The organism is Odoribacter laneus YIT 12061 (assembly GCF_000243215.1).
In the GTDB taxonomy this organism is placed as follows: domain Bacteria; phylum Bacteroidota; class Bacteroidia; order Bacteroidales; family Marinifilaceae; genus Culturomica; species Culturomica lanea.
In genome coordinates, this window is the sequence record NZ_JH594598.1 from 211,017 (window position 1) to 268,687 (window position 57,671).

The 57,671-nt window shown below is 39.8% G+C and carries 39 protein-coding genes and 1 tRNA gene (2 of these 40 cut by a window edge); 16 read left to right on the forward strand and 24 right to left on the reverse strand.

All coding sequences use genetic code 11. The features are described from left to right. Nucleotides 1-993, forward strand: partial view of a phospho-sugar mutase gene (locus HMPREF9449_RS15055; RefSeq protein ID WP_009138129.1) — the 3' portion only. 753 nt of this gene lie to the left of the window's left edge; only the last 993 of its 1,746 coding nucleotides appear in the window; its start codon lies beyond the left edge, outside the window; its stop codon occupies nt 991-993. Nucleotides 994-1,168: 175 nt separating this feature from the next. On the opposite strand, the gene mtgA is transcribed toward HMPREF9449_RS15055, so the two are convergent. Then, nucleotides 1,169-1,870 carry a monofunctional biosynthetic peptidoglycan transglycosylase gene (mtgA, locus tag HMPREF9449_RS15060; RefSeq protein ID WP_009138130.1) on the reverse strand — a complete coding sequence of 234 codons (702 nt, stop codon included), beginning with the start codon at nt 1,868-1,870 and terminating at the stop codon, nt 1,169-1,171. Between the two features lie 61 nt (nt 1,871-1,931). Continuing rightward, nucleotides 1,932-3,371, reverse strand: a complete 1,440-nt coding sequence (locus tag HMPREF9449_RS15065; RefSeq protein ID WP_009138131.1) for an ATP-dependent DNA helicase — start codon at nt 3,369-3,371, stop codon at nt 1,932-1,934. A 184-nt stretch (nt 3,372-3,555) separates the two neighbouring features. Here HMPREF9449_RS15065 and HMPREF9449_RS15070 point away from each other — a divergent pair, with 184 nt between their 5' ends. Genes HMPREF9449_RS15070 through HMPREF9449_RS15080 form a run of 3 tightly spaced genes read left to right on the forward strand, consistent with a single transcriptional unit; the run spans nt 3,556 to nt 5,606 of the window. Continuing rightward, nucleotides 3,556-4,200, forward strand: coding sequence for a hypothetical protein (locus HMPREF9449_RS15070; RefSeq protein WP_009138132.1), 645 nt, complete (start codon nt 3,556-3,558; stop codon nt 4,198-4,200). A gap of 12 nt (nt 4,201-4,212) precedes the next feature. Beyond that, entirely contained in the window at nt 4,213-5,052 is an 840-nt protein-coding gene (locus HMPREF9449_RS15075) for a DUF3822 family protein (protein WP_009138133.1), read from the forward strand. Continuing rightward, nucleotides 5,043-5,606, forward strand: coding sequence for an RsmD family RNA methyltransferase (locus HMPREF9449_RS15080; RefSeq protein WP_009138134.1), 564 nt, complete (start codon nt 5,043-5,045; stop codon nt 5,604-5,606). Before HMPREF9449_RS15075 ends, HMPREF9449_RS15080 begins: the two co-directional genes overlap by 10 nt. Before the next feature lie 305 nt (nt 5,607-5,911). Here HMPREF9449_RS15080 and gcvP read toward each other — a convergent pair whose 3' ends face one another. Further along, entirely contained in the window at nt 5,912-8,800 is a 2,889-nt protein-coding gene (gene gcvP, locus HMPREF9449_RS15085) for an aminomethyl-transferring glycine dehydrogenase (protein WP_009138135.1), read from the reverse strand. Between the two features lie 1,011 nt (nt 8,801-9,811). Then, nucleotides 9,812-11,122, reverse strand: coding sequence for an MGH1-like glycoside hydrolase domain-containing protein (locus tag HMPREF9449_RS15100; protein WP_009138136.1), 1,311 nt, complete (start codon nt 11,120-11,122; stop codon nt 9,812-9,814). A 582-nt stretch (nt 11,123-11,704) separates the two neighbouring features. On the opposite strand from HMPREF9449_RS15100, the gene HMPREF9449_RS15105 reads away from it, so the two are divergent. Beyond that, the gene (locus HMPREF9449_RS15105) at nt 11,705-12,544 is read left to right on the forward strand and encodes a PepSY-like domain-containing protein (protein ID WP_009138137.1); all 840 of its coding nucleotides are present in this window, start codon (nt 11,705-11,707) and stop codon (nt 12,542-12,544) included. 780 nt (nt 12,545-13,324) lie between these two features. Here the strand turns inward: HMPREF9449_RS15105 and HMPREF9449_RS15110 are convergent. The 3 genes from HMPREF9449_RS15110 to gpmI all read right to left on the reverse strand — a co-directional run bounded on the left by HMPREF9449_RS15110 (nt 13,325) and on the right by gpmI (nt 16,498). After that, nucleotides 13,325-13,398 (reverse strand) — tRNA-His (locus HMPREF9449_RS15110). 883 nt (nt 13,399-14,281) lie between these two features. Then, nucleotides 14,282-14,866: a DUF3109 family protein gene (locus HMPREF9449_RS15115; protein ID WP_009138139.1), complete on the reverse strand. Its 585-nt coding sequence runs from the start codon at nt 14,864-14,866 to the stop codon at nt 14,282-14,284. A gap of 111 nt (nt 14,867-14,977) precedes the next feature. After that, nucleotides 14,978-16,498 carry a 2,3-bisphosphoglycerate-independent phosphoglycerate mutase gene (gpmI, locus tag HMPREF9449_RS15120; RefSeq protein ID WP_009138140.1) on the reverse strand — a complete coding sequence of 507 codons (1,521 nt, stop codon included), beginning with the start codon at nt 16,496-16,498 and terminating at the stop codon, nt 14,978-14,980. 495 nt (nt 16,499-16,993) lie between these two features. Between gpmI and HMPREF9449_RS15125 the strand changes: the two genes are divergently transcribed. The 4 genes from HMPREF9449_RS15125 (at nt 16,994) to HMPREF9449_RS15140 (ending at nt 21,350) form a co-directional block, all read left to right on the forward strand. After that, nucleotides 16,994-17,644, forward strand: coding sequence for a DUF2975 domain-containing protein (locus HMPREF9449_RS15125; RefSeq protein WP_009138141.1), 651 nt, complete (start codon nt 16,994-16,996; stop codon nt 17,642-17,644). Nucleotides 17,645-17,647: 3 nt separating this feature from the next. Then, nucleotides 17,648-17,878, forward strand: coding sequence for a helix-turn-helix domain-containing protein (locus HMPREF9449_RS15130; RefSeq protein WP_009138142.1), 231 nt, complete (start codon nt 17,648-17,650; stop codon nt 17,876-17,878). A gap of 25 nt (nt 17,879-17,903) precedes the next feature. After that, nucleotides 17,904-19,214, forward strand: coding sequence for a M16 family metallopeptidase (locus HMPREF9449_RS15135; RefSeq protein WP_009138143.1), 1,311 nt, complete (start codon nt 17,904-17,906; stop codon nt 19,212-19,214). Nucleotides 19,215-19,280: 66 nt separating this feature from the next. Continuing rightward, the gene (locus HMPREF9449_RS15140) at nt 19,281-21,350 is read left to right on the forward strand and encodes a M16 family metallopeptidase (RefSeq protein WP_009138144.1); all 2,070 of its coding nucleotides are present in this window, start codon (nt 19,281-19,283) and stop codon (nt 21,348-21,350) included. Nucleotides 21,351-21,529: 179 nt separating this feature from the next. Here the strand turns inward: HMPREF9449_RS15140 and HMPREF9449_RS15145 are convergent, their stop codons facing one another. From HMPREF9449_RS15145 to HMPREF9449_RS15160, 4 genes are read right to left on the reverse strand one after another with little or no spacing between them, the layout of a single operon-like run. After that, nucleotides 21,530-21,865, reverse strand: a complete 336-nt coding sequence (locus HMPREF9449_RS15145) for a hypothetical protein (protein ID WP_009138145.1) — start codon at nt 21,863-21,865, stop codon at nt 21,530-21,532. Then, entirely contained in the window at nt 21,862-22,794 is a 933-nt protein-coding gene (locus HMPREF9449_RS15150; protein ID WP_009138146.1) for a DUF4296 domain-containing protein, read from the reverse strand. The genes HMPREF9449_RS15145 and HMPREF9449_RS15150 overlap by 4 nt, the downstream gene beginning before the upstream one ends. Next, a complete protein-coding gene (locus HMPREF9449_RS15155) occupies nt 22,791-23,546 on the reverse strand; it encodes an ABC transporter ATP-binding protein (protein ID WP_009138147.1) in 756 nt (251 codons plus the stop codon). Before HMPREF9449_RS15155 ends, HMPREF9449_RS15150 begins: the two co-directional genes overlap by 4 nt. Beyond that, nucleotides 23,546-24,283: an MlaE family ABC transporter permease gene (locus HMPREF9449_RS15160; RefSeq protein ID WP_009138148.1), complete on the reverse strand. Its 738-nt coding sequence runs from the start codon at nt 24,281-24,283 to the stop codon at nt 23,546-23,548. Before HMPREF9449_RS15160 ends, HMPREF9449_RS15155 begins: the two co-directional genes overlap by 1 nt. A gap of 447 nt (nt 24,284-24,730) precedes the next feature. Between HMPREF9449_RS15160 and HMPREF9449_RS15165 the strand changes: the two genes are divergently transcribed. Then, entirely contained in the window at nt 24,731-25,795 is a 1,065-nt protein-coding gene (locus HMPREF9449_RS15165; RefSeq protein WP_009138149.1) for a mannose-1-phosphate guanylyltransferase, read from the forward strand. A gap of 193 nt (nt 25,796-25,988) precedes the next feature. Here HMPREF9449_RS15165 and HMPREF9449_RS15170 read toward each other — a convergent pair whose 3' ends face one another. The 5 genes from HMPREF9449_RS15170 to mfd all read right to left on the reverse strand — a co-directional run bounded on the left by HMPREF9449_RS15170 (nt 25,989) and on the right by mfd (nt 33,329). Beyond that, entirely contained in the window at nt 25,989-27,239 is a 1,251-nt protein-coding gene (locus tag HMPREF9449_RS15170; protein WP_009138150.1) for a hemolysin family protein, read from the reverse strand. Continuing rightward, the gene (gene lptC / locus HMPREF9449_RS15175) at nt 27,239-27,799 is read right to left on the reverse strand and encodes an LPS export ABC transporter periplasmic protein LptC (protein WP_232211443.1); all 561 of its coding nucleotides are present in this window, start codon (nt 27,797-27,799) and stop codon (nt 27,239-27,241) included. Before lptC ends, HMPREF9449_RS15170 begins: the two co-directional genes overlap by 1 nt. Before the next feature lie 28 nt (nt 27,800-27,827). Continuing rightward, nucleotides 27,828-29,147, reverse strand: a complete 1,320-nt coding sequence (locus tag HMPREF9449_RS15180; protein WP_009138152.1) for a tetratricopeptide repeat protein — start codon at nt 29,145-29,147, stop codon at nt 27,828-27,830. A gap of 113 nt (nt 29,148-29,260) precedes the next feature. Then, nucleotides 29,261-29,992 (reverse strand): type III pantothenate kinase, encoded by a 732-nt coding sequence (locus tag HMPREF9449_RS15185; protein WP_009138153.1) that lies wholly within the window; start codon nt 29,990-29,992, stop codon nt 29,261-29,263. 10 nt (nt 29,993-30,002) lie between these two features. Then, a complete protein-coding gene (gene mfd / locus HMPREF9449_RS15190) occupies nt 30,003-33,329 on the reverse strand; it encodes a transcription-repair coupling factor (RefSeq protein WP_009138154.1) in 3,327 nt (1,108 codons plus the stop codon). A 157-nt stretch (nt 33,330-33,486) separates the two neighbouring features. Between mfd and HMPREF9449_RS15195 the strand changes: the two genes are divergently transcribed. Continuing rightward, nucleotides 33,487-34,407, forward strand: a complete 921-nt coding sequence (locus HMPREF9449_RS15195; RefSeq protein WP_009138155.1) for an NAD(P)-dependent oxidoreductase — start codon at nt 33,487-33,489, stop codon at nt 34,405-34,407. 33 nt (nt 34,408-34,440) lie between these two features. Continuing rightward, nucleotides 34,441-35,823: a thioredoxin-like domain-containing protein gene (locus HMPREF9449_RS15200; RefSeq protein WP_009138156.1), complete on the forward strand. Its 1,383-nt coding sequence runs from the start codon at nt 34,441-34,443 to the stop codon at nt 35,821-35,823. 76 nt (nt 35,824-35,899) lie between these two features. On the opposite strand, the gene HMPREF9449_RS15205 is transcribed toward HMPREF9449_RS15200, so the two are convergent. Together HMPREF9449_RS15205 and cls are read right to left on the reverse strand one after the other, a co-directional pair. Further along, nucleotides 35,900-38,275, reverse strand: a complete 2,376-nt coding sequence (locus HMPREF9449_RS15205) for a bifunctional UDP-N-acetylmuramoyl-tripeptide:D-alanyl-D-alanine ligase/alanine racemase (protein WP_009138157.1) — start codon at nt 38,273-38,275, stop codon at nt 35,900-35,902. Nucleotides 38,276-38,350: 75 nt separating this feature from the next. Continuing rightward, complete coding sequence (gene cls / locus HMPREF9449_RS15210) at nt 38,351-39,805, reverse strand: cardiolipin synthase (protein WP_009138158.1); 1,455 nt, start codon at nt 39,803-39,805, stop codon at nt 38,351-38,353. Between the two features lie 142 nt (nt 39,806-39,947). Here cls and prmC point away from each other — a divergent pair, with 142 nt between their 5' ends. Together prmC and HMPREF9449_RS15220 are read left to right on the forward strand one after the other, a co-directional pair. Further along, nucleotides 39,948-40,796: a peptide chain release factor N(5)-glutamine methyltransferase gene (gene prmC, locus HMPREF9449_RS15215; RefSeq protein WP_009138159.1), complete on the forward strand. Its 849-nt coding sequence runs from the start codon at nt 39,948-39,950 to the stop codon at nt 40,794-40,796. Between the two features lie 54 nt (nt 40,797-40,850). Continuing rightward, on the forward strand, nt 40,851-41,357 hold the full coding sequence (locus HMPREF9449_RS15220) for a regulatory protein RecX (protein WP_009138160.1): 507 nt from the start codon (nt 40,851-40,853) through the stop codon (nt 41,355-41,357). On the opposite strand, the gene HMPREF9449_RS15225 is transcribed toward HMPREF9449_RS15220, so the two are convergent. Beyond that, nucleotides 41,332-43,242 (reverse strand): sensor histidine kinase, encoded by a 1,911-nt coding sequence (locus tag HMPREF9449_RS15225; protein ID WP_009138161.1) that lies wholly within the window; start codon nt 43,240-43,242, stop codon nt 41,332-41,334. The genes HMPREF9449_RS15220 and HMPREF9449_RS15225 overlap by 26 nt on opposite strands. Nucleotides 43,243-43,475: 233 nt before the next feature. Between HMPREF9449_RS15225 and HMPREF9449_RS15230 the strand changes: the two genes are divergently transcribed. Continuing rightward, nucleotides 43,476-44,423 (forward strand): DUF4922 domain-containing protein, encoded by a 948-nt coding sequence (locus HMPREF9449_RS15230; protein WP_009138162.1) that lies wholly within the window; start codon nt 43,476-43,478, stop codon nt 44,421-44,423. A 69-nt stretch (nt 44,424-44,492) separates the two neighbouring features. On the opposite strand, the gene HMPREF9449_RS15235 is transcribed toward HMPREF9449_RS15230, so the two are convergent. The 5 genes from HMPREF9449_RS15235 to HMPREF9449_RS15260 all read right to left on the reverse strand — a co-directional run bounded on the left by HMPREF9449_RS15235 (nt 44,493) and on the right by HMPREF9449_RS15260 (nt 55,876). Continuing rightward, the gene (locus HMPREF9449_RS15235; protein ID WP_009138163.1) at nt 44,493-45,902 is read right to left on the reverse strand and encodes a NupC/NupG family nucleoside CNT transporter; all 1,410 of its coding nucleotides are present in this window, start codon (nt 45,900-45,902) and stop codon (nt 44,493-44,495) included. Nucleotides 45,903-46,288: 386 nt separating this feature from the next. Further along, complete coding sequence (locus HMPREF9449_RS15240; protein ID WP_009138164.1) at nt 46,289-48,055, reverse strand: bifunctional metallophosphatase/5'-nucleotidase; 1,767 nt, start codon at nt 48,053-48,055, stop codon at nt 46,289-46,291. A 42-nt stretch (nt 48,056-48,097) separates the two neighbouring features. Continuing rightward, entirely contained in the window at nt 48,098-50,416 is a 2,319-nt protein-coding gene (locus tag HMPREF9449_RS15245; protein ID WP_009138165.1) for a beta-N-acetylhexosaminidase, read from the reverse strand. Nucleotides 50,417-50,630: 214 nt separating this feature from the next. Next, nucleotides 50,631-53,111, reverse strand: a complete 2,481-nt coding sequence (locus HMPREF9449_RS16025; protein ID WP_009138166.1) for a choice-of-anchor J domain-containing protein — start codon at nt 53,109-53,111, stop codon at nt 50,631-50,633. Nucleotides 53,112-53,146: 35 nt separating this feature from the next. Further along, nucleotides 53,147-55,876, reverse strand: a complete 2,730-nt coding sequence (locus tag HMPREF9449_RS15260; RefSeq protein WP_040612157.1) for a TonB-dependent receptor — start codon at nt 55,874-55,876, stop codon at nt 53,147-53,149. Between the two features lie 409 nt (nt 55,877-56,285). On the opposite strand from HMPREF9449_RS15260, the gene HMPREF9449_RS15265 reads away from it, so the two are divergent. After that, nucleotides 56,286-57,671, forward strand: partial view of a beta-mannosidase gene (locus tag HMPREF9449_RS15265; RefSeq protein ID WP_009138168.1) — the 5' portion only. It continues 1,176 nt past the right edge of the window; only the first 1,386 of its 2,562 coding nucleotides appear in the window; it begins with the start codon at nt 56,286-56,288; its stop codon lies beyond the right edge, outside the window.

Consider the following 57,671-nt stretch of genomic DNA (forward strand, 5'->3'; position numbering starts at 1 on the left):
CTACGTAATTGGGGATTTACCAATATTACAACAGTTCCGGAACAAATGATTCCCGACGGCGATTTCCCGACAGTAGCTTCTGCTAATCCGGAAGAACCGGCAGCTTTCAAAATGGCTTTGGATAAAGCCCGGGAAATAAATGCTGATTTGGCAATGGCCTGTGATCCCGATGGAGACCGTATCGGAATTGCCGTACAAAACGATCACAAGGAATGGATATTACTGAACGGCAATCAAACCAACATTATTTTCACCTATTACATCATCCGGCGCCGTCAGGAATTGGGATTGATAAAAGGCAATGAATACACGATTAAAACCATCGTCACCTCAGAACTCCTCAAAGAAATTGCCGAAAAAAACGGAATCCCTTGTTACGATGTCTATACAGGATTCAAATGGATTGCCGACATGATCCGGAAAAAGGGAGCCGATGGATATATTGGTGCCGGCGAAGAATCCTTCGGTTTTATGCCAGGTTCCTTTACCCGGGATAAAGACGCTGTCTCTTCGACCTCTCTTATGGCAGAAATCGCCGCCTGGGCCAAAGATAACGGAAAAACTCTCTTTACCCTGCTCAAAGAAATATACGCCGAATACGGGTTTTCTCAGGAAAAAATGATCTATATCGTCAGAAAAGGACTGAGCGGAGCTCAGGAGATTAAAAATATGATGTCGGAATTCCGGCACAATTCTCCCAGCAGCATTAACGGTAGCCGTGTCGTGATTAAAAAGGATTATGCCGATTTAAAAGCAACCGATCTGACGACCGGCAAAGTTAGCCCGATGGATTTTCCGACCACCAGCGATGTCCTCCAGTTTTTCCTGGCGGACGGCTGCAAAATTTCCGTGCGTCCCTCCGGAACTGAACCCAAGATCAAATTTTATTTCGAAGCAAGAGCAGAAATGGAAAGCATAGCTGACTTTGAAAAAGCTCAACAAATTGCAAACCAAAAAATTGAGGGAATCATCAAAGATTTAACTATTCAGTAAAACATACGGAATTCCCTCAAAAGAGAATGTCCCCAAAGTCAGTATCTTACATGACTTTGGGGGTATTCTTTGCAATCAGCAAGCCGAAAGAGAAGCATTAATCCGATAAAAGGAGGGCCAATCTGCTCATTCCCCCTCTTTTCCTACAGTATTGTTTCGAAAACACAGCTTACTTCTAAAATTTTACAGGACCGATTTTTTCCATTAAATCTAGAATTGCAACTTGACGACGATATAGATAAGGAGAAGGATGGGCTGAATCAAACCGCAAAGGGTTCGGTAAAGTAGCCGCAATCAATGCCGCCTCTGAAACCGTAAGCATCCGTGCCGATTTTGAAAAGTTAATACGGGCAATTTCTTCAGCCCCATAAATACCTTTCCCCATTTCAATCGAATTCAGATAGACCTCCATAATTCGCTCTTTTCCCCAAATCCATTCGATCAATAAGGTAAAGTAGGCCTCTAACCCTTTACGGAAATAGGAACGGGAAGGCCAAAGAAAAACATTTTTAGCCGTCTGCTGCGAAATGGTACTCGCCCCTCTCTGCTTCCTTCCCTGCCGGCTTTCTTCTCTCGCCTTTTTCAACTGAACCCAGTCAAACCCCTTGTGTTCCAAAAAGAGATTGTCTTCAGAAGCTACCACTGCCTGCACCAAGGCGGGAGAAATTTCGTCTAAAGGCACCCATCGGTGTTCCAGGCGGGCATTCTCTCCCCTCCACAGTTGTTCTCCCACACGCAACAACATCAAAGGAGTGACATAAACCGGCATATATTTGTATAAAACAACAGCCAATAAACTTAAAACAAAAAAAGCCAAAATAAGATTCCTGATCCAGCCGACCAACCGTCTGAAAAGAGATTTTCTTTTTGCTTTCATTCCTTTTGCAAAATCAAAAGTTATAATCTATTCCTTACAATTTCTGCTTCTCTTCCGTTCTTTACTCACAAATTTTATCAATCTTTTCTTCTTCCTCAAAAAATTCCGGTTTGAAATTGATAAAATAGAGTCGTTTCCGGGCCCTCGTTACAGCCGTATACAACCACCGCCAATATTCCCCTGTCATCCTTTCTTCTGTAATCCACCCCTGATCGACAAAAACAGCATCCCATTGGCCCCCCTGAGCTTTATGGCAGGTCACAGCATAAGCAAATTTAATTTGCAAGGCATTGAAAAATTCATTTTCCCTCACTTTTTCAAACCGCTTACGCCGGGAAGTCCATTCCGCATAATCAGCTTCAATGCGATTATAAAAATTCCGGCTCTCTTCGTACGTTAAGGCAGGTGCATCGGAAATCAAGGTATCCAGCATCACCCAAACATTGATTTCTTCTTCATAACTGTCAATCGATAAGGTCGTTCGGGCAAAATGATAACCGTAAATCTCCGCCCTCTTTCCCACCCGGTTTACCGTAGCAATATCTCCGTTGGCAATGAAATCAATATGTTCGTAATCTTTTCCCCAATAGTAATTATTTTTTACAACCATAATCCGGTCCCCACTACAAAAATCCTCCTCTCTGTATAAAATGGTCCGGCGGATGCCTTCATTAAAACGGTTGGCCCTTTTATTCGACCGACATACGACAATTGTCTCGTCTACTCCATATTTTCCATAACAATCCTCTATTGCTTCCAGCAACTCTCCGCCGTTGATGCGGTATACATCCGGAAATCCAGCTATCCTCAACGCACATTCCACCACACTTCCTCCAATGTGTTGCCGGATAACCGTAGCATTATACAAAATACCAGACTGCCGGGCCTGCCGCATGACGTCTGTCAACATAGCCTCATAAACCTTTATATGATAAAGCGAACGAAGTTGCTGAGGGTCCAAAGCCGGACTAATCTCCAAACCTACCGGCGGTAATTGAGCCATATCCCCAATCAACACCAAACGGTTATTCCGTCCATTATACACATACTCCATCAAATCATCCAGTAAACGTCCCGAACCAAAATTACTCTCTTCCCCTGCATTTGCAATCATAGAAGCCTCGTCTACAAAAAACAAAGTGTTAGCTCCTCCATTGAATCCGAGATCAAAAATTCCTTCGCCTTCTGTAGCTGATTTTTGCCGATAAATCTTTTTATGAATCGTAAAAGCCGATTGTCCCACATAAGCAGAAAATACCTTGGCCGCCCGCCCCGTAGGCGCCAACAACACGACCTTATAATCAAATGATAATAAGGCATTGACAATAGCCGACACCAAAGACGTTTTTCCCGTCCCGGCAAAGCCTTTTAAAATAAACAAACTCTCCTCCTCCCGTTCGAAAAAAAAACGGATGAATTCATTGGCAGCCTTTTTTTGAGTCGGAGAAAATTCAAAATCGAAATACTTTAAGATAATCTCCTCAAAATGTTTTTCTATCATCTGTAAATTTAATCGCCGAATATGGTCTTTAATTTAATTTTTTTTCTAAATTTGCGAGCAGGAATGAAGTATTGAAGTTGCGTTTCCATCGTTTGAAATTTAGTGTAAATATACGATTAATAGCTCACAGCTACAACGGGAAAGAAATTGTTTAACGTAATTAATATACAAAAATAACTTAAATATGAAAAAACTAATTATTCAGATTCTTTTAGTAATTCTGATCGTTTTCCTCGGCTACAAATGCTATGAAAGCATCATGGTACCTCAGCGTTTTAAAGCTATTAAGGAACAAAGGTACGATAAGATTATTCAACGTCTGAAAGACATTCGTACAGCTCAAGATGCTTTCCGAAGTGTTTATGGCAGATATACTCCTAGTCTTGACTCGTTAATTCATTTTATGAAATACGATTCAGTAACGATCGTTCGTTCTATCGGTACGTTGACTGATGAACAATTGGAAGCCGGTATGACCGAAGCAGAAGCGATCAAGAAAGGATTGATTATCCGTGAAAAAATACAGGTAAATGCCTTGGAAAATACTTTCGGAAAATCCTATCCGATCGATATGATCAAATATGTGCCGTTCACCAATAAAAAATATGAATTTAAAATGGGTGCCGGTAAAATTAAAACCGACTCCGGTGTAGAAGTTCCGGTATTCGAAGCCCGTATTTCCAACGATAAGATTTTCGAAGATGTCGACGGAGAATATCACGAACAAATTCTGGAAGAAAACGGAGAAAGATTACGTCTGAAAAAATATCCCGGCCTGAAAGTAGGCGACTTGCAGGAAGCCAACAATAATGTAGGAAACTGGGAATAATGAACAGATTACATGCAAAATTTATATCAGTTAGATAAACATTTTGTAAAAGAGAATTCGATTCAATATATTTTGTCCATCCGTTTTGCAACGGATGGACTTTCATTTTGCGTACACGATTCTTCCAATCGGTTGTTGCTATTCTCTCACCAGGTTTACCAGCCCGAATCCCGTATGGAAGGGCTTACGAAAATTTATCAAATACTGACGACCGAGGAAATATTGAATCTACCTTATCAAAAAGTATATCTCTTGTTTTGTAAACAAGAGAAAACCCTGATTCCCCTCTCCGCTTTTCACAAAGACCATCTAGCTGAACTGTACCGGGTTTGCTTTCCCCTTGAAAAAAAGGAAGAATTTCTCACCCGCCTCATTCCCCGTTCGGAATGTTATTTTGTAGAATCCCATCCAACACAGCTGTTGGCCTTTTTGAAAACACATTACCCTGCTGCCGTGATGATAAATCACGCCTATCCTTTTATTATACACTCTCTCACAGCAGCGATTTTTCCACAAGAATACCTCTTTATCGACATTCAAAACCGTTATTTCGATTTATTACTTATACACGATAAAAAAATAACTTTATTCAATACTTTTACTTATCGTTCTGTAACTGATATTGTTTTTCATATACTAAACAGTCTGAAACAAACCAACACCAATAAAGAAACGGTACAAACAACAATTTCCGGGGAACTGGTAAATGATCCAAAACTATTTAATACATTAAATACGTATATTCCGAATGTCTCTCTTTTGAAAGACACCCGACTCAATCGGTTATTGAACGACGAGAAATTAAATAGTTCCTGTTTTGTCCACTTTCTAAATATACATACATGCGAATAATCAGCGGTTCACACAGAGGCCGGCAAATCATTCCGGACAAAAATTTTACAGCCCGTCCTACAACGGATTTCGCCAAGGAAAATATTTTCAATGTACTCAGTAATTATATCAATTTTGAAGGGATTTCCGTACTAGATCTTTTTTCCGGTACCGGCAGTATCAGTTATGAATTTGCTTCCCGGGGAGCCAACGAAATTATTGCAGTAGAGTTAAATTACAATCATTTTGCCTTTATCAAACGCATGTCCAAAGAATTGGGATTCCGGAACCTAAAAGTCTATAAAACAGATATGTTTATGGCCTGCCAAAAACTCAAAGGCCGGAAGTTCGACCTTATCTTTGCAGATCCTCCCTATAATCTTCCTTCTATACAACAAGTCCCGCTAAGCATTTTTGAAAACGATTTATTGACAGAAAACGGAATTGCTGTAATAGAACATCCGGCCTCCGTAGACTATTCGGCTCTACCTTACTTTTACGAAAGACGGAAATACGGTAGTGTCAACTTTTCTCTCTTTCGCAAAAAAGCACCCGGCAATAGTTGCGAAGAATAAGGAAAAAGAGATAAGGGTTAGGTTTTCTGACTTTATTCTAAAACCAAATTGAAAGGTATAAAACAACCTTTTTAATGAAAACATCTTCCAATACGAGGAAGGATCTCTTAAAATAAAAAACATTTGTACAACCAGCTTCAAAGGTAAAATACAAACCTTAAAACAAAAAATTACACATTAGGGACGTGCCCTAATGTGTAAAATAATGAGAAAATCAGCTTTCTGAACGATCGTTTGCAATGCAGAGAATGCCTCAAAAGTAAAATTTCAACTTTTTTCGGACATTCTCTTACCCTTCAAACTTATTATAAGTCTGCTTCTTCATAGAGTGCCTGACAGGAACATATCAGGTTGCGGTCGCCATAACCATCGTCTACACGTCCCACCTGCGGCCAGAATTTATTTTCAGCCACCCAGCACAAAGGATAAGCAGCTTTGCTGCGTGGATAGGCATGAGCCCATTCGTCAGCTGTGAGCACCCTATGAGTATGCGGAGCATTTTTCAAAACATTATCAGTCTTATCGGCTTTGCCTTCTCCGATTTCCAAGATTTCGTCCCGAATGGTCTTCAGGGCTTCGATAAAACGGTCTAACTCTTCTTTTGGTTCACTTTCGGTCGGTTCTACCATCAAGGTGCCGTGAACAGGGAAAGACAAAGTAGGAGCATGGAATCCGAAATCCATCAACCGTTTGGCGATATCCAAATCAGAAATACCATATTCCTTGTTAAAAGAAGTACAATCCCATATCATTTCGTGCCCTACCCGGCCTTTACTACCTTTATACAAAATTTTGAATCCCAGTTTTTCAAAAGCAGAAGCCAGATAATTGGCATTCAGGATGGCCATTTGAGTAACCATTTTCAAACCTTCCCCGCCCAACATCAACAAATATCCATAAGTGATAGGCAATAAGCTGACAGAGCCATAAGGAGAAGCCGCCACGGCATGTATACCTTTATCTCCTCCCGTCTTCACCACGGAATGGGTCGGTAAAAAGTCCACCAAATGAGCGGCCGCACAGATCGGACCGACTCCCGGACCGCCACCTCCGTGAGGCATTGCAAATGTCTTATGCAGATTTAAATGACAGATATCAGCACCGATAGTACCGGGACTTGTCAAACCACATTGCCCATTCATATTGGCTCCGTCCATAAACAACAACCCACCATTTTCATGAACAATTTTCGCCAATTCTTTGATAGATTCCTCAAAAATCCCGTGAGTGGAAGGATAGGTAATCATTGCTCCTGCCAGATTATCTCTGTTAGCTACAGCCTTTGCCCTAAAATCTTCTACGTCAATATTTCCTTCGGCCGTACTAGCTACTACCAATAATTTAAAACCAGCCATCGTACAGGAAGCAGGATTTGTTCCATGAGCAGAGGCCGGAATCAACATGACTTCCCGATGTGCTTCCCCTCTGGAAAGATGATATTGCCGGATAACCATCAGAGATGCGTATTCACCGGCAGCTCCCGAGTTGGGCTGTAAGCTACATCCAGCAAAACCCGTTACTTTCGCCAACATGGTTTCGGTTTCCCGGATCATCTGCTGATACCCCTCAGCTTGAGATACCGGTACAAAAGGATGTATGGCTCCAAACTCCGGCCAGGACAAAGGTAACATTTCCACGGCCGCATTCAGCTTCATCGTACAAGAACCCAAAGAAATCATAGAAGTTGCCAAAGAAATATCCCGTCTTTCCAAGTTCTTCATATAACGCATCATAGCCGTCTCCGAATGGTACAATTTAAATACCGGCTCATTCAGAAAATCGTCGTCCCGGATCATCTGCGGATCCAATACAGTGCGCTCATCTAAAAATGCAACCTGCTCCGCTTTTTTGCCGGCAGCTTCTGCAAAAATCTGAAGAATCGTATTGATTTCCGCTTCATTAATTTTCTCATCCGTAGATAAGCCTATAGCTGCACCTCCACAGCAACAATCACTATAATGCAAATTAATCTTTTTCTCCAATGCCCGGTCGCGGATATCCTCAACCTTCACTCCTTGGGGTAAATCGAAACGAAGGGTATCAAAAAACTTCTCATTTTTCAACTTATATCCATATTTCTGAATCTCTTCGGCCAAAATAACCGCTGCAGAATGGATATGTTTGGCTATTCTTTCCAATCCTTCCTTTCCGTGATAAACAGCATAAAAACCAGCCATTGTAGCATCCAATGCCTTTGCGGTACAGATGTTAGAAGAAGCTTTTTCCCGTTTGATATGCTGCTCCCGGGTTTGCAAAGCCAGACGTAAAGCCTTATTTCCCTGGGCATCAATTGTCACACCGATAATACGTCCCGGGATGTTCCGTTTGTACTCTTCCCGTGTAGCCATATAAGCAGCACTGGGACCACCGTAACCCATCGGGATTCCGAAACGCTGCGTAGAGCCGACCACAATATCAGCTCCCCAATCTCCCGGAGGTGTCAGCAATACCAAGCTCATAATATCCGCATCAGCCGTAACCAATACTCCGTTTTCATGTGCTTTGTCCACAAAAGCTTTATAATCCCGGATCTGTCCATCCGCAGCCGGATACTGTATAATAGCCCCGAATATCTCAGGCGTAAATTCAAAAGAATCGTAATCCCCATAAACCAACTCGATCCCGAAAGGAGCCGAACGGGTGATCAAAACATCTTTCACCTGAGGAAATACCTGATTATCTACAAATAACTTATTAGCGCCGCTTTTTTTCTTATCTCTATTCCGCAAAGCAAACATCATTTGCATAGCTTCAGCTGCCGCTGTTGCCTCATCCAACAAAGAACAATTGGTAATTTCCATGCCGGTTAGTTCCAATATCACCGTCTGAAAATTCAGTAAAGCTTCCAAACGGCCCTGCGACACCTCTGCCTGGTAAGGAGTATAAGAAGTGTACCAAGCCGGATTTTCCAAAATATTCCGAACAATGACGGCCGGAGATATAGTATCATAATAGCCCTGCCCGATAAAAGAACGATATATCTTATTTTTAGCAGCCACTTCCCGGATACGGTTGAAGAATTCAGCTTCAGTAAGCGGTGCCGGTAAATCCAATATTTCCTTTAAACGAATCGACTCCGGAACGGTTTGCTCGATCAATTCATCCAAAGAATGCACCCCGACAACCTTTAACATTTCGTCAATGTCTTCAGGACGAGGCCCGATATGCCTCCATAAAAATTTTTCTGTTGCCATGCTTTATGATTTATTATTCTATTATGTAAACGTTTTAAAATTTCACGACTGTAAAATTAACGATAATTATCATAGAGACAAAAAAGAAAAGCCAAAAAGGGAACAGAAAAGACGATTTAGAATTTTTCTACTCATCCTTCCTCTCCTTTTCACCCTTCTCCTCTATAAAAAAAACCTATCCTGCCTTACCATACAAATCCCAATAAATATCCTCAACCCAAGCGCCATTATCAAAAGGACATCCCTTATCCTCATGAATAGGGCATTGAAACCGCTATAATATTTCCCATCCCCTGAAAAATTCACCATTCTTTCATAAGTGCGGTACAACTGATATAAAAAATTCTTTTCTCCGTCCCCTTCCGTTTTCCCCTTTGATTTTCGATAATGCTTCAAATTTACCGAAAAAGTTTTCCACCTCTTAAAAGGTCTTTCTTTCTATTTCCCCAAAAGACTAGTCTGTTTCTGCATAAAAATACTGACAGGCATACTCCTAAATTTTTTTCAAAAAACTCTGTCAAATTTCAAACTGCAGATCGCTTACTCCGGCTAATACTACCAACACTAGGTAAAGAACTCCCCCCGATACAAATATAAGGACCAATCAGATATATAAATCCCAACTGTGTCTTCCCCCGACCAATATCCACTACGCGACTTTCCTCACTCTATAATTCGACATTAAAAAACCGCACAAATCTCTGTTTTCAACTCATTCTTACCATTATTACGGGCTTATCTTCCTGTATATTCCCTATATCTGGGAAACAGTAAAACCATTTAAACGAGGAAAAAAGTCTTGAAGAAGATTTCAGTGGCCTCCTGCAAAATAAACCTGGGGGGACTTTACTGACATTGAGAATATCGGCTCTGATCTTCCACTCTAAATGAAGAGAAAATAGAACAAATGCTTCACTGAGGAGTAAACTTTCAGTTCTGATTCCTAGATAAATCAAAAACCTTAGCTTCATTCACCAGTGAAACATTCCTCCGTTATCTGATTTTTTAACTTTACAGTTCTTCTATATCCAATAACATCCATTTATCGTATAGAACACCTTCCATTACATTTTGGAAACAAAGATTCCAACTGATAAATCCTACGAATTTTCCATCTTTATCCACATGGTTTTGATCCGGAGCCAAAGGAGCACCGGTATCTGCATGGTAATTCTCATGCATCGTCCCATATTTCCGGATATCTTCCGTCAACAATTTACCCATAGTCCCAGCCAGCCAGGTAAGCTCTTTTTCAAATCCATAGTATTTCAAGCCAATAGAATAAATATAATTGGCAATCGGCCAAACCGGTCCTTGCCAGTTCGAAAAAGGAACAATGATATTTTTATTATTATAATCACAATCCTGTTTCGACAAAGTCCTGAAACCATAAGAAGATTTCATAACTTCCGGATTCAATAAATGCTTTTCAATCATGGCTTTTCCCTTGACTTCCGGAGCCATCTTATACATTAACGGAACAAAAGAAGAATAGCTGATTCTTTTATACTGATCTCCAGTAACACGATCTACATTATAATACACCTGATCCTCTTCGTTCCAAAGCCATTTATTTACATTTGCCTTCAACTCCTCTGCTTCTTTTTTATAGAAAGCAGCATCTTCTGTCTTCCCTAAGTGGGCAGCCACAACCGCCATAGCCTTTAATTCCCCATATTGAAAAGCACAGGCATCCGCACAATCATAAGAACGGGTATCCTCTTTAAAATAATTCATGGCCGGATTATTATCCGCCCCACTCTGCATGGCAATCTCCCAGTAATACAATCCCCGTAAAGAATCCAATTGGGTTTCTTTCCGATATTTAAAAATCCGTCCCAAACGCTCGTAATATGGTTCGATCCAAGTGAAATCGTTAGCGTAACGGGAATATTGATAAACTCCCTGAGCTAAAAAAGGCTTCATCGCAAATTTTCCGAAAAGTTTACGCTGCCCGTTTATCGTCATCCCACCGGAAACATATCCCTCTTCGTCTATTCCGTCCAAATAAGTCATTGCCCAATATTTCATATATTCCGGTTGGTTTCGGCTGATAAAATGATTTGCCATAAAAAAAGCATCCCAATCCCACAACTGAGAATAAAATCCGGCAGGAATCAAATAGGGATATTTTAAATAACCTGCAGGTTCCCGTACGACCTGAAGACGCAAAGTATCATACTGAGCCGATAATTCTTGATAAATAAGCTCCAATTGTTTTCGTTCTTCCGAACTACCCTCTTTGGCTTCTTTTGTTTCTTTACACCCGAAACTTCCTATTACCAACAAAATAATTCCTGCAAATTTTAATTCACATTTCATAAGTTTAACTATTCATTTAAAGGTTTGTGTCCTGTCTTCCTTTTGAGGTTTGACAGAAGTTTTTATTTACCACATTAATTTAAGAAAATATTAACGGTTAAAAATATCAATAATTCCTCATTTCTGAAAATTATTCTAAATTTAAATGAATATTTATTCAAAATTTCTGCTTCCCCGCTTTTCCTCTTCCTCCACAACACCCCTTTTATCATCCGTTATACATTTAAACGTATAAAGCCTGAGTATGAAAAGAAAAGAAATAGAAACAGTAAAAGAAAAAAGTCTTTTTTCAGAAACGCTTTCTCAAAAATGAATTTTATTTTTTCTCAAACAGGAAAACAAAATAGTTGAATTTTATCGTATATAAATCCAGATCCATGGGATAGAAAACCCGACTATTGCCTATTCTTACCCCCTTTTCTTAAAGAAATTTTTATATATAATAAACACTCCTTTTAAGAATACATCAAAGAGAATTTTATTAGGTTTGTGTCCTGAAAATAGCAATATCCGATATACCTAAAACAATAATGTCAATTTCTTTTAAATCAAAAAATAAACACATTACAAAAATTTAGTATCATGAGAACAAAAATTTTATTGGGATTACTCCTTTTGTCTTTTACTTTTTGCTTTGTATCCTGTGATGAGGACACGAAGGAAGAAGAAACAAAAATTCCGGAAAATATCGATCGGTCTTTTTCTAATAAGTTTTCTCCTTTACAGCCCAGACAATGGAGTATAGTCGATAATTACTATATCGCAACCTTTACAGATACATACAATCTCAATGAAACAGCCTGGTTCACTACCGAAGGTATATGGCAAATGACCAAAACAGATGTGCCCGAAACGCAAATGTTACCTTATGCTGTTGAATATACGTTTGCTCATTCAGAATATGCAGGGAACAAAATCACTGCAATATGCAAGATTGAACGCCTAAATATGAAAGGAGCACTCTATCGGATCAGTATCCTCAAAGGAGAAATCAGACAAAATGTATATATACAGACCGATGGCATACTGATTCGGACTTTATATGGAAATAACGACCAATTTCGGTTGGTAAAAGTACCAGCAGAGGTGAACGCTTATATGGCAGAATATTATTCTCAGGCACCCGTCCTTGGCATATTGTTTAACGATGAGGGGCATATCGAAATATATATTTCTCATGAAAACAATCTGAAAAGGGTCGAACTCTCCTGGGATGGTTATTGGTTCTCTACATCCTGGCAGATGAAAGATACAGAACAATTACCAGAATATGTAACGGATTTTATCGCGCAGCACTATGCCGGTTATTCCATTAGGGAACGAAGATACGAAATATCAAACCATGGAAATTATTATTGTGTAAGATTGATAACAAATGACGACGATATAATTGTATCTATTAGGGACGATTCGCAGGAATAATAGAGATTTTAATAAACAAACTCCTAAAAATCAATTGGAATTTCTTTTTACACATTAGGGACGTGCCCTAATGTGTAATTTTTTATATTTATAATTCCTCTTCCCGTTCTTCACCGGCCTTTCGAAATATTTTCATTTCCTAAATTGTTTCCTACCTTGCTGTCTTTTCAACCCTCTCTTTACTGCTCATAAAAATTTTAATCTTGAAATTGTATTTATTTCCCTTCCAATTTTATCAACAAAAGGGATCAAGCAAAATTTTTGCTGGTGAAAGGGTAGAGAAAAGAAGATCCGGTTATAAATTTAACTTATTTCGTATAACAACCGCCAAAGGCTTGTAAGGACAGCCCAAACAGAGTAAAACGAACTCTTGAAATAAAAATCTTCTGTAGGCCGGAAAGATATCATCTTAAAAAATAAAAAATTACACCTATCTCAAAGAATGTTTTCTGAAAATACAGCTATAGCCAGATATAGCTCTGCTGTACCCATATTCCAAATCTTTAGTGGCTCTTTTATCCTCCTGATTCCTTTTAAATTTCCCCCAGAGGGACGGACCTTTTTTGCGAAAACAAAGATCCCTTACGGTACGATCCTTATCCAAATTTAAAAGTAAAAGGATGTAAAATTACACATTAGGGCACGTCCCTACTGTGTAAAGTAACGGGAAATTTTATTTGATCGGACAAAAATTTGAATGAATTCGATAGAAAGAGAGCTGTTAGATAATTTTCCGGTATTATAAAAAACCGCCTGAATAATTTCAAGCGGTTTATCAAGGGTAGAAGATCGGGCTCGAACCGACGACCTTCGGAACCACAATCCGACGCTCTAACCGACTGAGCTACATCTACCGTTTTGCTTTCGCGCTGCAAATATAGGGAGTATTTCTCTTTTTACAAACTTTTTTCAAAAAAATCGAGTCAGAATTCTTCTACTCACACATTTTTGACGCAGCGACCTAAAAACAATCCTCAAAATAGAATAAACTAAAAATTCTTTCGCTTCCTCTCTCTGATTTCTTTTTAATTCCTAAATTTAAAAACAAAATGAAGCAATGATGAAAGGTTACTTATCCGAAAAAGAGAGAATTCAAGGCAGGAAATACAGCTATGAAGAACAAATTTTGCACCAATGGAATAAAAAGAGTCCCCGTATTTTTTAAGCATTACTCTTATCTGGGAATTTGCTTTATTATTTGTGGCTTTTCAGAAGCGTTTAAGATTCAAAGTTTATTATTTTATCCTATTTTTATCTCTTATATAAGACGAAGAAGCAAGCGCCGAATTCTCCAGAAAAAGGAGAGAAATAAAAACTTAAAATAGGAAATACCCCTAAAGCCAGTTAGAAAGATAAAGACGAACTTTTAAAATATACTTCTCCCAAAATTCGCTTCTCTTAAAGACTCGAGGAGATTCAGAAAATTCAGGAATTCATCTGTATAAAGGTTCAAATGCGAATATAATTTAAAACTTATTTATTCGAGGACCATTAACCGATCTTTTTGAAACAGGTTGAAAGTCTCGTCAATTTGCTAGATTAAAAATTTTAATCCTGATCTTTTCGTCAGAACTAAAAATATATTCCGCTATAAACTGTTAACCCAGTAGCCGCCAAGCACCAACTATTATTTATTGCCTGACATTTGAACGTTTGGCTACCTAAACTTTCCGAAGTATAAGGAAAGGAGAGAGGGATTAAAAAAATAAAGGCAAAATTACACATTAGGGCACGTCCCTAATGTGTAATGAGGCGACCGGCTTCGTATTCCTGTGCGGCATACTCCAGGTCTTTGTACCATTCTTCTCCGTATTGCGAAATCAAGGCTTCTTTGAGAAAACGATAGACTGGAATGCCTTCTTTTTCTCCTTTGATACGGGCTTCCCGGCAAACACTCCATTTGTGGTAATTTAAAGCTTCAAACCCCACATATCTGGCAATTCGTATAGGATACAAATGACAGGAAACAGGTTTGCGAAAAGTACTTTTCCCCTCTGTCCAAGCTTTCTCCATAGCGCACCAACAGCAGCCATCTGCTTCGATCGCAAAAGCACATTCCCGCCCATTTATCAAGGGGGTGGTCCATTCACCATCACAATCTTTCACTGCAAACCCTTGTTGCTCAATAGCAGCTATCCCCTCCGGCTTCATATAAGTTTTTATCTTTTCGTAATTTTCTTTTATATTCCGGATCTCTTTTTTATGCAAAGGAGCTCCGTAATCTCCCTCAATGCAACATATACCTTTACATTGACTCAGATCACAACAAAATTTTTTTTCGAAAATATCAAAACTAACTAAAATGTCTCCAATCTGTACCATCCTTTCTTACTCCATTATAAACGGGAACAAATATAGATAAATTAGCAAAAACAAACAGCGGCTGTACATAACGCCGCTGTTTTATCTTTTTCGGATTTTTCTCCGGAAAATCTACTGGATCAAGGTCTTCCCCGTCATCTCTGCCGGTTGAGGAATTCCCATTATCTGCAAAATCGTCGGTGCAACGTCGGCTAAAACACCATCTCTCAATTCTTTTCCTTTTTCAGTCGTCACCCAAATACAAGGTACCGGATTCAGTGAATGAGCCGTATTAGGCGTTCCATCTTCATTCACGGCATGATCGGCATTACCATGGTCTGCAATAATCAAGACCTCGTATCCATTGGCCTGAGCAGCTGTTACCACCTTATCCACACAAGCATCTACCGTCTCTACAGCCTTTTGAATAGCTTTATAAACTCCCGTATGCCCCACCATATCGCCATTGGCAAAATTCAGACAGACAAAATCCGCCGATTTCAAATTCAGCTGCTCTACCAATTTTTCGGCCACTTCCGGGGCTGACATTTCCGGTTGCAGATCATAAGTTGCTACTTTAGGAGAGGGAACCAATATCCGGCTCTCTCCTTCAAACTGAGCTTCCCGTCCTCCGTTGAAAAAGAAAGTAACATGAGCATATTTTTCCGTCTCGGCAATACGCAATTGTTTCATTCCTGCCTTACTTACCACTTCTCCCAACGTATTTTCCACATTTTCTTTGTTAAATAAAATATGCAATCCTTCAAACTTAGCATCGTAAGGAGTCATACAACAATAATACAAAGGCATGGTTTTCATGCCGTATTCCGGCATATCTTTCTGTGTCAAAGCGATTGTCAGCTCTTTAGCCCGGTCGTTACGATAATTGAAAAAGATAATCATATCTCCCGGCTGTATTAAGCCGACCGGTCTCCCGTCGCTGGTCACATGCACAATCGGTTTGATAAACTCATCCGTAATGCCTTCCTGATAGGACTTTCTGATCGCAGTTTCCACATGCTGGGTTTCAAAACCGGTTCCATACACCAGCATATCGTATGCTTCCCGTATCCGCTCCCAACGGTTATCCCGATCCATAGCGTAATAGCGACCCACTACAGATGCAATACGACCAGCCGAATGGGACATATGTTCTTTCAATTCCTGAATAAATCCCAATCCGCTGTGCGGATCAGTATCCCGGCCATCCATAAAACAATGGACGAAAGTTTTTGTTATGCCATATTCCTTGGAAATATCACATAATTTCTTCAAATGATCCAGAGAACTGTGAACTCCTCCATCAGATACCAATCCCATAAAATGCACTTGTTTGTGATGATCCCGGGCATAAGTGAAAGCTTTTACAATTTCAGGATTCTGCAGAATAGAATTATCCCGACAAGCCTTATTAATCCGTACTAAATCCTGGAGCACGACCCGTCCGGCACCGATATTCAAATGTCCAACCTCTGAATTACCCATTTGTCCATCCGGTAGACCTACGTTTTCTCCACTAGTGTATAACTTGGCATGGGGATACTTCTCCAACAAACTCGTTATAAACGGGGTAGGCGTATTATAGATCGCATTGGAAGCATCCGGTTTACCAATGCCCCAACCGTCTAATATCATCAATAATGCTTTTTTCATGTCTTATTTTTTAATTTATTTATTCTTTATTTTTCTTCCACATCTCCCTTTCGTTTGCCTTCTCTTCCTTGTCTTTAAGAGTTCAAAGATTGTCCATTCAACTTCCGGACAAATACTTTTCTGCCGATCGGGACTAAACTTCCAGTACTGTTTATCAAAAACGATATCGCACGAAACAACGGATTCTCAAACGGTTTAAACCAGACATAAAATCTCAGCCTAATTAAACATTTACGTTCTTGAACCTCTAAACTTTTCAAACATTTTATCTTTATAAACACATAAAGATTTACAAAGTTAATGGAATATCCTGATTTCCCTGCTGACGGACGAGCAGAATCTTAACTTTTTTACGAAAACGTTTGCCCTAATCCTTTATTTTATTTTAATATTCTAAATTAATAATAAAAATTTATCGAAAATCGATAAATAAATATTGTTTTATTTTAAATTCATTCTATATTTGCACAACGAATTATAACAAAATTCTAATTTATGACACCTAAACGAAAAATTATATTACGTTTAAACATCTTATATGCTATATTTTTGGGATTGATTCTTACTTTTCTCATCGTTAACTTTACCAGTAATGATTTAAGAGGAAACTCCGAAGATAAAAATTCTTTATTAAACACTTACTATAGCATTCCCATCGTCCCTCTCAGCTCAGCATACGATATTCCCATTCAATACAACTCAGACAGTACTTTAAAGATAACGGCCCAAATGAAGGCGGCTCATATAAAAATCCTACATCCCGAGGTCTCTTCTCAGAAAGTACAAGTCTGGTCATTTATTTTACAACTTTTCAGTGGCACTTGTTATATTGCCATTTGTACCATTCTGTTTGTTGTACTTTTTTCTTTACGTAATAGTATCCGGCATGACAATCTTTTTAACCGGGATAACATCAAATTGATTCGTGCCATTGGTATCTTACTTATTGCTTCCTCTTTGCTGGCCAATCTAGCCTACTATCTGGAAGCGCAATCACTCACCCAATTATTGAAAGATACTTCTCTCCTAATTTCAATCGATATCTATGAATTCGGAGATCTCTTTGCAGGAGTTCTGATACTTGTAATCGCGGAAATATTCGCCATCGGATATGATCTGTCAGAAGAACAAAAATTAACAATATAAATTATGGCTATTGTAGTAAATATAGATGTGATGATGGCACGCCGTAAGATGTCTTTGAACGAGCTTTCTGAAAAAGTAGATATTACACCGGCGAATCTCTCTATTCTAAAAAACGGGAAAGCAAAGGCAATTCGTTTTTCTACCTTGGAAGCGATATGTCGCGTATTAAACTGTCAGCCGGGAGATATTTTAGAATATATACCAGAAACAAAAGAGGAAACAGACCATTTATAATTTTATAAACTTTAATAAAGAGAATATGAAAAAAATTTTAATTATCATCGCGTTATGCTTGCCTTTTCTCGTACAAGCACAATCCGGGAAAATCGACTTTGTCGAATACAAACTGGACAACGGATTGCACGTTATTTTGCAAGAAGACCACACTACTCCCAACATTGTAATTTCCTTGATGTACCATGTTGGTTCTAAAAACGAAGATCCGAATCTAACCGGATTTGCCCATTTTTTTGAACACCTGATGTTTGAGGGCACCCAAAATATCAAAAGACACGAGTACGACAAATATGTAATGAATGCCGGAGGGAATTTAAATGCGAATACGTTTTTCGACAGAACTTATTATTATGAATTGCTCCCGTCTAATGAACTGGCCTTAGGATTATGGCTGGAATCGGAAAGATTATTACACCCGAATATAGAAGCAATTGGGATTAAAACTCAAAAAGATGTCGTTTGTCAGGAAATGGGACAAAGCCGGGACAATCAGCCTTACGGTCGTTTACTGACGGAAACCCTTAAAAGAGCTTATACGGTACACCCTTACCAACACGATGTGCTCGGCTCGGAAGAACACATCCGGAATGCTTCCGATCAGGATTTTATTGATTTCCACAAAAAGTTTTATGTACCCAACAATGCAGTCCTGACGATAGCCGGGGATTTTAACATAGCAGAAGCCAAAAAACTCGTACACGATTACTTCAACGATATTCCGGCAGGCGCTCCCGTGATACAGCCTCCTATGAATGAACCGGTCAAAACCGCAGAAGTAAGAGACACAGCTTACGATAACATTCAGATTCCGGCGATTATTATGGCTTACCATATTCCGGGAATGAAATCCGATGATTTCTATGCTGTCTCCATGCTGAATACGCTGTTATCTGCAGGAGAAAGTTCCCGCCTTTACTCTACGATCGTAAACGACGAACAACTGGCAATGGAATTGGCCTCTACTCCTCTTCCGCTGGAACATCCGGGCCTTTCCGTCATATTAGCATTACCGAATATGGGAGTAGATTTACAAAAACTGGAAAATGCCATCGATCAAGAAGTAGAAAAAGTGAAAAAAGAACCGATTTCCGATAAAGAGTTACAAAAATTGAAGAACCAGATCGAAAATGAATTGGTCAGCAGTAATTCCACTATAGCCAGTCGGGCTGAAAATCTCGCTACTAGTTATACTTATTACAACAATACCAATCAGATCAATGAGGAACTAGGGAAATATATGGCTGTAACGAAAGAAGATCTTCAAAAAGCAGCTCAAAAATATTTTACCAAAGAAAACCGGGTAGTATTATATTATTTACCGAATAAAAAATAAACTTTCTGATCACAACAGAAAGAAAGTAAAAATAGTTGGAATCAAAATATTGAAAATTATAACATAATGAAAAAATTTACTTTTTTACTGATTGCCATTTGTTTTTCATTGTCAATCACTGCACAGGTTGACCGGAGTAAGGCTCCGGAATCGGGTCCTGCTCCCCGTGTCCATATAGGCGAATATAAAAGCTTTACCTTAGACAATGGATTAAAAGTACTCGTTGTAGAAAACAATAAAATTCCGAAGATTAATTTTAGTCTGGACATTGTTCGGGATAAAATTCTCGAAAAAGACAAAGCCGGTTACCTGAATATCGCCGGAGAGTTATGGGGAAAAGGAACAGAAAACAGAGCCCCTAAACAGTTGAACGAAGAGATTGACTTTATAGGAGCCAATTTATATACTTCTTCCGAGTCGGTAACGATCAGCGGTTTATCTAAATACAAAGATCAGATGATGGAAATTCTTTCTGATATCGTACTACATCCGACTTTTCCTCAAGAAGAATTCGATAAATTGATCCGGCGCACACAGACAGCACTTAAAACCAGTGAAGTCAGTCCTCAAGCCATTATGGAGAATATCTACAAAAAAACCTTATTCGGAGACGCTCATCCTTACGGAGACATTGTCACTCCGACAACGATCAATAATATAACGGTTGAAGATTGCAAAAATTACTATCAAACTTATATTCATCCCAATCAGGCTATTTTGATCATTGTAGGAGATATTACTCTTCATGAAGCTCAAAAACTGGCAGAAAAATATTTAGGCAATTGGAAAGCAGGACAATCTCCAACTTTCACCTACGATGTTCCCAAACAACCCCAGGGACGCCAGGTGGTATTTTCCAATAAAGATGCCGCTACACAAGCCAGCATAAACGTGGCTTATCCGATTAATTTCAAAGTAAATAGCCCGGATGCACTGGCAGCAACAGTTATGAATCAGATTCTGGGCGGCGGAGGTTTTCAGGCCAAATTATTCAAGAATCTGAGAGAGACAAAAGGTTATACTTACGGAGCGTATTCTTCTTTAAGCAAAAGTGAACTTGACGGTTCCGGAGCTTTTTCGGCTTCAGCAGAAGTGAAATCCAATATTGCCGACAGTGCTCTCATCGAAATATTCAATGAAATGCAGAATATGGTGATAGGCAACTACTCTCAGGAAGACCTTGACCGGGTAAAGAAAACCATGGCTGGTTCATTCTCCAGAAGCCTGGAATCACCTTCTACTATCGCTAGCTTTGCTTATAACATTGAAAGATTTGGATTACCTAAAGACTATTATACCACCTATCTGGAAAGACTGGATAAAATTACAAAAGAAGATGTCAATGCAGCCATCAAAAAGTATATTCATCCGGACAATAGTTATATTCTGGTAGTCAATGACCGGGGAGAAAAGAAAAAACTGGAAAAATTAGCCACAGACGGGACAATCACGGAATTGGACAATTACGGAGAGCCGTTAACTGTAAGCAACAATGTAGCTCCGAATGTAACCCCTGAAAAGGTTATAGACGCTTACTTGAAAGCCATCGGAGGGATAGAAAAAATCAAGGGGATCAAAGATATGAGCCTGACATCTGAAATGAACATACAAGGTATGAAGCTGGTAACCGATCAAAAATATCTTTTGGACGGTGCGAAACCATTGTATATGATGGAAATGTCCATGAACGGAGCTCCCATGCAAAAAATAGTATTTGACGGAACAAAAGCGTTTCTCAGCGGTGCTGGCGGAAATCAAACCTTAGAAGGCGAAAAAGTGGCAGAATTAAAAGATCAGGCTTATCCCGTATTGGAAGCAGAATACACTCAATTAGGCTATCAGCCGACTTTGGAAGGAGTAGAAAAAGTGAACGGAAAAGAGGCATACAAATTGAAGACGACTTTGGGAAAAGCCGTTACCTACTCTTTCTATGATGTAGAAAACGGTTTGAAAGTAAAAGCAGTAGGAAGCCAGGACGGTATGACACAAGAAGTTCTTTTTGAAGATTACCAGCCCACAGAATACGGAATTTTAATGCCTCTCCTCTCTAAAACCAGTATGCAAGGCATGCCCATAGAGATAAAGACGACCGATATTAAAATTAATACCGGATTAAAAGCTGAAGATTTTAAATAGGCAAACGGTCAAATCAACGATTTCAGGCAGGTTATTACATACCTGATAAAATTATCTATTGTTTCGCTGATTAACGAACCTACGGTTCTGATGAAAAAATAACAGTCAGGCCTTTCCGTTAATCAGCGAAATTTTATTTCCTTCCGAAGAAAGCATCTGTCAATCCTCAAAAACCCAGTTTATCTTAACAAAGAAATCCGCATTCCCTGCCGGCAAGTCAGCGTTTTCAAATCCGCACCTTCAATAAGGGCAACTCCTTTTGCTTCCCGGTATTCTTGGAGGTATACGCTTTCAATAGCAGGTAATAACGGTTCTCCCGCCTTACAGTTGAGGTCCTTCCCCCCTACACATCCGGCAACCAATATTCCCGCATAAAACTCCAGCCCCTGTATTTCCCGAATAAGCCCCCCCGTATCTACCACTTCCTTTACCTGATCCTGTTCTAAAACGACATAACCATTTTTTATAAGAGGATAACCGGGGAAAAAAAGATAATTGGCGGCTACTTTTCTCATTTCTTTTTAGGAGTCTGTTTTGTTTCTGTATTTTTCTGGATGGGAACGGCTTCCTGCTCCGCTTCTGTAACAGCGGTCTGTTCTGTTGTCAGCTCTATGTTTCGCCGGAATTCCGAGGCTCGTTCTTCTATAATTGCCCGTTCCGGCCGCACAGCAGATTTATTCAAACGCTGTTCGGTTTTAGAAGAAATATAAGGGCGATACAAAGTGGTTCCCCAAATTCTTCCTTTACGAAAATGCTGCTTTTTCGACTTATCGGTATCTACCATCTTTACGACTAAACGATTATAAGACGAATCTATATATTGCGACCAATTATAGAGATGCTGTAAGGTATCGGACAAAACCTTTATCTCCCGAACATGCAAGGTATCCTTATCATCCGGAGTAAGGAAAAAAGCGGTAATACGATTATTTTTACCTTTATCTAAGGTATCGAACTTTATAGTCGTGGCAAAACGATACAAACCTGCCTGGAGACTGTCTACCACTATGGTAAAGACAGGATGGGCCGTATCCAAAACAATCGTATCCAAGCGGGGAAAATAATTGACAGAATCCCTGGACCTCAATTCATTTAAAACCCGGTTTTTATCCGTGAGCCGTTTATTTAAGCTATCGATGACCACGTCATACAATTTCGAAAAAAGGGCTGTCTGGGCAGAATAATAACGCATACAGGAATCAAACTCTGCCCGATCGATCCCGTATTTCCGGAAAACAGAATTATAATAGGCATAATTTTTCTTTTCATTCTCTGCAGAATACCCTTTGGTTTGGGCAAGTGTTCCATCGGCGACATGCATATCAATCAGCAAAGCAATAAATTGCTGTTGGTCCAGAGGAACTTTTTTCTGCGAACAGGCTATAAAAATCAGCAATACACTTCCTAATATCCACATTCCCTTTATATCGAATAACTTTTTCATTTCAAAACATGCTTTAGCTTTTTATATAACTTGGAAGAAAAAATAAAATCATTCAGATTTTTATTGTCAGAATCAGCAATTTCCTCTTTAGTACCCTCCCATTCTTTCCGGCCTTCGTGTATAAATACGATTTTTTCTCCGATTTCAAACACGGAATTCATATCATGTGTGTTGACGATTGTCGTCATATCGTATTCATGTGTAATTTCCTGAATGAGATTATCGATAACAATAGCTGTCAGGGGATCTAATCCGGAATTCGGTTCATCACAAAACAAATATTTCGGTTTCAAAACAATCGCCCGCGCAATCGCCACCCTCTTTTTCATTCCTCCACTAATTTCTGCCGGATACAGGTGATCGGCATCTGTAAGATTTACTCGGCGTAAACAGAAAAGAGCCCTTTCATTTTTTTCTTTTTCCGAAAAATTAGTAAAAAGATTGAGGGGGAATTTAACATTCTCCAATACGGTTAAAGAATCGAACAAGGCACCTCCCTGAAACACGACCCCGATTTCTTCCCTTAACAACTTAATTTGCCGGGAGGTCATCGCCGTAATATCCCGATCTCCATAAAGCACCTTCCCTTTATTAATCGTATGTAAGCCAATCAGAGATTTTAACAAGACGGTTTTACCGGATCCGCTTTTGCCGATAATCAAATTCACTTTCTTGGATTCAAATACGACATTTATATCCGACAATACAGTTTTGTTATCAAAAGATTTATATAAGCCTTCTACCCGGATCATTACAATAAAATTTGGGTTAATATCAAATTGACCGTCAATATAGTAATACTACTATCTACTACGGCTTTCGTACCCGCCTTCCCCACTTCCAAAGCACCTCCCTGTACATTATATCCGTAAAAAGCCGGTATCGAAGTATAAATAAAAGCAAAGAAAAGCGTCTTTATAATGGAATAAGTGACGTAATACGGATTAAAAGAAAAATGCAAACCGTATATAAAATCTTCAAAATTGACAACCCCGCTCAACAGGCCCGATAAAAGTCCTCCGATGATTCCGATAAATACACTGAATATATAGAGGATGGGATTGATAATAAAGGAAGCTATAATCTTAGGTCCGACCAAATAAGATACCGAATTCACCCCCATTGTTTCCAAAGCTTCTATCTGTTCTGTAATCTTCATGCTCCCGATTTCAGAAGCGATATTACTTCCAATTTTTCCAGCCAATATCAAACTGACAATGGTAGAGGAAAATTCCAACAAAAGCGTCTCCCGGGTCAAATACCCGATCAAATAACGGGGAAGCAAAGGATTAGCCATATTATAGGCCGTTTGCAACGTTAAAACCGCTCCGATAAAAAAAGAAATAATGACCACCAATACAATAGAATTTAACCCCAGCTTTTCAAATTCATTCACCAGTTCTTTCATATACACACTCCTCTTTTCGGGCTTAGAGAAAGCTTTGCGTACGAACAAAATATAGGAACCAAGCCTGTATAAAAATTTCATGTTGTATTGTATTACTATTTTTACAACAGGTGCAGCTAAAAAGCGGCAAATATTGTAACAACGGTTATTTCCGTTCAAAGTTATACGAAATAATCTTTCCTTACGGAAATTTAATACAAAAAAAATAATAATTAGGAGATTTATTATTATATTCGACGACAAGAAGGAAAGAAAATAGTAAATATTTCCTTTTTATTTTTTGCTGATAGTGAAAACTTTATTGCTTTAATAAGGGAATGGCAGGCGTAGAAAAATTCTTAAATAGAAAATTCCCCTCAGAAAAAAAGAAAGGATAACCACCATTCAGAATCTTTTTTTGACTGTTTTTATAAACTTTATATATTTCATAACGTAATGAAACAAAAAGGGATTATCTCCGAAAAGCCTTTGGGATAGTTCCCGAATGGCTAAACAAAACCAACAAATTAATCCAAATCTGTTACTAGAATGATTTCAAATTCATATTGTATTATTATGGCTGGCGGTATTGGCAATCGCTTTTGGCCTGTCAGTAATCCTTCCTGTCCAAAGCAATTTTCAGATATATTACACCTCGGAAAAAGTTTTATCCGGCAAACTTATGAACGCATTCACCGGATTTTCGACAACGATCATATTTTTATTGTAACCGGAGCTGAATATGAAAACATTACTCACGAACAAATTCCGGAATTACCTTTAAAAAACATTTTAAAAGAACCTTTGAGGCGGAATACAGCTACCTGTATAACCTATGCCGCCGTTAAAATTCGGAACATAGATCCGGGAGCGACGATGGTGGTTATTCCTTCGGATCATTTCATTACAAACGATGAAGCTTATCTAAACGATCTCCAAAGCGGCATCGATTTCGTAGGGCAATCCGGAGGGTTGCTTACCATAGGAATAGAACCTTCACGAGCCGAAACCCAATACGGCTATATACAGATTAAAAACCAGGATAAAAACGAAAGGATTTCGGCTGTCAAAACGTTTACGGAAAAACCGGATATGGACTTAGCCATCAAATTTTATGAATCGGGTGAATTTTTATGGAATGCCGGCATTTTTATCTGGAAAGTTGCCGATATCCTGGAGGAAATCAAAAAACACATCTACGATTTATATGCACTTTTTGAAAAAATACCGGCTTTTAATACACCACAAGAACAAGAATATATCAATAATATTTACGGAGAATGTCCCAATCTTTCTATTGATGTCGGCATCATGGAAAAATCGAATCATGTATATGTACTAAAAGGGCAATTCGGCTGGTCGGATGTCGGTACCTGGCACGCTTTTCATGCCCTTTGCCCGAAGGATGAGAACAATAATTCTACAAATTCCCAAAAAGTATTGTTCCGCAATTCCCGTAATTGTATCGTCAACGTACCCTACCGGAAAAAAGTAATCGTTCACGGAGCGGAAGACTTGATTATTGCAGAAAATAAGAATTACTTAATGATCTGCCACATCAAAGACGAAGACCATATCAAACACTTTGAAAAACAATTGAAATACAAGAAATAAATGTTTACTGTACTAAGGATAGTTCGGGACTGATTAATGCTTGTCTGACGAACAGATGATGCTGGTGAAAGGATGGGTAATCTGACAGTATTATTTTGTTCGTCAACGAAGTATTTTCTTCTTTTTCGAAAGCAACATCCGATAGCAAGGAAAATTTCTTTTTCTACATTTACCCCTGTGAACGTTGGAACCTTTAAAGGATCACTTTGACTTCTTCAATCCGGGCATTTTTAACACTTAAAACCTCAAATACGACATTATTGATCAGGATCTTTTCGCCCTCTGCCGGAATACTTTCATTAAAATACAAAATATAGCCGGCCAATGTTTCATATTCTTCATTTTCCGGTAGATTCAAATCGTATTTTTCATTCAAGTAGTCCACTTCCAGGCGTCCGGAAAAAATATACTCATGATCGGAAACCACTTCTTCCTTCAAACTGGGATGATCGTGTTCGTCTTCGATTTCCCCGAAAATTTCCTCCATGATATCTTCAATGGTTACAATGCCCGCAGTTATACCAAATTCATCCACAACGACAGCAATACTACGTTGTTGCTTGATAAATAAATTCAACAGATGGGAAGCGGACATGGTTTCCGGCACAATAATCACTCCACTCAAAGCCTGTTCTATCGTAGCCGGATTTTTAAAGAGGGAGGAGGAATGTACATACCCGATAATATTATCTATATTTTCTTTGTAAATCAGAATACGGGATAAACCTGTTTGCACAAACAAATCTGTCAGTTCTTTCCTGTCTGCATCGATTGGAAGAGCAACCAAATCTGTCCGGGGGACAATGCATTCTCTCAGCTTTACTTCTGAAAAATCGAGTGCATTCCGGAAAAGTTTTATCTCGTGTATTTCTTCGTTCTTCTCGTCCGACACTTCTCCTTCTTCTATGAGATTGTTGAGATCTATTTTTCCAAAAGCCTTATTGGGTTCTTTTTGCTCCATTTTTTTACCCGTCACGATCCGCAACAAAACCCCTCCCAACCATACAGAAAAGTAAGTAATCGGAAAAAACAACAGGTAAAACAAAAACACAGGTACGGCAAACACCCGTAAAAAAGCATTCGGACGTAAACGGAACAATGTTTTGGGCAAAAACTCTGCAAAAACCAGAATAATTAAAGTGGTAATCAGCGTCTCTACCAGCACTTTCATGCCCAAAGAAAGGTGTAAAAAGTCCAGATAGCCGGACAAATAATCCTTCATAAAGATACCGTATATAACCATTACCACGTTATTTCCGACTAACATGGTGGTGATATACATACCGGAATTAGAAATAAAAAGGTCAATTAAGGTTTGGGAAATACTTTTATCCGTCTTATCAATTTCAATCCTCAACTTATTGGAAGCGACAAAAGCGATCTCCATACCTGAAAAGAAAGCAGATAATAAGAGACATATTAATATGACCGTAAGTGCTGACATTAGTTATTAGGCTTCATTTCAAATTGAACTTCGCCATCGGTAATATTCTTAAAAACAGGATTTTTCAGATTCTGGTCCGACTCGAAACCACCGCTACTTTCCAATATATTATTGCCGTCAATCAAGCGGCTATAGCGATCAGAATAAATCCACTCTTTTTCCATATCCCAATACAACAACTCGGTCTCCAGTCTTTTGCCTTCTGCATTCATCACGACCACCTGGTTCCGGACTTCCCAGAGTTTTTCTTTGATCAGGTTTTTAGCATACTTGGACTTCACCTCTCCGACGATCTTGCCGTCCTTATCATAAGAAATCACATGAATTCCCTGCGGGAACTCATCGTATTCTTCTTCTCCGGTATGAATTTTATTATAGAGAGGAGTATAAGCTTTATATTTTATCCGGGCAGAATCGGAATAAATCATTTCCATATTTTCGCCGGACATTTCCGGTAATGTTTTCCGGTCAGTAAGTGCATTTACCTTTTTAATATCATTTTTACAAGACAAAAGCATTATTGTCCCCAACAGAACAATAATGCTTTTATAAGAATTCATTCCTGAGAAAATCCCCATATTCTGATTACTATCTAAACCTAGCTGTAGTCGTCTCGTTGATCCAATCTCCGATTTTTACAGAAGTTCCCGAAGTAACACTTCTGAAAAAAGCTTCATCTTTACTGGGGAAGTGAGGTGAATAAGCGTTAATCAGTTTATTCGCTTCTTCGGTTACACTTGGATCTACTTGTTTGGCTTTAACAAATTTATCAACGGCAGCCCAGAATACGGAAGCATGATCGAAATCGTCTTCTCCGTAATTTTTGCTATAAGCAGCATAGGCATTTCCGATAATGATATAAGCGGCACCTAAATTCGGATTCAATTTTATAGCCTCTAAGGCATTCTTTTTGGCTTCGATTAATTGTTTCTTAGAAAGGCTGATTTGTGCCAATCTCAAATAATAATCTGCTTTATCGATGTTATCATCACTCTTTTCAATCGCTTCTTTCAAATAACTTTCTGTTTTATCGAATTCCTGCTTTTTCAAAAACATGATCGCCAAGTTATAAGCTGCCGTAGCTGTCGGCTCCTGCTTGTACAAATTTTCTGCAACCTGAGCGAACAACGGTATATCCGTACATTCACTTCTTCTCAGCAAGCTGGACACTTCTTTTAAAACCTCCAGATTTTCCGGATCCTTTTCAAATTTCGGTCCCAGGAAACTTGCCAATGTCTCACAATCAGCCACGCCGGCATTGAAGAATAAGGCGTCTATTGTATTCTTTACGTCTACATAAGCATCAGGATTCTTAGCATTTACTTTTCCTTTTTCAGCATAATCCGTAAATTTCATATACAAATTTACATAATCATCTTTCGAAATTTCTCCTTTTTTCAACAGGTCGTCAGCAACAGCAAAAGTCACTTTTACAGTCAGCGGATGGGTCTTCGCACCCTCCATTTCGTACGATTTATATAAATATCCATAAGCTTCTTTAGCAGCTGCGACATCATTCGTTTTTAAGCGATACAGATTAAATCCTTTTTTACCCAATGTGTAGCCTTCTCCAAAACGGGAATGGTCTCCAAAATATTTAATCCACTGATCATAAACCATCATCAATGTATCCACATAAGCCGGATTCTTGGTCTGCATATACATATTCATCATGATATCCTCACCTCTGACATAGGTATTTAATTGAAACCGGGGGGCATTATTGAATACATACCTCCATGCAGGCAATGCATCTTTATAATTCTTCTGTTTCACAAATTCACTGTAAATAGAGGCCTGCTCAATCGTTTTCGCACTATCGATCCCAAATTTCGAATCCAGTGTCTGAGCATTAACAACCCCTGTAAATAGACAAATACCAAACGCTAAGACAAAAAACTTCTTCATAATTATTTTTTTTATTATATCTGAATCTTTGTGTAAAAAAATCTATACCATTTTGTGTGCAAAAATAGGACTATTTTTTTAAAAACCACAGCATTGCAATATTAATTTAATATTTAGTTATTTTTTTTATTATATTCTAATATCAGGTCTAATCCGATAAAACCTAGATTTTCTTCATAAGCAACTACAGGCGATAATTTACTTTTCATATAAAAACTATTTCCGCCTGTCAGTACGACTTTTCCTTCCGGAAAATCTCTGTAAAAAGAGTCGATATATCTTTGAATTTCAAAAAGCATGCCATTCATAACCCCGTTTCGAATGGCTTCCTCGGTCGTTCTGCCCATTTCCCCAAATTCTGCATTTCCTTCCAAATAAGGCAATTTGGCTGTAAACAAATGCAAAGCACGGAAACGGATTTCCTGGCCCGGAGAAATATTACCTCCCAGAAAAACCTTCGATTTCGTCACATAATTATATGTAATAGCCGTGCCCGAATTAATCACCAGTAAATCGGTTTCCGGAAACAGACAACAAGCCCCCACACAAACGGCAACACGATCCACGCCCAAGGTTGTTGGCGACTGATAATCAATCTTCAAGGGATATTTCACCTCCTCGGATGCATCCAACCAATACGCTGCTTCTTTTTCCAATTGTACTTTTAAAGATTCTTCTATCCGTCCGCTTCCGGATAAAAAAATAGCTAACTTTTCTCCCTGCAATTTCCGTTCTTCCATCTCCTCTAGCAACTTCTCCCAACCCACTCCTATCTTTACGACTTTTCCCGGAATACAAAAAGCATATTTAAAACGGGTATTTCCGATATCTATAATTAAATTCATTCTTTTTACATTAGTTTAACTTTGGGTCTTTCTCCTCTTCTTCTTTTTCCAGAATGTTTTTGGACATTTTTTCCACATACCTGGACATTTTTTCCACATTTGTAATTTCAGTAAAGACCAAAGAAAGCTTATCGTTTTTTTCATTCATCCGGCAAGGTAACTCCTGACGTTGTACAAACTTCAGCAAACGTGTAAAAACAGCAGACGAATAAAAAGGTGAGGTTTGTTCCCCGACAAAATAGGTAATCATTTTCCCGTTTTTCACCAACACTCTCTCTATCCCCAAAGCCTGACATTTTTTTCTAATTTTTACAATTTCGATCAAACCTTTTACCTGCACAGGCAATTCTCCGAAACGATCCTGCAATTCCTTTGCAAACTTTTCTAATTGTGATCCTTCTTCGATATTATCCAGCTCCCGGTACAAACGGATTCTCTCGCTTACATTTTCGACATAAGTTTCCGGAATCAGTATCTCAAAATCTGTTTCTATACTGCATTCTGCAACGTATTCTTTACAAGCATCCTCTCGTCCGGCAGAGAAATCCGGAAATTCTTCATCCCTTAATTCCAAGAGAGCTTCGTTTAAAATGCGCTGATAAGTTTCATAACCGATTTCCGATATAAAACCGGATTGTTCTGCTCCCAGAATATTTCCGGCACCCCGGATATCCAAATCCTGCATAGCAATATTGAAACCACTCCCCAGCCCACTGAAATCCTCAATAGCCTTCAATCTGCGTCGTGCATCCGGATTCATCAATTCCAAAGAAGGCGTAAGCAAATAGCAAAAAGCCTTTTTATTCGAACGTCCCACTCTCCCCCTTAACTGATGCAAATCACTCAATCCATAATTCTGAGCCTGATTGATAATCATCGTATTGGCATTCGGAATATCCAAACCGGATTCAATGATAGTCGTAGCAATTAACACATCGTAATCGCCCCGGATAAAATCGTGCATGGTTTTTTCCAATTCTTCTCCGGGCATTTGTCCGTGAGCCACACAAGTCTTCACCTGCGGTACAATCCGGTGCAACATATCTTGTATATCCCGGATATTTTCCACCCGGTTGTGAATGAAAAAAACCTGCCCGTTACGGGATATTTCATACAATATCGCTTCCCGTATCAATTTCTCATCAAAACGATGCAATTCCGTCACAATGGGATAACGATTGGGAGGAGCTGTCCGGATAATCGACATATCTCTGGCCCCCATCAACGAAAATTGCAACGTTCGGGGAATGGGGGTTGCCGTCATGGTAATGGTATCTACATTAACTTTTAAACTTTTCAGTTTTTCTTTTACCCCGACCCCGAACTTTTGTTCTTCGTCTATAATTAAGAGCCCCAGATCCTTAAAAACAACGTCTTTTCCGGTAAGACGATGAGTACCGATGATAATGTCCACTTTCCCCTCTTTTAAAGCAGCCAAAACTTTTTTCACATCTGCGCTTTTCCTCATACGACTGATGTATTCTACCCGGCAAGGCATTCCTTCCAAACGTTTGAGAAAGGTATTATAATGCTGGAAAGCCAATATTGTCGTCGGAACGAGAACAGCCACCTGCTTGCTGTCAGCTACAGCCTTGAAAGCCGCCCGTATGGCCACTTCCGTTTTACCAAAGCCCACATCTCCGCAAACCAAACGATCCATGACTTCGGGACGTTCCATATCGCTTTTAACCGCCTCTATTGCTTTCATTTGATCCGGCGTCTCTTCATACATAAAAGAAGCCTCCATTTCTTCCTGTAAATAACTGTCTTTACTAAAAGCATAAGCCCTCTCTTTCTTCCGCTTGGCATACAAAGCGATCAATTCCCTGGCGATATCTTTGACTCTGGATTTGGTTTTTTGTTTCAGTTGATTCCAAGCTGTTCCTCCCAATCGGTTGACAGTCGGCGGAACACCGTCTTTCCCTTTGTATTTTGATATTTTGTGAAGGGAATAGAGCCCTACATACAATTCGGAATTATTCTTATATACCAATCGGATAGCTTCCTGCTCTTTCCCGTTATTATTGATTTTTACCAATCCTCCGAAGCGTCCGATCCCATGATCGACATGCACGACATAATCCCCGGGATGCAGATTCTGTAATTCTCCCAGGGTGATGGACTCCCGGCCTTTCCGAATACGGGTCGTCTGCAGTTTATATTTGTGGTAGCGGTCAAATATCTGATGTTCTGTATAAACACATATCCGCAATTGGTCATCGGAAAAACCCTCGTGAACGACTCCGTTCAGGTAAGTAAAATCTATTGAATATCCTTTGTCTGAAAAAATATCCCGAAGGCGCTGTATCTGCATATCATTGACAGAGCAGATATATATTTTATAACCTGCAGCCTGTTTGGTTTGCAAAGTATCCGCCAATAATTCAAAATGTTTATTGACTATCGGCTGAGCTTCACATTTCATATCGAGGATTTCTCCCCGGAAAAATATATCCGGTCCCCATTCTACTACACTACACGTTTCGATATAATCAAAACAGGTCTTCTCCGATATCAAGATATCTTCTTCCGTCTCCGCCTGTAAAGCCTTTAAACGATCGTACAGGAACATACCATTCTTAATCCACCAGACCGGCTTTTCCGGAAAATAATGAAAGAGTTCTGTAAATTCAAACGAATCGCTGGTATTACTGAGATCCGGTATAATAGATACCTCTTCGATCAATTGTTCTGAAAGCTGAGTCTCCACGTCAAAAAAACGGATACTCTCCACCTCATTCCCAAAAAAATCAATCCGTACGGGCCGTTCCTCTGCAAAAGAATAAACATCGACAATACTTCCCCGTATCGAAAATTGTCCGGGCTCATACACAAAGTCATTCCGCACAAAATTATATTGCTCCAGTAATTCTTCCACGAAAGAAATAGACAAATGATCGCCTTTGTGTATAATCATCGACAGGCGGGATAACACTTCTTTCGCAACCACTTTCTCTGCCAAAGCTTCCGGATAAGTAACCAGAACCTGGGAACGCGCATTAGCAATATTTTTCAGTACTTCTGTCCGCACTAGTACCGAGTCGTTGTCTTTTTCTTCCCGCTGAATGGTCCGGCGATAAGAAGAAGGCAAAAAACTCACTTTCGACTCCTCGGTAAAAGCCAGCATATCATTGTAAAAGTAAGCAGCTTCTTCCCGGTCGTTCAACACGATCACCCGAAATCCCGGGCGGGCTTTTAACATTGCACTGGTAATCACCGCCGTCACCGACCCTGCATTATTGACAAGTCTGTATTTGCCTACACCTTGCAATTTGGCGGTTAATTTCCCAATAACCGCCGAAGACAAATAGGTCCCTAATAATTCCTTTATATCCAACTTCTTTTTTTTACAAAAATAAAAACTATATACCGAATATTGAATAGAAGAAAAGAAAAATAAAACGAAGCCCTTCAGAAAGTGGTTCCGTAAAACAGAAGAAAAATAGAAAAAGTCATTAACTTTGTTGAAAATCGAAATTCAAAAACAAAAAGATATGCATATCGTATTTTTAGAATCCCTGGGAGTATGTGAATGTGTGATTTCACAATTATGTGAACCCTTAAAAAAAGCAGGCCACACGATCACCTATTACCCCGACAGAAATGAAGAGGAAGAGGTATTAATCGAAAGAGGACATAAAGCCGACATTATCGTAGTGAGTAATATCCCACTGCGCAAGCACTTTCTGGATCATTGTCCCAATCTGAAAATGATTTCCGTCGCATTCACCGGTTTAGATCATATCGATCTGGAAACGTGCCGGCAGCGGGGCATAACTGTCCGCAATGCTGCCGGCTACTCAACTCATGCCGTAGCAGAATTAGCGATAGGGATGATGATCGCTGTGTACCGTAAAATCGTAGGGGGAGATGCTATCACCCGTCTGGGAGGAGACCGGAAAAATTTTCTCGGAACAGAATTACACCAGAAAACCCTGGGTATTATCGGTACAGGAGCTATCGGCTATCAGGTCGCCCGCTTAGGACTTGCCTTTGGCTGCCGGGTCATCGCTTACAACCGTACCCCCAGAGAATTGGAAAATATCCGCATGGTAGACAAAAATACCCTTTTACAAGAAGCGGATATCATTTCCTTACACATCCCTCTTACCCCCGAAACAAAGGATTTTATAGGAGAAGCGGAATTTAAGCTCATGCAACCCCATGCCATCCTTATCAACACAGCCAGGGGACCTATTGTCAATAAAAAGGCTCTTCATGAAGCTTTAAGAAAAAGTAAAATTGCAGGGGCAGCCGTGGACGTATACGATCAGGAACCTCCTTTACCGGGAAATTATGAATTACTGAATGCCCCGAACTTACTTATGCTTCCTCATATCGGATATGCGACGAAGGAAGCATTTGCGGAAAGGGTCAAAATTGTTGTTCGAAATATAGAGGAATGGTTGCAATAAACCATTTCCCCTTTTTCATGAAACGCCAAAAGGATGTCTAAACTCACCTTATTTTTCCTCTGTTTGTTTTGTTCTTGTTGCGGAAATGAGTTCCGGCTCCATATTCATGTCAAAAATCTGCCGGAAAAGAGTAATCCCCTGCTATTGCGTATTTACAACGGAAATACGTATGTTTTAGATAGCTTGCCCAGCCGGCAAAAAGATTTATTATCTTTTCAGATTCCGGCCTCTACGCATACAGGGATGTTCAGACTTATACTAAATCCTTCTTCCGGTTCTTTACATACGGGCGAACCAACGAAAACCCTGGACATTTTATTCAACAAAGCAGCTATCGACTTATCGGTAGATTACAATGATCCCTCTAATTCTATTCAGGTTCTTCAATCCCCGGAAAACAAAATCTACTTCGATTTCCAAAAAAAAGACCAGTACTTGCTTCACCGAATTGCCTCCTTGGAACAAATCATCGGTCAATATCCGGTCCGGGACGAATTTTATCATTCCTCTCTTCAAGCTTATGAAAACTGTCAGCTGGAAAGAGAAAAATACATTGACAGCTTGGTTTGCCTCTATCCCGGTACACTAGCGGCCCGAATCATTCTTCAGCAGAAACAACCTTTTATTCCAGCTCCTAGCACAAAGCAAGAAAGAGACTCTATTTATAAAAACCATTATCTGGACCATATCGATTTTAAAGATACCACTCTCCTCTATACCAATGTTTATACAGACAGGCTATTTCAATATCTCCGCTTTTTCCTGGATCCCCACTCAAGTCTCCCAGAAAACGAAACCCTCGTCATCCAAGCCTTGGAGAAGATCATACCCCAGATCAGCGAAAATGAACAAGTCCGTTCTGCTTTATTGAAATTTTTAACGGCCGGTTTCAAAAGCATGAAAATGAACGGAGTTTTAGTATACCTTTCCAATTCTTATACCGGACAATGCGGTGGTTCTATCAATTTAATCGAAGAACGGTTACACGGATACGAAAAAATGATTCCCGGCTATAAGATCCCTCCTCTTCTTGTAACAGATATTCAGGATCAACCCATCGATATCGAATCAGAACTGAGCCCTTATACCCTTCTTTTATTCTGGCAAACCAGCTGTACTCATTGTAAAACGCTTTTATCCGCTCTTTCTTCCCTCCGAAAAGAAGGTGTTTTCACCCCTGTAAAAGTCATCGGTATTTCTATCGACGAGGAAAAAGAGAACTGGATTGAATTTTCCCGGAATTTCCCTATGGACTGGATAAATACATTTGCTGGAGGAGGTTTTTACGGCCCGGCAGCTTCCCGCTTTAACCTTTTTGCCACTCCTTCTCTATTCCTGTTGGATGAAAATCACCGTATTTTATCCAAACCAACAACCCTGGAGGAACTAAAAAGAGACATCGAGGACCTGAAATAAACAAAAGTTACCCCAACCTTAATTCGTTCAGCTCTCCTTTTCTTTTAAGCTTTCCCGACCAAAGCGGTCCACCTTCTCACTCTTTAAAATAGATCCGTTTCACCCGTTGAGCAACTCCGGTCAGCACCTCGTAAGGAATAGTATCCAATTTTTCAGCGATCTCCGTCACGGGAATATCTTTTCCGAAAATCTCTACTTCATCCCCTACCTGGGTATCCGTATCCGTAACATCCAGCATACAGGTATCCATACAAATATTTCCGATAATCGGCACCCTTTTCCCTCTCACTAGCATCTCTCCCTTTCCATTACTCAAATGCCGGTTTAAACCGTCGGCATAGCCGACCGGGACGACAGCAATACGGGAATCCCGTTTGGTAATTCCTCTGCGGCCATACCCGATTGTCTGATCCGCCGGCACATTTCTGACAGAAGATATATAAGTCTTAAAAGAACTAACCGGTTGCAAAACCGCTCCGGCAGCACTAATTCCATGCAAACCGATCCCCAGGCGGACCATATCGAAACTATATTCCGGGAACCGTTCTATTCCGGCAGAATTCAGAATATGACGCATAATCTTATGATCAAAATGCTGCTGTATCTGTCTGGTCATTGTACTAAAACATTCCACCTGTTGCCGGGTAAAAGCATCATGCCGGGCTTCATCACTTCCGGCCAGATGAGAAAAGACCGTCTGTATCCTCACATGCCTTTTTTCTTTAAAGAAAGCCAATAAATCAGGGATATCTTTCCTATCCAGCCCGGAACGGTTCATACCGGTATTCAATTTTAAATGTACAGGATAATTTTCAATTCCGTGTTTGACTAAAACCCTGTCAAAAGCTCTCAGTATTTCTAAAGAATAAATCTCCGGTTCCAAGCAAAACTCAATCATATTGTCAAAAGCTTCCGGCTGTGGATTCATAACAGCAATGGGTATACTGATTCCCTCCGCCCGGAGCGCTACACCTTCATCTGCAAAAGCCACCATTAAATAATCAACTCCCTGATACTGTAATAAACTAGCCACTTCGCCGGAACCGGAACCATAGGAAAAAGCTTTTACCATTACGGCTAATTGAGTATGTTCCGGAATCAAAGCACGAAAGTAATTCAGATTCGCAATCATCGCATCCATATCGACTTCTAAAACGGTATTATGACTTTGCTTTTGAAGAAATCCGGCTATAAACTCAAAACGGAATTGCCGGGCCCCTTTAATCAAAATGACCTGTTCCCGGAAATTTTCTCGATTCTCCTGTTTTAAAAAGCTGTCGGTATCCGCATAAAAACGGGCAGGCATAGGAAAATAAGAACTGTACCGGGAAAGCTGACTTCCGATACCAATAAATAAAGAAACTTCCGCCCGCTTTAAACTCTCTGCGATTTCCTGATAAAGCACTTTTTCCTCAGAACCTGTATCGATAAAATCCGAAAGAATAACAGCCCTCTCTTTTGCTTCATCCTGCATCATTAATGTATTTAAAGCCAAATGAAAAGAAGCTGCATCGGAATTATAATAATCGTTTATCAGCACACAATCGTTAATGCCCTCTTTTATCTCCATACGCATCGCTATCGGTTGTAAAGAAGCTACCCGTTCGGCAATGTGTTCAAAAGGTATTTTTTTCCATAGCAGGACACAAACAGCATTCATACAATTTTCGTAAGCAGCCTCGTCCGGAAAAGGAATGACAAGCTCAAAGCTCTTCCCCTGATAGCTAATAACTACTTTACGTTCCTTCTCATTCTTTTGAAGAGTCTTACATCTGACCTCAGCCTCTTCCTCCTCCCCCCAACTCATTATCCGGGCTTGTCCATTGAAACTTCGAATGGTTTCCAATGCTTCTCCCTGCTGTCCGATCACCATCCGGCAATGCCGGAACAAAATTGCTTTTTCAGCTAATTTTTCAGCCAAAGAGGTAAAATTTTCCCCGTGAGCATCGCCTAAATGGGTGAAAATACCAATATCCGGCCGGATCATCTGTTCCAACTTTTCCATTTCTCCCGGAAAAGAAATTCCCGCTTCGATTAAGGCAATCTGAGTCGATTCCCCTATTCCACACAACGATAGGGGAACTCCTACCTGGGAATTATAGCTCCGGGGACTCCGATAAACGGAAAAATTTCCCGACAGCAATTGATACAACCATTCTTTTACAATCGTTTTTCCATTGCTACCGGCTATGCCGATTACTTCAGCTTTTTTCTCCCGCCTGTATCTCCCGGCATATTCCTGCAAAGCTTCCAGCACATTTTCAACTTCGTAAAACCGGGCTTCTTTCAGTCCGGCAAATTCTTTTCTCTTTTCACTGATCACAAAATCCCGCACTCCCCGTTCGTATAATCCCTGTACATAATCATGTCCATCATGGTTTTTCCCTTTTAATGCAAAAAACATAGTCGCTTCGGGAGCAATTACAGAACGGCTGTCAATACTAATTTCCATCTTTTATTTATTTTACCACATTCACTGTTTTCCTGTAAAAAAGCTCAACAGGGGGCTACGGGTTGCCGTTTTCTATCACAACAAAGGGGCAAACAAACGGGCAACCGATTCCTGAACTTTCTGCCATCTGGTCCGGAACTTCCAACGATGCATGCTTTCTTCTTCGCTATCCTTTAAATCTTCCATAAAATAAGTAGCCAGATTTTTAGCCACATTCCGGTCATAAACAATCAAATTTACCTCAAAATTCTCCTCAAAACTCCGCATATCTACATTCGCTGTCCCTACACTGCCGACAATTCCATCCACGACAATTACCTTGCTGTGGTTAATTCCTTTTTGGTACCAATAGACTTTCACCCCAGCCTCTAAGAGTTCTTCCACATACGAACGCGAACACCAATTTGTCAGGTAAGAATCCGATTTATGCGGCAAAAGTATACGCACGTCTACTCCTCCCATGGCCGCTGCTTTTAAGCAACTTAAAGTGGTTTCCCCCGGCATAAAATAGGGGGTAGAAATAAACACGTAATGCCTGGCCATATTAATAAGCGTAAAATAAGCCTGTTGTATGGAAGCCCAATCGCTATCGGGCCCCGAAGCGACCGTTTGTACCACTACATTTCCGTCCTCCCGTTTATAAGGCATATACTCTTCCTTATTCAGTAACAGTTCCTGCCGCACAAAATACCAGTCTATTAAAAACACGATTTGTAAAGAAGTGACAGCTTCCCCTCTTACGCGCACATGAGTATCCCGCCAAACACCGATCCCCGGAACTCCTGTCAGATAGCGGTCTGCAAAATTCAACCCGCCGACAAATGCTGTCTCCCCATCAATCACTACAATTTTACGGTGATTCCGGTAATTGGCTTTATCGGCTATCCGGTGAAAACGTACCGGCAGGAAAGGATAAATCTGTATACCTGCCGCCCGCATCTCCCGAATATAGCTCTTCGGCAAACTCCAACAGCCCACATCGTCATAAATACAACGGACTTCTACTCCGGCCTTTGCTTTAGCTATGAGTAACTCTTTCAAGCGAGTAGCCAATTCTCCTTTCTCTATAATGTAATACTCCAGATGAATATACCGGCGGGCTTTCGACAAAGCCGTAAAAATGGCCGGGAAAGTCTCCTTTCCATTATTCAAAACATCCACTTTATTGTAACGGGTCAACAAAGCTTTGCTATTGTTCAACAACAATGTCATGAGCTTGCGCACCTCCTTCATATCTTCTTTTTTCAGAAGTTCCGCTTTCTTCAAACGTTGTTTCTGATCCTCGCTCATATACTGCAACCACTTCATATCCCCCAATCCTTTCATAGAAAACATCTTACTCTTGCGGTAGTTCACCCCAAAATAAATATAGAAAATCATCCCGAGAAAAGGCACCATCAAAACGACTACAACCCATGCCAAAGTACGTACCGGATTACGGTTTTCCATCACGATATTGAATACAATCGTCAGGATTGTAAGAAAATACAATATCACTCCGGCATAAACGATAATAACAGACCAATTCATAATCCTGGATCATCCATATCTAAAATTCTTGTCGTATCAGAGAATTTAAAATTAAATTTTCTAAACAAATAATATACCAAATTATTTCATCCTCTTCCCAAACGGATATGGTTATATCAGCACATTTTCGTATTTTTGCTTTATGAACAATACCCTGTTTTCTCTAACACAATACGCATTATCAGAGCTGAAAGATACATATAGCGAGAACGAAATCCGCAGTATTTGCCGGCTCATTTTTATGGATGTTTTAAAATATACAAATATAAATATCCATCTCAAGAAATACGAAAGTTTACCGGAAAGCTTTGTAAATAAATTTTATGACATCACGGTCCGCCTGAAAAAAAATGAACCGATTCAGTATATTATCGGAGAGACAGAATTTGCCGGTCTAAGATTTAAACTCAGTCCGGCAGTGCTTATTCCACGTCCTGAAACAGAGGAATTAATCTATTGGATAAAAGAATCTGTTATTTCTCCCCGACAGGTTTTGGATATCGGTACAGGAAGCGGTTGCATTGCCATCACATTAGCTCGCATTTTCTCTTCAGCCCGTGTACAGGCGGTGGATGTATCCGAAGAAGCTTTACAAATTGCCCGTCATAATGCCATCTCGAATGCAGCTCCCGTCTTATTTCAACAAAAAGATATTTTAAATTACAAAGCCGAAAAAGAAGAAAAATACGATTTAATCGTCAGTAATCCTCCTTATGTCCGCCAATGCGAAAAGAAAAAAATGCAAAAACAGGTACTGGATTTTGAACCTCCTCAGGCTCTTTTCGTACCGGATGAGTCTCCCTTGCTTTTTTACCATCAGATTGCAAAACTGGCCCAAGCAATACTCCTTCCCGAAGGTTCTCTCTTCTTTGAAATTAACGAAGCTTTCGGAAAAGAAATACAAGAAATGCTCCGGCAATTTAACTATCAGCATATCGAATTGAAACAGGATATATTTGGGAAAGACCGCTTCGTAAAATGTAAAAAGTGAAACTGTTCAAGGGTTAAATACAGAAACGAAAAATACCTAAAAAGTTAATACATAATGGATACCTCCAAAGCACTCAAGACGGTGACAACTTTATGCAGTAAAAAAGAATATTGCCGGCAGGAAATCCGGCAAAAATTGGAAAAATGGGAAATTGCGGAAAAGGATATCGATACGATTCTTGAATTTCTGCAAAAGAATAATTTTATAAACGAACAGCGCTATGCTCAATTTTACGCGCGGGATAAATTCCGTTTCAATAAATGGGGAAAACAGAAAATTTCCCTCATGCTCAAACAAAAAGAAATTGCGCCGGATTTTATTTCCCAAGCTTTAAGCGAACTGGACAAAGAGGCTTACGAACAAACCTGCCTGCAATTATTCCGGCAAAAACAGCTGAAATTCAAAGAAAAAAAAGACATTCAAAATACCCCCCGCCTGGTTAGGTTCGGTCTGAGCCGTGGCTTCGATTACGATACAATCAGGCGTTGCCTGGATTTATTAAAAGCAGAAAATCATTCCGCTTTCCCGGAAAATACTAGGGACGATGTATGGGATGAGTAAATACAAAACGAGCTCCGCCTGTATAATCTTTATCTACCCAAATCTCTCCTCCCAACATATTGACCGTAATCCGGCAAATAGCCAAACCCAGTCCCGTTCCCTGCGCATATTCATTCAATTTGGCAAAGCGGTCGAAAATCACCTGCTGTTTCTCCAATGGAATTCCACAACCTGTATCTGTAACAGAAAAAAATACTTTATTGCCGGGTTCATCGATTTTCAGATCCAGCCGAATTTCGCCATTTTCGGTAAACTTATTTGCATTGGACAATAAATTGATAAGAATTTGTTGTAAACGCTGTCCATCTGTCTCTATTTCGAAAGTCTCTACGGCAGGATTAAATACATATACGACACCCCCCTTACGGGAACAAGCTGTGGTAGAAAGAATTCCCCTGCACAAATGAATTAAATCATGTTTCTCGTAAGTAAATTTCAACCGTCCTGTCTCTAAACGGGAAATATCCAAAATATCATTAATCAAACGCAATAACAAGTCTGAATTGGTTTGAATAATATTGACAAACCTTTGCCTTTCATCTTCCGAAAAATCATCCGAAACCAAAACATTAGAGAATCCGACAATTGCATTCAAGGGGGTCCGTATCTCATGACTCATGTTAGCCAGGAAAGCAGACTTCAGACGATCGGACTCCTCCGCTTTTTCCTTCGCAGCCACCAACTCAATTTCCGATTCTTCTAATTCATCTTTCAATTTTTTCGTCCTCAGATAAAAATACAACGTAATAAAGAACCCGACCAATAAGAAAAGAAAAGCCAAAGCTATAAGCGTCAGTTGGAAACGATATTTTTCCCAGAAACTGATATCTTTATTCAGGAGCTTAGCCCCTTGAGGTAAAATTTTCTCACTTAATCCTGCTTCTTTTAATTTATGAGCATCAAACTCATACCGATTGGGAATAAACTGTATAATCTTCCTGATTTCCCCATTTTTCTTTTCCAGAACAGCGTTTGCCTGACGAGCCAAATCTTTTCCAATCGTCCGGTAGGAAGGAATATATCCTCCCAAAGCCCAATGTCCCAACCCGATAGAAGTCATAGAAAATGCCGGCAACTTCGGATTTGCAGACATCATGGAATAAGTAGCATTCCGCATAAAATAGCCTTCATTTTTATCAACCCTCCAAGTTCCCATTAATATCACGGTATTTTCCGGCAACTTTGCAATTTTATCTACAATTGTATAAATCGTATGTTTTCTTCCATCCAAAAGTATGAGATCGATATCCGGAAATTTTTGCATTTCTTTTTTTACATAGGCTTGCAATGTCACCCCGCCATAACTATTGTCCGACACAAAAGCGATATGCTGTACGTTCGGATAAAAATCCCGGATCAATTGTACATTTTTCTCTATATCATAATCATATAAATAACCGGCTACCTTAATTTTCTGTTCTTGTAATACGTCCAGACTCTCCGGTTCCCAATTCTTTAAATCAACCGTATCATCTGGTAAGATAATGGCATTCCGGCTCACCATTCCACAGAGAAGAGGAATTTCGTACATAACCTGCTCCTGGGAAATATAAGAGGCCCAAGCTTCCTGTCCCAATAAAATAACCAAAGCCGGACGCCGTTCCCCCCTGTATTTATCGAAAATATTTTTCATATAAGATTTCCAGAGCGGCGCTTCTGAAAAACTCTTGCAGTTCATATTTTCAATAACGACCGGATGGGTACCTCCCAGAAGTTTATACTCTTCCAAAAACTCGGAAATATTCTGAGAAGTTTGAAAGGTTTCAGGATTATAAGAACTGATTATCAAAATAGGGCGTTCGTGTTCTTCCGCAAAAACCCCGGCGGTACTTTGCAGAAATAAGAAAAGAAAAAACACACTTCTTAGAACCCAATGCCTAATCACATTTATCACCTTTTATATGAATTGGGACAAAGATATTCAATTTTAATTTGATTTTTATATATTTGAAGGAAATATAACTTAAACAATAGTAAATGCCTAACTCTTGCATCCTATACAAACAGCTTTACCCCATTTTGTCCCCGGACTTTCTTACTCCCTTTTTCATTTACTCTGTGAAAGGAGTGATACGGATAAACCAAAGCATAACAATAAACGATTAAATCGAATACAGAATGACATCCCCCCTCATTGACCCGGAACAATTCTTTACCTCTCAATTAAAGGATTTTAAAATAGCACAAACGAATTTTTTGAACCTTCAAAAAGCCCTGTACAGAACGCTTAAGGGGGATCACTTTCTTTTTCAGCTTCAATATAACCCGGAACGGATCCGTTCTACTGCCGCCAAAGTAGATGAAAAGACACTGAAGGAACGCAAGTGTTTCCTTTGTGCCGCAAACCTTTTACCAGGACAAAAAGGCATTCCCTACAGGAATAAATACAATATTTTCATTAATCCTTATCCAATATTCGACAGACATTTCACAATTCCGGACCGCCACCATACACCACAATTAATAGACGGGCGTTTCGGGGATATGTTAATGCTGGCAAAAGATTTCCCCGCTTATACTTTTTTTTACAACGGCCCAAAATGCGGAGCTTCTGCCCCTGATCATTTTCATTTTCAAATGGCAACGCGAGGGGTGATGCCTGTGGAAAAGGAAATCGAGAACTGCACAGTACTCCGGCAAACCCATTCTTATCAAATCGGTACGATTGAAAATTATATGCGTAAAATCATTGTCCTTACCTCCGATCAACCCGATTTACTGGAAAATTTATTTCTGCAAATCCTGTCTTTGCTGAGCCAAAATATCCCTTCCCAACCCGAACCGATGATCAATCTCCTTTGCTGGTATACCTCCTCCTACTGGAATGTAATTATTTTCCCCCGTCGGGGTTTACGCCCCCGGCAATTTTACGAAGAAGGAAATGACAAAATATTATTCAGTCCTGGCTGCGTCGACTTTGCAGGACTACTCGTAACCCCTAGAAAAGAGGATTATGACCGCTACACACCGGAATTACTAGCCGATTTATTCGGACAACTCACGTTGACAAATGAAACATGGGAAAAATTATCTTCTTCTCTTCGTACCTTAATTCCAACGAATTAATATTTCCTTGCTATCCCGTTCTACCTATCTTCCAGCCTCCTTCAGGAAACGTTCGAGTATTTAAACTTTTCATCCGATAATCATTCCGACAACCGTAGCAGAAAGCAAGGATGCCAAGGTCCCGGCCAGCAGAGCCCTCATTCCAAATTTTGCCAGTAACGGCTTATTTTTAGGAGTTAATCCCCCGATTCCTCCGATTTGAATTCCGATAGAAGCGAAATTTGCAAAGCCACAAAGGAAATAAGTACACATAATAATAGATTTTGCCTGTGCAAAGGCTCCAGCAGCTTTTAAATTGGCCAAATCCACATACCCGATAAATTCCGTCATAATCACCTTTTGCCCCAGAAGACTTCCGGCATACACCATATCGTCAGCAGAAATTCCAATCAGCCACATCAAAGGAGAAATAGCATATCCCAATATAAATTGTAAGTTAAAAGCAGTACTACGCCCATCCGTCACCTGAGCCACCCATTCATTCAGACCGACCAAACTACCAAATTTGGTAAATAAATAATTGGCAAAAGCAATAAAAGCAACAAACACCAATAACATACCCGCTACATTGACAGCCAATTTTACACCCTCAGCAGCCCCGTTAGAAATCGCATCCAATATATTTTTACCCACTTTATTCTTAGAGATCTGTATATTATTATTCACTTTCTGAGTCTGGGGAACCAGCAATTTGGCAAACACAACAGCTCCGGGGGCAGCCATCACAGATGCAGCCAGTAAATGCTTGGCAAAGACCAACCTTTGTACAGGATCATCCCCCCCCAAAAAACTGATATAAGCCGCCAAAACCCCTCCGGCAATAGTTGCCATACCCCCTGTCATCACTAAAAATATCTCCGAAGGACTCATATCATCCAAATATTCTTTAATCATTAAAGGTGCTTCTGTCTGACCTAGAAATATATTTCCGGCCACCGATAGAGATTCCATTCCGGAAATATTCATCAGTTTCGTCATTCCCCAAGCTAATGCATACACTATTTTTTGAATAATGCCTAAATAAAATAACAAAGAAGTCAAGGCAGAGAAAAATATAATAGTCGGTAAAACCTGAAAAGCAAAAATGTAACCCGTTTTGGTGGTATCCATTAAATCCCCCAAAAGAAAAACACTTCCTTCTTTGGTAAAATCCAGAATCGTAACAAATATTTTTCCAAAAAATTCAAAAAAAGCCTGTACAAAAGGTACATAAAGCACGCCAATAGCCAATAAAAGCTGTATCACCAAACCTATTCCCACTACTTTCCAGGAAATCGCCTTCCGGTTGCTACTAAACAACCACGCAATTCCGATCAACGTGGCAATTCCCAACAAACCTCTCAGGACAGACATAAACGAAATATGACTTTCAATATTGATAGCACTTTGAATTCCACTTCCAGACTGAGCAAATAAATCCCCTGTAAACAATAAAAATACAGGCAATAAACACATTATTTTTTTTAAAACACCACACATATAGAACAATTTAAATAGCCGATAAAATCTGAATAACGATCTGTACTTCATACAGATTCCGAACTCCTTCTATTATTTAAAACGTTTTCTTTCTAAAGAACGGTTAAAGTTAAAAGATAAATATTAAAATCCGAAAATTCTGTTCCACTTTTCTGAAGATATAAAGAAGGTAAACCCAAATTAAAATTTTGACTTTTTGAAGTTTAACATTTTCTTAAAACCGAGGCTGTACGCTACAGACCGGCGGATCAAAACACCTTGATTTACCTCTGTTTTCAGAACCGGAAGTCGGCCTACCGAAAATCTGAAGACTTTTGCTCCTCAGGCTTACAAAGCCGCTATTTCGTACCAAAAGTTCTGGGAGGAAGGTTTCTTTTACTCCTTCTTTACTCATAGATCAACTGATAATCCCGTTCTTTCCCTTTTTTAAACCATTGTGCAGGGATCACTTTCCAATCGTTCCGGCATTGAGGATTCAATACTTTTTTCTCCAGAATATATTCCATTAAATAATAACGTACATCTTTAGGCATTATTTTTATGACCCGAGCTTCCATCTCTGCTTTACTCCAACCCAATCCCATTGAAAGGTGTCCTCCACCTCCATTTCCCCGATAAGAATTAATCGCAACCTGATAGGTGCGGTTTTCATCAAAAAGCGAGCCGTCGGACATCGAATGTATTTCTACCCGCTTTCCTTTAGGCTTTGTCACATCTACAGTGTATTTTATACCTGCTGCACAAGAATAATTGAAAAAATCTGTAGCTAACACGTATTTTCCTCTATTATTTTTTATCAGCTTTCCGGCAGAATCCGTCTTAAAACGCAATAAATGATCCCGGTCTGAAGTCATGGTATTGTATTGCAAACCGTAAGCATATTCCAGATATTGACCGATTTCCTTACCGGTAAAGGCCATTATATAAAGACCATTCTCATAACTATACAGGTTAAACATATCCCGTATAGTCACGGTTCCTTTCTCAATCAAAGCATCCATTTGTAAAACGGTGCTAAAAGAAACATCTGCCCCCGTGGCCGTCAGCTGTGCATTATGAATAAAATCAGTGAAAGCTGAAGGTCCAAAAATCCCATCCCGTCCGGATAAAGTTTCTCGAAATTCTCCGATCTCTCCTCCAATATAATTTTTCACTTTATTCCTTTCCGGAGCAAAATAAGCCAGATAAGTCGAATCCTTAGGTACTTCAGCCAAAGGAATCAATTCTGTCGTAATCTTTTTAGCATACTGTTTCCCTTTTCGACTCAATTCCACCTCAATTTTCCCAAGATAAGTGGAATGGGATTTCGGATCCAGAATAACTACTTTATGCCCCCCTTTATCGATTACCTCCATCTGCTTCTCCTGATGATCGTGTCCCAAAATGACGAGATCGAATCCCTCTACCTGCTGAGCAACTAAAACTCCGGCATTTTCATTTCGGGGAGTATGTGCATTTTCTCCGGCATAATTATAATCGAAACCTGCATGAAAAAGTCCGATTAATAAATCCGGTTGCTCTTCTTTTTGTATTTTAGAAACCCAATATTGGGCCGTTTCTATCATATCTTTAAATTCCATACCTTCCCACAATTTTTTAGGCAACCATTTATAAATCCCTGGAGTAGTCATCCCCACTATGGCGATTTTGATTCCTTTGCGGTAGAGTACTGTATACGGCTTAAAATAAGGTTCTCCTGTCGATTCCCGGACTGTATTGGCAGAAAGCCAGGGGAAATTCAACTCTTTCACCACTTTATCATACACAGGATGTCCGGCTTCTATATCGTGATTTCCGACAGAAGCCGCATCGTATTTCAGGTAATTCATCACCTGAGCCGTCAGATTAATGCCGGAAGTATCGACAAAATTATAATAATAATTTGTCGGCTGTCCCTGTAAAAAATCCCCATTATCCAACAACAGCACAGCTGTACTGTCTTTTGCCCTTGCCGCTTTTATATAATAAGAAACATTCGCCAAACTACTACGGCTCTCTCGATTTCGCTTTAAATCATAGTCAAAAATTGTACCGTGAACATCCGAAGTACAGTAAATTGTCAAAGCGACCTTTTCTGGTTTTGAATCACAAGATAAAGCCAAACTGACCAACAAAATCAGCCCGGGCAAAAGTTTCCAAAAATTCAATTTCATAGATACAAATTTAATGATCACACACCTTACTGGTTTCCTTTTCTAATTCACCTCAACTTCATCTACAAATAAATAGGGAGCAGCTCCGGAAGCCGGATGCCCTTCCGGTAAACGTTTTTTACGTTCCACGACAACTTTTATAAAACGCCCCTCTCCCTTTTCCACTTCTATATCCAGTTTTTTTATCCCCTTGGTTTGCATATCTTTTAAGGAATCAATATTTTTCAATTCTGCGACTTTAAAATAATACTGATCTCCGTTGGATTGATAAACTTTTATGGATTCTGGCAAACATATCCGATCGGAGGGACGATTTAAACAACTGACACTTACTTTTGTATATGTCGTCGGTTGTTCCATGTCTATCACCAAAACAATATCGTCGATAGAAGTTCCCAGCCAATTGCCATCCTGGAAATCTTCACTTCCCCGCACTCCGTCCGTTAAACTCATTCCTCCCTGAGCAGAATAAGTCAATGCCAACTGGCTCGACAAAGTTACTTTTTTAAAAGCCGATTTGCTGAATGTAAAATGTTTTTGATATTCTTTTCCCAAAGGCTCTCCTTCCCGGAACAGCAAAGCTTTTACAGAACAGTTTTCCCGTATTTTCAACTTATCTTTGTAAAGAGGCGACTCCAGAGTCGGCTTATTTCCATCCAAAGTATAGTGAATTTCATATTTTCCTCCTGTAGGAGCTAATGTCAATTCCAATTCCTTTTTCTCCCGATTTAGCTTTGTTGTTCCGATTACCGACAAAATGTGTTTGGCATAATTATATCCCAAAGCATCATATCGTCCCGACAAAGCCACAATCCGATTGATGAAACTGGCATAATCTTTTTCAGAGGCGGGAGTCCATGCCACTTCCGATAAAGCTGCCAAACGCGGCAAAACCATATATTGTACATGCTTAAAATCTTTTATATATTCCGTCCAGGTGTTCGCCTGAACCCCAATCACCATTTTACTCTCTTCCGGATTTAATCCCAAAGTGGGCTCTAAGCTGTATACTTTTTCAATAGGTAAATACCCGCCGATAGCAAATGGTTCTTTCTCCCGGTCTAAAGCCTGATAATAATCCAGATAAACATACGTATTAGGTGCCATAATCACCTGATTTCCCTGTTTAGCTGCTTCAATTCCTCCCCGGGTTCCTCTCCAGGACATAATCGTAGCCGTTTTAGAAATCCCTCCTTCCAGGATTTCATCCCAACCGATTATTTTCCGCCCTTTTGAATTCAAATATTTTTCCATACGATGTACAAAATAACTTTGCAATTCGTATTCATTCTTCAGGTTTTCTTTTTTAATCCGTCGCTGACATTTCGGGCATTTTTTCCAGGCTTCTTTCGGACATTCATCCCCTCCCACATGTATAAATTCAGAAGGGAAAAGGGAGATTACTTCATCAAAAACATCCTCAAAAAACTGAAATGTCTTTTCACTTCCGGCACAATACACATCTTCAAAAACACCCCACTCCTTTACCACCTCATAAGGTCCTCCTGTACATCCCAGCCAAGGATAAGAAGCCAAAGCCGCCCCAGCATGTCCTGGAAGCTCGATTTCAGGAATTACGGTAATATAACGATCGGCAGCATATTTAACAATTTCTTTTACCTCTTCCTGGGAATAGTATCCCCCATAAGGCTGTCCATCATACTTTCCGCTATTCCGTCCGATCACCGTTTCCTTGCGCATGCTCCCGACTTTTGTCAATTCCGGATATTTCTTTATCTCGATTCGCCACCCCTGATCATCCGTCAAATGCCAATGAAACCGATTTAGTTTGTGTAAAGCCAGCATATCGATAAAAGTCTTTATATCCTTCACCGTAAACAGATGCCGTCCAACATCCAGCATCGCTCCCCGGTAAGCAAAACGAGGCTCGTCCTTTATAACTGCATTCTGTATCTCCGCTACAGTCATCTTTTCTCCTTTTTCCATAGCCACAGGCGTCATCTGACGTAAAGTCTGAAAGGCATAAAACACAGCAACCCCACTTCCAGCCAAAATATCAATTTTCTTTTTATTCACCGTCAGCTGATAAGCTTCCTGTCCCAAGGTCGTATCGATAGCCACATGAATAGCGTTTCTCGCCCTTCCTCCCTCTTCTATTTTCAAAGGACTTCCAAATGATCTTCCGACATAATCAGCAAAAAAGCGGCAAGCCGGGACGATATTCTCCTCTCCTTTCTCCACCTGAATCACCGTTTGGGGCGTTAATAAGAAATGACCCTTTGTAACCTGCACCTCTACCGGCCGGGGCACTATGTTCAATTGCTGCACTTCCGTATTTTCGCAAGCATAGAACGCCACACCACATATTACGATGAGAAAAAGCAAACTGATTCTTTTCATTTTCCACTGCTTTAAGTTAAAATTGATCTATTTAGCGGCTGCAAGTTATAATAAATGGTGAGATTCTGCAAATTAAAAAGGGCAGGATGTCCTCGAAAAACCTTTATTTCAACCTTTCTAACGACAGCTTCATATTCTTATTCCGGCACTATTAAAAAAGGCCTGTCGGAAATAACCTTCCGACAGACCTCTCTTACCTGGCAAAAACCGGGTATTACTCTTCTCCTTCTTTTTTCAAAGAATCTTCTATATAAGTGAATTCTCCGGTTCCGGTCAACTCATATTGTATGGTATAAATAGGAGTAGCACTTCCATCGTAAACGCCGAAGCTTACAGTATAAAGTACGGTCAATCCTTCTACGGGAACTGCTGTCGGATACATAGATTCCAACATAATCTGAATACCTTGCGGCAATCTCTCCCACATCAAATCAGTCAGTTCTTTATCACTCAATGCATTATAAGCGTCTCCATTCTGTTGTTTCCAAGCAGATGGACGGAAGTCAAAATTATTCTGGTATTCAGAACCTCCGAAATAATAATCGTTATTTCCGTATGTAGTCACATAACCTAATCCTTTGGTCGTTACCCCGGCAGGTACATCGATATTTTCCCATACCCAATCCGTTAAAGCCTGGAAATGTCCGGTTCCCATACCTTTACCCGGAGTTAATACAAGGGTAACATTGGGATTGTATAACCACTTGCCAATATAGGTATACTGTTCAGTAATCGTCTCTACCGGAATATTGTTGTACTTCCATGCCCCGCTTGTAAAGATATATTCGTCTGCTTTCAGTTCCGTATCACTACCCGTATAATAGTTGTAAACGACCGCTTTTACCTCTCCCTCTTGTGCATACGGGAATTTTACTCCCAGGAATTGCGGCAGATAATTCTCGGCTTTGATTGTAGAACTGAAATTGTTGCGACTTCCGGGTTCACCCATCGCTTTATAATCAGCAGGATTTACCACGGCAACACTGTCTTTCTCTCCCCAGTCGGTTCCATTGAAAGTATACATGGCCAAGCGGTTTTCAGTGATCACATTTGCCATCGGTTTAAGGGCAGCACCAGAAGCAGCATAGGAAATTACTTTTACATTATCAAGCTGGTAAGTAGTCGTTTTACCATTATTACCAGAACCTGTGTACTTAAAAGCGATGTGTACATTTCCGGAATAAGCCCCCAAACTCATGGTGCCCGCCAAGGAGAAATTATCGGCATAACCGCTAGCCGGTTCCTGCGGCAACACAAAATGAGACGTTACATCTTCCCAGTTGGCAGCCAAAACATCTCCACTAAAATCTTTTGAAATCAAAATCTGCAAACATTCTGCATTGTAATAGCCGACTTTCAAATCAAAAGAGAATAAAGGATTAGAACCTGCACCTACAGTAATCGCCGGCGTAATCAACCAGGCCACATTCTCATCTTCACCGCTTCCATTTGCGGAAAACTGCACATATTTATTATCTCCGAAAGATTTGCCTTGCCAGGTTTTCTTCGTTCCTTTCTCTGTAAAATTCGTCCAATCCGGTAAATTCACGTCAGCATTTGGCGTCACCTCTTCAAAATCTTCATTTAATAACTCGGACTTGTTTACCGGCGCATTATCTCCAACAAATACATTATCAATCTGATAAGTAGTAGTTTTTCCACCTGTACCAGAACCCGTATATTTAAATGCAATAAAGATTTTTCCATCGTAACCGCTCATATCTGCTATTCCTGCCACCGACCAGTTATCGGCATAACCGCTGGTGGGTTCTTTCGGAAGATAAAAATTAGCTGTAATATCTTTCCAATTAGCCGCCAGGGGATCTCCGGAAAAATCTTCGGATACCAGTATTTGCAAACACTCTGCATTATAATATCCAATCTTCAGATCAAAAGTAAACACCGGCGCCGTATAAGCACTGACATCAATACCCGGTGTAATCAACCAAGCTACATTTTCAGCTTCCCCACTACCATTGGCGGAAAACTGTATATATCCATTGTTGTCAAACGTTTTTCCCTGCCAGGTTCTCTTGGTTCCTTTTTCTGTGAAATTCGTCCAACCGGGTAAATTAACATCGGCATTCGGGGTCACCGATTCAAAATCTTCTGTAAAAGGAGCTCCTGCCTCTTCTCCATCACCTCCGGGTTCGGTAGCTGAATACTGATAAGAAGCCAAAACGTAAGTCCCGCTTGTAGCTTCCGGGAAAGCCGTAGCTAATACCTTCGGTAAATTTTTTTCCGGACTTTTCGACGGAGTAAAAAAGGCATACTTATCATTGTCCCAAACAGTAGCGTAATCCGCAGCACTCACCGTATAATTCTGTGCAGCAGCCAAATCACTCAAATAAACCGGTGTTTCTCCACCAAAATCATAAGTAACTTTTACAGCGGAACCGGCAGAAGCTGTATACCATGTTTTGGCCAAAAACGCCGGGATCACATCGTGAGCCGGGGTTGCAGCCGTCAGATAAAAATTCGTTTTCACAGCCTTTAAAGCATCTGCCTCCACTCCTTCGACTTTCAAGCCACTGATTGTGGCATAATCGTCTGCAGTAAGGGTATATTCCTTATTAATCTGATTTTCCGGGCGAGTCATATCATCCAAGCCGTCGAAATTCTTATCGTCAAAATCTTCACAACCCACTAATAACAGCAAAGCTGCGAAATAAAAGTAAATATTATTTTTTCTCATACTGAAATCTTATCTTTAAAATTAATCAGAATAGTTTAGAAAGCGATTTTCAAGCGAATAGAGTAATTACGTCCAAATCTGTAAAATACCTGATAAGCCGTTTTCCAATCGTGATTAGCTCCGTCGGTAGCATCCGAAATAGATTTATTATCCAATATATTATTTACATTTCCGAATAAAGTAGCCCGGATTTTACCGATATAGAAAGAATAATTCACATTCATATCCAGCTCTCCTGCAGACGGCATTCTCCAGGGAGTCTCATAAGCCTTATAGCCTCCCATAATCAAATCGCTCCCGTTGGATCCTCCTACACTGAAGTTTGCATAATTACGCATCCAGTAAGTATAGTCAGCCCCTACCCTCAATCCTTTCAAAGGCTGGTATTTAGCTCCCAAAGCAAAAGTCGTCTGTGCGGAATTTCCCACGCGGGTACCATCCAGGTCCAATACCATTTTGGCATGATCCTCGGCTTGTATACCGGAAGCAATATTTCCCTTATTGTCTTTCAAGGGCTGACCACTGGAATTATAAAAATAACCGGTAGAAACGCTATTCCATTTCCAATCCCCCACAGAAAGCATACCATTAATATCCAAATTTTTGATTGGACGGAATACAAAATCCAATTCTATCCCTTGGTGCAAAGCATTCACACCACTCATATTAATGGAAGAACGGTCTTTTGTTCCATCGGGTAAAGTAATATCCATCGTACGGGTCATCGTTTTATCCAACCATTCTGTCCGGTAAAGGTTCAGATTTGCACTAAACAAGGAAGAACGGAAACCATAACCTACTTCTAAAGAAAAAACTTTTTCATTCACCGCATCCGGGTTGGTAGCATTACTATTCAAAGCATATAAAAATACACCGCCGGAATAGAAGGGAGCCCGGGAAATATAACCGATATTGGCAAATACATTGTGATTATCTGTCAGGTTATAATTGGCTCCTCCTTTTACATTCCAACCGATAAAATTTTCGGTTGAAGATTTTTCGTGATCTTTATCATAATAGAAATGATTCTTTTGCCAATAAGAAGTGTTGGAAACCGCACCGGCTACAAAAACACTCAAAGCTTCCCGGTTAAATTCAGCCTGTCCGAAAATTCCTTCCTGCATCACATAACCATCATAATCCCGGTAAACAACATCCCCTACTTTCAGCTTCTGATTTACCCAATCCGGATTATTGGCATTGGCATTATTGTCCGGACTCACCTGAGCCCTGTAACGATCGATAAAGAAATCTCCTCCGTAAAGGTCTACCAATTTATTGGTGTGCGTACCATTATAATAGCGGAAATCAATACCCCCGTAAACATCAAAATATTTTCCGATAGAAGTGGTATAAGTCGACATCAATCCGTACCAGTTATGCTCGTTTACCGAATTCGACATCGCCATCAACGAACCATTTTCACTGGATGCATTCAACTCATAAATCTTATCGTAAGCAAAAGTTCCGTCGGCATTACGAAAATAAGTATTCAGCGTCCCATTGCTGGAACCATACCATTGATTCGCATAATCGGAAGTACTTCCTAAGCCTTTATAACCGCCTCCACGACCGATAGAAACATACAATACGGTTGAGAGACTGGATTTTTCATTAATCGTCCAGAAATGGTTCAATGAAATCTGGGGTTTGTGGTAACGATTATAACTGGAAGTCTTGCGTTCCCCGTGCAAGCCGAAACCATAAGTCGGATTATACCGGTATTGTCTGTCTTTTCCCATATATTTCTCCACCTTTTGCCATCCTTCTATGGTCAAGCCATCGTAATTGCTCCGCTGATTGTGCCATTGAGGAGCACCGAAAACAGTAAAAGAAAGCAGATGAGAAGAATTGATTTGCTTCGAAATATTGGCGAAATAAGAATAACTTTCAAATTCCGTCCCCTGTATATAACCGTCTCCCCAACTTTTCGCCCCCAATAAGGTAATCGCCCAACCTTTCCTCAAACCGGTTGAAACATTAAACATAATTTTATTATAACCGTCATTTCCCAAAGCATAGGAAATAGATCCCCCTTCCTTAGCGTCCGTTGTGCGTGTTACGATATTGATAGAACCACCGACAGAAGGAGAAGAAACTTTAGAAGCTCCTAAACCTCTTTGCACCTGCATAGAACGCGTAACATCCGACAATCCGGCCCAGTTTGACCAATATAAGCCTCCCCATTCCATATCGTTCATCGGTACCCCGTTAATCATAACGGCGATATTCGCTTGCTCAAACCCACGTAAATTAATTCGGGAATCTCCAAAAGCTCCCCCGGATTTGGTCGCATACACTCCCGGAGTAGATTTTAAGATTTCCGGAAACTCCTGTGTCGAAAGTTTATTCTCAATTTCAACAGGCTCAATCACAGAAATAGCTACCGGAGTTTTTCTCCGTACAGCGACAGAAGCCGTCACCGTCACATCCCCCAAACCGATGGATTCTGTCTCCATCTTTATTATCCCTAAATTGAGAGGCTTAGCGGTGATCTTTACTTCTTTTCTCAATTCCTTATATCCCACACAGCGAAAAATCAAGACCTGATCGCCCATCTTAGCAGTTTCCAAGACAAAGCTCCCATCTAAATTTGTCGCTGCTCCTTCCCCAGTCCCCTGCACCATAACCGTTGCTCCTATCAATTCTTCTTTCGTTTGCGAGTCAATAACTTTACCTTTTACGACTCCCTGAGCCATAGTAGCCAATGTCAGCAATAACATAGGAACTATACACACCAGACTTTTTACAAAGGTTCTCTTCATATAAAAACGTTTAATTATTAATTTAGCCACATCCCCCAAAAAACATCGTTTTTCAGGCATTCTTTAAAAATTCATGTCACAAAGTTAAATATTATAAAAGAAAAACATAGGCTTTTTTCAATCTTAACAAAAACTTCTCTTCTTTGCTATTTTTATCGTCCGATTAAAACTATAATAATATACAATAAATCAGTTTACTACAAAAAAATAAAATAGTGATAAATGTTACAAAAAGAGAATAAATCCCCGGTCCGGTTTTCTATAATTTATAGCTTATATGCCCGATTTACTTATTATTTATAAGTCATAAGGGCTTAAAACTTCTGAAATAAAAAAGGTAAGAAACAATTTTTTGTGACTATTTGAAAATTTTATTAATTTTGTTTGGTATGTTCCAAACCCAATTAACATGAATAAATTATTTCTTAGTTTTTTTATTTTCTGCGTTTCTTTATCTCTTCAGGCCAATACACCTCAAAAATTAAATTTAAACCAGAACTGGGTATTTCGTCAATATAATCTAGGAGAATGGCTACCGGCTTGCGTTCCCGGCACTATACATACAGACTTATTGAATAATGGACAAATTCCGGATCCCTTTTACCGGGTAAATGAAAAAGATTTGCAATGGATAGATAAAATAAACTGGGAGTATAAAACGACTTTTCACCTGAATGACACTTTAGAAAAGAAAAAACAGAAGAGACTGACCTTTTCAGGCCTCGATACCTATGCAGATATTTACCTCAACGGCCAGAAATTAGGACATACAGACAATATGTTCAGAACCTGGAGTTATGATATTTCCTCTCTTTTAAAAAAGGGTGACAACGAACTCCGTATCGTATTTTTTTCTCCCGTTAGGAAAGGACTGGAGGCAATGGAAAATTATGGTCTAAAACTACCGGCCGGGAACGACCAAAGTGTATTAGGAGGTATGGGCATGAATCAAGTGAGTGTATTCACCCGTAAAGCACCTTATCATTACGGTTGGGACTGGGGGCCCAGACTAGTTACATCCGGAATTTGGAGAGATGTTATATTAGAAGCCTGGGACGATCTGAAAATTGAAGATATCTTTATTCATCAGTTAAAGGTGAATAAAAAAGCAGCCCAGCTAAATGCCGAAATCACGTTGAATACCTCTGATCCCCATGAAGTTTGTGTAGAAATCCTTTATAACAATAAAACGATCAGTCAGCAAAACCTTAGGCTCAAGAACGGGATAAATCATATCGGACTTCCTATAAACATCCGGAAGCCTCGTTTATGGTGGAGTAACGGTTTGGGGAAACCAGAATTGTATACGTTTCAAGTAAACGTAAAAAGCAAAGACAGCTTACTGGATAGCCGGCAAATTACAACCGGTCTACGGACGTTACGGCTCATTCGGAAAAAAGATAAGGCAGGCGAAACTTTTTATTTTGAATTGAACGGTATACCGGTATTCGCCAAGGGGGCCAACTATATTCCCAACGATGTATTTTTACCGCGAATAAATCGGGCCGACTATGAGAAGGTGATTGCAAATGCCCAAAATGCCCACATGAATATGCTTCGGATATGGGGAGGGGGTATTTACGAAGACGACTATTTCTACGAGCTTTGTGACAAAAACGGGATTATGGTGTGGCAAGATTTTATGTTTGCTTGTTCCATGTATCCCGGGAATGCAGAGTTTCTGGAAAATGTCAGACAGGAAGCAAAAGACAATCTGATACGGTTACGAAATCATCCCTGTATCGCTTTATGGTGCGGTAATAACGAAATAGGAGGCGCTTGGCACCACGGTTCT

What these genes read in the sequence shown, in the direction of transcription:
- HMPREF9449_RS15105 (WP_009138137.1), top strand. Translation starts at nt 11,705, where the DNA reads ATGAGAACAAAAATTTTATTGGGATTACTCCTTTTGTCTTTTACTTTT.
- HMPREF9449_RS15155 (WP_009138147.1), bottom strand. Translation starts at nt 23,546, where the DNA reads ATGATCCGGGTAGAAGGCTTATATAAATCTTTTGATAACAAAACTGTA.
- HMPREF9449_RS15100 (WP_009138136.1), bottom strand. Translation starts at nt 11,122, where the DNA reads ATGAAATGTGAATTAAAATTTGCAGGAATTATTTTGTTGGTAATAGGA.
- HMPREF9449_RS15165 (WP_009138149.1), top strand. Translation starts at nt 24,731, where the DNA reads ATGATTTCAAATTCATATTGTATTATTATGGCTGGCGGTATTGGCAAT.
- gcvP (WP_009138135.1), bottom strand. Translation starts at nt 8,800, where the DNA reads ATGGCAACAGAAAAATTTTTATGGAGGCATATCGGGCCTCGTCCTGAA.
- HMPREF9449_RS15235 (WP_009138163.1), bottom strand. Translation starts at nt 45,902, where the DNA reads ATGTGTGGTGTTTTAAAAAAAATAATGTGTTTATTGCCTGTATTTTTA.
- lptC (WP_232211443.1), bottom strand. Translation starts at nt 27,799, where the DNA reads ATGAATTCTTATAAAAGCATTATTGTTCTGTTGGGGACAATAATGCTT.
- HMPREF9449_RS15070 (WP_009138132.1), top strand. Translation starts at nt 3,556, where the DNA reads ATGAAAAAACTAATTATTCAGATTCTTTTAGTAATTCTGATCGTTTTC.
- HMPREF9449_RS15205 (WP_009138157.1), bottom strand. Translation starts at nt 38,275, where the DNA reads ATGGAAATTAGTATTGACAGCCGTTCTGTAATTGCTCCCGAAGCGACT.
- HMPREF9449_RS15240 (WP_009138164.1), bottom strand. Translation starts at nt 48,055, where the DNA reads ATGAAATTGAATTTTTGGAAACTTTTGCCCGGGCTGATTTTGTTGGTC.
- HMPREF9449_RS15135 (WP_009138143.1), top strand. Translation starts at nt 17,904, where the DNA reads ATGAAAAAAATTTTAATTATCATCGCGTTATGCTTGCCTTTTCTCGTA.
- HMPREF9449_RS15230 (WP_009138162.1), top strand. Translation starts at nt 43,476, where the DNA reads ATGACATCCCCCCTCATTGACCCGGAACAATTCTTTACCTCTCAATTA.
- gpmI (WP_009138140.1), bottom strand. Translation starts at nt 16,498, where the DNA reads ATGAAAAAAGCATTATTGATGATATTAGACGGTTGGGGCATTGGTAAA.
- HMPREF9449_RS15115 (WP_009138139.1), bottom strand. Translation starts at nt 14,866, where the DNA reads ATGGTACAGATTGGAGACATTTTAGTTAGTTTTGATATTTTCGAAAAA.
- HMPREF9449_RS16025 (WP_009138166.1), bottom strand. Translation starts at nt 53,111, where the DNA reads ATGAGAAAAAATAATATTTACTTTTATTTCGCAGCTTTGCTGTTATTA.
- HMPREF9449_RS15080 (WP_009138134.1), top strand. Translation starts at nt 5,043, where the DNA reads ATGCGAATAATCAGCGGTTCACACAGAGGCCGGCAAATCATTCCGGAC.
- HMPREF9449_RS15200 (WP_009138156.1), top strand. Translation starts at nt 34,441, where the DNA reads ATGTCTAAACTCACCTTATTTTTCCTCTGTTTGTTTTGTTCTTGTTGC.
- HMPREF9449_RS15150 (WP_009138146.1), bottom strand. Translation starts at nt 22,794, where the DNA reads ATGAAAAAGTTATTCGATATAAAGGGAATGTGGATATTAGGAAGTGTA.
- HMPREF9449_RS15140 (WP_009138144.1), top strand. Translation starts at nt 19,281, where the DNA reads ATGAAAAAATTTACTTTTTTACTGATTGCCATTTGTTTTTCATTGTCA.
- HMPREF9449_RS15130 (WP_009138142.1), top strand. Translation starts at nt 17,648, where the DNA reads ATGGCTATTGTAGTAAATATAGATGTGATGATGGCACGCCGTAAGATG.
- HMPREF9449_RS15185 (WP_009138153.1), bottom strand. Translation starts at nt 29,992, where the DNA reads ATGAATTTAATTATAGATATCGGAAATACCCGTTTTAAATATGCTTTT.
- HMPREF9449_RS15220 (WP_009138160.1), top strand. Translation starts at nt 40,851, where the DNA reads ATGGATACCTCCAAAGCACTCAAGACGGTGACAACTTTATGCAGTAAA.
- mtgA (WP_009138130.1), bottom strand. Translation starts at nt 1,870, where the DNA reads ATGAAAGCAAAAAGAAAATCTCTTTTCAGACGGTTGGTCGGCTGGATC.
- HMPREF9449_RS15075 (WP_009138133.1), top strand. Translation starts at nt 4,213, where the DNA reads ATGCAAAATTTATATCAGTTAGATAAACATTTTGTAAAAGAGAATTCG.
- cls (WP_009138158.1), bottom strand. Translation starts at nt 39,805, where the DNA reads ATGAATTGGTCTGTTATTATCGTTTATGCCGGAGTGATATTGTATTTT.
- HMPREF9449_RS15260 (WP_040612157.1), bottom strand. Translation starts at nt 55,876, where the DNA reads ATGAAGAGAACCTTTGTAAAAAGTCTGGTGTGTATAGTTCCTATGTTA.
- HMPREF9449_RS15145 (WP_009138145.1), bottom strand. Translation starts at nt 21,865, where the DNA reads ATGAGAAAAGTAGCCGCCAATTATCTTTTTTTCCCCGGTTATCCTCTT.
- HMPREF9449_RS15195 (WP_009138155.1), top strand. Translation starts at nt 33,487, where the DNA reads ATGCATATCGTATTTTTAGAATCCCTGGGAGTATGTGAATGTGTGATT.
- HMPREF9449_RS15065 (WP_009138131.1), bottom strand. Translation starts at nt 3,371, where the DNA reads ATGATAGAAAAACATTTTGAGGAGATTATCTTAAAGTATTTCGATTTT.
- HMPREF9449_RS15125 (WP_009138141.1), top strand. Translation starts at nt 16,994, where the DNA reads ATGACACCTAAACGAAAAATTATATTACGTTTAAACATCTTATATGCT.
- HMPREF9449_RS15170 (WP_009138150.1), bottom strand. Translation starts at nt 27,239, where the DNA reads ATGTCAGCACTTACGGTCATATTAATATGTCTCTTATTATCTGCTTTC.
- HMPREF9449_RS15180 (WP_009138152.1), bottom strand. Translation starts at nt 29,147, where the DNA reads ATGAAGAAGTTTTTTGTCTTAGCGTTTGGTATTTGTCTATTTACAGGG.
- HMPREF9449_RS15160 (WP_009138148.1), bottom strand. Translation starts at nt 24,283, where the DNA reads ATGAAATTTTTATACAGGCTTGGTTCCTATATTTTGTTCGTACGCAAA.
- prmC (WP_009138159.1), top strand. Translation starts at nt 39,948, where the DNA reads ATGAACAATACCCTGTTTTCTCTAACACAATACGCATTATCAGAGCTG.
- HMPREF9449_RS15245 (WP_009138165.1), bottom strand. Translation starts at nt 50,416, where the DNA reads ATGAAAAGAATCAGTTTGCTTTTTCTCATCGTAATATGTGGTGTGGCG.